Annotated in this window: 50 protein-coding genes and 2 pseudogenes (1 of these 52 running past the window's edge); 25 read left to right on the top strand and 27 right to left on the bottom strand. The window is 74.1% G+C overall.

Features of this window, described 5'->3' with window-relative positions; all coding sequences use genetic code 11:
- Together mptB and ACGFZN_RS03700 are read left to right on the top strand one after the other, a co-directional pair.
- Nucleotides 1-228, top strand: the end of a protein-coding gene (mptB, locus tag ACGFZN_RS03705; RefSeq protein WP_393856835.1) for a polyprenol phosphomannose-dependent alpha 1,6 mannosyltransferase MptB. Its footprint begins 1176 nt before the window's first position; the window shows 228 of its 1404 coding nt (coding positions 1177-1404); the start codon falls outside the window, past its left edge; its stop codon occupies nt 226-228.
- Entirely contained in the window at nt 225-1613 is a 1389-nt protein-coding gene (locus ACGFZN_RS03700; RefSeq protein WP_393856834.1) for a glycosyltransferase family 87 protein, read from the top strand. Before mptB ends, ACGFZN_RS03700 begins: the two co-directional genes overlap by 4 nt.
- A gap of 59 nt (nt 1614-1672) precedes the next feature.
- On the opposite strand, the pseudogene ACGFZN_RS03695 reads toward ACGFZN_RS03700, so the two are convergent.
- The 3 genes and pseudogenes from ACGFZN_RS03695 to ACGFZN_RS03685 form a co-directional block, all read right to left on the bottom strand.
- A pseudogene (locus ACGFZN_RS03695) lies at nt 1673-2368 on the bottom strand (D-alanyl-D-alanine carboxypeptidase family protein); the annotation flags it as partial.
- A 237-nt stretch (nt 2369-2605) separates the two neighbouring features.
- Nucleotides 2606-3754, bottom strand: coding sequence for a transcription termination factor Rho (gene rho / locus ACGFZN_RS03690; protein WP_393856833.1), 1149 nt, complete (start codon nt 3752-3754; stop codon nt 2606-2608).
- Between the two features lie 749 nt (nt 3755-4503).
- Nucleotides 4504-4902, bottom strand: coding sequence for a nuclear transport factor 2 family protein (locus tag ACGFZN_RS03685; protein ID WP_393856832.1), 399 nt, complete (start codon nt 4900-4902; stop codon nt 4504-4506).
- Between the two features lie 90 nt (nt 4903-4992).
- Between ACGFZN_RS03685 and ACGFZN_RS03680 the strand changes: the two genes are divergently transcribed.
- Nucleotides 4993-5745 carry a class I SAM-dependent methyltransferase gene (locus ACGFZN_RS03680; protein ID WP_393856831.1) on the top strand — a complete coding sequence of 251 codons (753 nt, stop codon included), beginning with the start codon at nt 4993-4995 and terminating at the stop codon, nt 5743-5745.
- On the opposite strand, the gene ACGFZN_RS03675 is transcribed toward ACGFZN_RS03680, so the two are convergent.
- From ACGFZN_RS03675 to ACGFZN_RS03650, 6 genes are all read right to left on the bottom strand, one after another.
- Complete coding sequence (locus ACGFZN_RS03675) at nt 5715-6458, bottom strand: GntR family transcriptional regulator (RefSeq protein WP_393856830.1); 744 nt, start codon at nt 6456-6458, stop codon at nt 5715-5717. The two genes, ACGFZN_RS03680 and ACGFZN_RS03675, sit on opposite strands and share 31 nt — an antisense overlap.
- A 128-nt stretch (nt 6459-6586) precedes the next feature.
- Complete coding sequence (locus ACGFZN_RS03670; RefSeq protein ID WP_393856829.1) at nt 6587-7753, bottom strand: serine hydrolase domain-containing protein; 1167 nt, start codon at nt 7751-7753, stop codon at nt 6587-6589.
- Between the two features lie 109 nt (nt 7754-7862).
- Nucleotides 7863-8831 (bottom strand): acetylxylan esterase, encoded by a 969-nt coding sequence (locus ACGFZN_RS03665; protein WP_393856828.1) that lies wholly within the window; start codon nt 8829-8831, stop codon nt 7863-7865.
- Between the two features lie 110 nt (nt 8832-8941).
- Complete coding sequence (locus tag ACGFZN_RS03660) at nt 8942-9526, bottom strand: hypothetical protein (RefSeq protein ID WP_393856827.1); 585 nt, start codon at nt 9524-9526, stop codon at nt 8942-8944.
- A gap of 230 nt (nt 9527-9756) precedes the next feature.
- Nucleotides 9757-10476, bottom strand: coding sequence for a ferredoxin reductase (locus ACGFZN_RS03655; protein WP_393857181.1), 720 nt, complete (start codon nt 10474-10476; stop codon nt 9757-9759).
- A 163-nt stretch (nt 10477-10639) separates the two neighbouring features.
- Nucleotides 10640-11245, bottom strand: coding sequence for a sulfite oxidase-like oxidoreductase (locus tag ACGFZN_RS03650; RefSeq protein WP_393856826.1), 606 nt, complete (start codon nt 11243-11245; stop codon nt 10640-10642).
- Nucleotides 11246-11415: 170 nt separating this feature from the next.
- On the opposite strand from ACGFZN_RS03650, the gene ACGFZN_RS03645 reads away from it, so the two are divergent.
- Nucleotides 11416-12339, top strand: a complete 924-nt coding sequence (locus ACGFZN_RS03645; RefSeq protein WP_393856825.1) for an NADP-dependent oxidoreductase — start codon at nt 11416-11418, stop codon at nt 12337-12339.
- The gene (locus ACGFZN_RS03640) at nt 12336-13097 is read left to right on the top strand and encodes a GNAT family N-acetyltransferase (RefSeq protein ID WP_393856824.1); all 762 of its coding nucleotides are present in this window, start codon (nt 12336-12338) and stop codon (nt 13095-13097) included. Before ACGFZN_RS03645 ends, ACGFZN_RS03640 begins: the two co-directional genes overlap by 4 nt.
- Before the next feature lie 21 nt (nt 13098-13118).
- Here ACGFZN_RS03640 and ACGFZN_RS03635 read toward each other — a convergent pair whose 3' ends face one another.
- Nucleotides 13119-13517, bottom strand: coding sequence for a MarR family winged helix-turn-helix transcriptional regulator (locus ACGFZN_RS03635; RefSeq protein ID WP_393857180.1), 399 nt, complete (start codon nt 13515-13517; stop codon nt 13119-13121).
- 123 nt (nt 13518-13640) lie between these two features.
- Here ACGFZN_RS03635 and ACGFZN_RS03630 point away from each other — a divergent pair, with 123 nt between their 5' ends.
- Together ACGFZN_RS03630 and ACGFZN_RS03625 are read left to right on the top strand one after the other, a co-directional pair.
- The gene (locus tag ACGFZN_RS03630; RefSeq protein ID WP_393856823.1) at nt 13641-14735 is read left to right on the top strand and encodes a hypothetical protein; all 1095 of its coding nucleotides are present in this window, start codon (nt 13641-13643) and stop codon (nt 14733-14735) included.
- A 249-nt stretch (nt 14736-14984) separates the two neighbouring features.
- Nucleotides 14985-15839 carry a putative protein N(5)-glutamine methyltransferase gene (locus tag ACGFZN_RS03625; RefSeq protein ID WP_393856822.1) on the top strand — a complete coding sequence of 285 codons (855 nt, stop codon included), beginning with the start codon at nt 14985-14987 and terminating at the stop codon, nt 15837-15839.
- Nucleotides 15840-15854: 15 nt separating this feature from the next.
- Here ACGFZN_RS03625 and ACGFZN_RS03620 read toward each other — a convergent pair whose 3' ends face one another.
- A complete protein-coding gene (locus tag ACGFZN_RS03620) occupies nt 15855-17933 on the bottom strand; it encodes a SpoIIE family protein phosphatase (protein ID WP_393856821.1) in 2079 nt (692 codons plus the stop codon).
- A gap of 307 nt (nt 17934-18240) precedes the next feature.
- On the opposite strand from ACGFZN_RS03620, the gene ACGFZN_RS03615 reads away from it, so the two are divergent.
- Both ACGFZN_RS03615 and ACGFZN_RS03610 read left to right on the top strand, forming a co-directional pair.
- The gene (locus tag ACGFZN_RS03615; protein ID WP_393856820.1) at nt 18241-19122 is read left to right on the top strand and encodes a hypothetical protein; all 882 of its coding nucleotides are present in this window, start codon (nt 18241-18243) and stop codon (nt 19120-19122) included.
- Between the two features lie 104 nt (nt 19123-19226).
- Nucleotides 19227-19598 (top strand): hypothetical protein, encoded by a 372-nt coding sequence (locus ACGFZN_RS03610; RefSeq protein ID WP_393856819.1) that lies wholly within the window; start codon nt 19227-19229, stop codon nt 19596-19598.
- A 9-nt stretch (nt 19599-19607) separates the two neighbouring features.
- Here the strand turns inward: ACGFZN_RS03610 and ACGFZN_RS03605 are convergent, their stop codons facing one another.
- Nucleotides 19608-19964 (bottom strand): tautomerase family protein, encoded by a 357-nt coding sequence (locus ACGFZN_RS03605; RefSeq protein WP_393856818.1) that lies wholly within the window; start codon nt 19962-19964, stop codon nt 19608-19610.
- Between the two features lie 113 nt (nt 19965-20077).
- Between ACGFZN_RS03605 and ACGFZN_RS03600 the strand changes: the two genes are divergently transcribed.
- Together ACGFZN_RS03600 and ACGFZN_RS03595 are read left to right on the top strand one after the other, a co-directional pair.
- The gene (locus ACGFZN_RS03600; RefSeq protein ID WP_393856817.1) at nt 20078-22093 is read left to right on the top strand and encodes an FAD-dependent oxidoreductase; all 2016 of its coding nucleotides are present in this window, start codon (nt 20078-20080) and stop codon (nt 22091-22093) included.
- A gap of 31 nt (nt 22094-22124) precedes the next feature.
- Entirely contained in the window at nt 22125-22670 is a 546-nt protein-coding gene (locus ACGFZN_RS03595) for a PadR family transcriptional regulator (protein ID WP_393856816.1), read from the top strand.
- A gap of 22 nt (nt 22671-22692) precedes the next feature.
- On the opposite strand, the gene ACGFZN_RS03590 is transcribed toward ACGFZN_RS03595, so the two are convergent.
- Both ACGFZN_RS03590 and ACGFZN_RS03585 read right to left on the bottom strand, forming a co-directional pair.
- Entirely contained in the window at nt 22693-23232 is a 540-nt protein-coding gene (locus ACGFZN_RS03590; protein WP_393856815.1) for a hypothetical protein, read from the bottom strand.
- A 216-nt stretch (nt 23233-23448) separates the two neighbouring features.
- Nucleotides 23449-24422: pseudogene (locus ACGFZN_RS03585) on the bottom strand (fibronectin type III domain-containing protein).
- A 538-nt stretch (nt 24423-24960) separates the two neighbouring features.
- Here ACGFZN_RS03585 and ACGFZN_RS03580 point away from each other — a divergent pair.
- Complete coding sequence (locus ACGFZN_RS03580; protein WP_393856814.1) at nt 24961-25662, top strand: glycoside hydrolase family 75 protein; 702 nt, start codon at nt 24961-24963, stop codon at nt 25660-25662.
- 56 nt (nt 25663-25718) lie between these two features.
- On the opposite strand, the gene ACGFZN_RS03575 is transcribed toward ACGFZN_RS03580, so the two are convergent.
- From ACGFZN_RS03575 to ACGFZN_RS03525, 11 genes are all read right to left on the bottom strand, one after another.
- Entirely contained in the window at nt 25719-26129 is a 411-nt protein-coding gene (locus ACGFZN_RS03575) for a PTS fructose transporter subunit IIA (protein WP_330341642.1), read from the bottom strand.
- A complete protein-coding gene (gene dhaL, locus ACGFZN_RS03570) occupies nt 26126-26731 on the bottom strand; it encodes a dihydroxyacetone kinase subunit DhaL (protein WP_393856813.1) in 606 nt (201 codons plus the stop codon). Before dhaL ends, ACGFZN_RS03575 begins: the two co-directional genes overlap by 4 nt.
- A 67-nt stretch (nt 26732-26798) precedes the next feature.
- Nucleotides 26799-27791 carry a dihydroxyacetone kinase subunit DhaK gene (gene dhaK, locus ACGFZN_RS03565; RefSeq protein WP_393856812.1) on the bottom strand — a complete coding sequence of 331 codons (993 nt, stop codon included), beginning with the start codon at nt 27789-27791 and terminating at the stop codon, nt 26799-26801.
- 237 nt (nt 27792-28028) lie between these two features.
- Nucleotides 28029-28274, bottom strand: coding sequence for a hypothetical protein (locus ACGFZN_RS03560; protein ID WP_393856811.1), 246 nt, complete (start codon nt 28272-28274; stop codon nt 28029-28031).
- A 134-nt stretch (nt 28275-28408) separates the two neighbouring features.
- Nucleotides 28409-31621 carry a TIM-barrel domain-containing protein gene (locus tag ACGFZN_RS03555; RefSeq protein ID WP_393857179.1) on the bottom strand — a complete coding sequence of 1071 codons (3213 nt, stop codon included), beginning with the start codon at nt 31619-31621 and terminating at the stop codon, nt 28409-28411.
- 149 nt (nt 31622-31770) lie between these two features.
- A complete protein-coding gene (locus ACGFZN_RS03550; protein ID WP_393856810.1) occupies nt 31771-32859 on the bottom strand; it encodes an aldose epimerase family protein in 1089 nt (362 codons plus the stop codon).
- A 50-nt stretch (nt 32860-32909) separates the two neighbouring features.
- On the bottom strand, nt 32910-33935 hold the full coding sequence (locus ACGFZN_RS03545) for a LacI family DNA-binding transcriptional regulator (protein WP_393857178.1): 1026 nt from the start codon (nt 33933-33935) through the stop codon (nt 32910-32912).
- Nucleotides 33936-34018: 83 nt separating this feature from the next.
- A complete protein-coding gene (locus ACGFZN_RS03540) occupies nt 34019-35020 on the bottom strand; it encodes an ABC transporter permease (RefSeq protein WP_393856809.1) in 1002 nt (333 codons plus the stop codon).
- Entirely contained in the window at nt 35017-35982 is a 966-nt protein-coding gene (locus ACGFZN_RS03535; RefSeq protein WP_393856808.1) for an ABC transporter permease, read from the bottom strand. The genes ACGFZN_RS03540 and ACGFZN_RS03535 overlap by 4 nt, the downstream gene beginning before the upstream one ends.
- The gene (locus ACGFZN_RS03530; protein ID WP_393856807.1) at nt 35979-37604 is read right to left on the bottom strand and encodes a sugar ABC transporter ATP-binding protein; all 1626 of its coding nucleotides are present in this window, start codon (nt 37602-37604) and stop codon (nt 35979-35981) included. The genes ACGFZN_RS03535 and ACGFZN_RS03530 overlap by 4 nt, the downstream gene beginning before the upstream one ends.
- A 113-nt stretch (nt 37605-37717) precedes the next feature.
- Nucleotides 37718-38836: an ABC transporter substrate-binding protein gene (locus ACGFZN_RS03525; protein WP_393856806.1), complete on the bottom strand. Its 1119-nt coding sequence runs from the start codon at nt 38834-38836 to the stop codon at nt 37718-37720.
- 579 nt (nt 38837-39415) lie between these two features.
- Here ACGFZN_RS03525 and ACGFZN_RS03520 point away from each other — a divergent pair.
- The 3 genes from ACGFZN_RS03520 (at nt 39416) to ACGFZN_RS03510 (ending at nt 42563) form a co-directional block, all read left to right on the top strand.
- Nucleotides 39416-41677 (top strand): glutaminase domain-containing protein, encoded by a 2262-nt coding sequence (locus ACGFZN_RS03520; RefSeq protein ID WP_393856805.1) that lies wholly within the window; start codon nt 39416-39418, stop codon nt 41675-41677.
- 31 nt (nt 41678-41708) lie between these two features.
- Nucleotides 41709-42134, top strand: a complete 426-nt coding sequence (locus ACGFZN_RS03515) for a VOC family protein (RefSeq protein ID WP_393856804.1) — start codon at nt 41709-41711, stop codon at nt 42132-42134.
- Between the two features lie 99 nt (nt 42135-42233).
- Nucleotides 42234-42563: a DUF3040 domain-containing protein gene (locus ACGFZN_RS03510; RefSeq protein WP_393856803.1), complete on the top strand. Its 330-nt coding sequence runs from the start codon at nt 42234-42236 to the stop codon at nt 42561-42563.
- Nucleotides 42564-42973: 410 nt separating this feature from the next.
- Here the strand turns inward: ACGFZN_RS03510 and ACGFZN_RS03505 are convergent, their stop codons facing one another.
- Both ACGFZN_RS03505 and ACGFZN_RS03500 read right to left on the bottom strand, forming a co-directional pair.
- Nucleotides 42974-43540, bottom strand: a complete 567-nt coding sequence (locus ACGFZN_RS03505; protein ID WP_393856802.1) for a hemerythrin domain-containing protein — start codon at nt 43538-43540, stop codon at nt 42974-42976.
- Nucleotides 43541-43641: 101 nt separating this feature from the next.
- Nucleotides 43642-44535 (bottom strand): polysaccharide pyruvyl transferase family protein, encoded by an 894-nt coding sequence (locus ACGFZN_RS03500; protein ID WP_393856801.1) that lies wholly within the window; start codon nt 44533-44535, stop codon nt 43642-43644.
- 337 nt (nt 44536-44872) lie between these two features.
- Between ACGFZN_RS03500 and ACGFZN_RS03495 the strand changes: the two genes are divergently transcribed.
- The 10 genes from ACGFZN_RS03495 to ACGFZN_RS03450 all read left to right on the top strand — a co-directional run bounded on the left by ACGFZN_RS03495 (nt 44873) and on the right by ACGFZN_RS03450 (nt 55821).
- Complete coding sequence (locus tag ACGFZN_RS03495; protein ID WP_393856800.1) at nt 44873-45931, top strand: NAD-dependent epimerase/dehydratase family protein; 1059 nt, start codon at nt 44873-44875, stop codon at nt 45929-45931.
- Between the two features lie 36 nt (nt 45932-45967).
- A complete protein-coding gene (locus ACGFZN_RS03490; RefSeq protein WP_393856799.1) occupies nt 45968-47602 on the top strand; it encodes a carbamoyltransferase in 1635 nt (544 codons plus the stop codon).
- A complete protein-coding gene (locus ACGFZN_RS03485; protein WP_393856798.1) occupies nt 47599-48594 on the top strand; it encodes a glycosyltransferase family 2 protein in 996 nt (331 codons plus the stop codon). The genes ACGFZN_RS03490 and ACGFZN_RS03485 overlap by 4 nt, the downstream gene beginning before the upstream one ends.
- Nucleotides 48591-49172: a D-glycero-alpha-D-manno-heptose-1,7-bisphosphate 7-phosphatase gene (locus ACGFZN_RS03480; RefSeq protein WP_393856797.1), complete on the top strand. Its 582-nt coding sequence runs from the start codon at nt 48591-48593 to the stop codon at nt 49170-49172. The genes ACGFZN_RS03485 and ACGFZN_RS03480 overlap by 4 nt, the downstream gene beginning before the upstream one ends.
- Nucleotides 49169-50179 carry a glycosyltransferase family 9 protein gene (locus ACGFZN_RS03475; protein WP_393856796.1) on the top strand — a complete coding sequence of 337 codons (1011 nt, stop codon included), beginning with the start codon at nt 49169-49171 and terminating at the stop codon, nt 50177-50179. Before ACGFZN_RS03480 ends, ACGFZN_RS03475 begins: the two co-directional genes overlap by 4 nt.
- Nucleotides 50176-51138, top strand: coding sequence for a glycosyltransferase (locus tag ACGFZN_RS03470; RefSeq protein ID WP_393856795.1), 963 nt, complete (start codon nt 50176-50178; stop codon nt 51136-51138). The genes ACGFZN_RS03475 and ACGFZN_RS03470 overlap by 4 nt, the downstream gene beginning before the upstream one ends.
- A complete protein-coding gene (locus ACGFZN_RS03465) occupies nt 51135-52367 on the top strand; it encodes a glycosyltransferase (RefSeq protein WP_393856794.1) in 1233 nt (410 codons plus the stop codon). Before ACGFZN_RS03470 ends, ACGFZN_RS03465 begins: the two co-directional genes overlap by 4 nt.
- Nucleotides 52364-53077: an SIS domain-containing protein gene (locus ACGFZN_RS03460; protein WP_393856793.1), complete on the top strand. Its 714-nt coding sequence runs from the start codon at nt 52364-52366 to the stop codon at nt 53075-53077. Before ACGFZN_RS03465 ends, ACGFZN_RS03460 begins: the two co-directional genes overlap by 4 nt.
- Nucleotides 53074-54672: a PfkB family carbohydrate kinase gene (locus tag ACGFZN_RS03455; protein WP_393856792.1), complete on the top strand. Its 1599-nt coding sequence runs from the start codon at nt 53074-53076 to the stop codon at nt 54670-54672. Before ACGFZN_RS03460 ends, ACGFZN_RS03455 begins: the two co-directional genes overlap by 4 nt.
- Before the next feature lie 153 nt (nt 54673-54825).
- Nucleotides 54826-55821: a glycosyltransferase family 9 protein gene (locus ACGFZN_RS03450; protein ID WP_393856791.1), complete on the top strand. Its 996-nt coding sequence runs from the start codon at nt 54826-54828 to the stop codon at nt 55819-55821.
- Nucleotides 55822-56095 lie beyond the last annotated feature (274 nt).

Below are 56095 nucleotides of genomic sequence, written 5' to 3'. Positions count from 1 at the left end.
TACGTGCTGTGGGGCCTGTTCCTCATCGCCGCCGCCGCGCCCAGCACCTCGGTACGGCACCGGGTCGCGGCCCTGGCCGGCGTCCTCGCCCTCGCCGTCCTGCCGAGCGGCGGCCCGGCCGACCCCGGCCAGCTGGTGCTCGCCGTCTCCGGCGGGGTGCTCGGCGTGGTCGTCCTGTGGCAGGCCCACCAGGCGGCCCAGGCCCCGGCGCCGGGACGCATGGCGTGAGCGGGCCGCGCACGACCGGGGGCCGGCTGCTGCTGGTCCTCGCCCTCGCCGCCGCCGTGACGGTGTTCACCGCCACCGTGCCGCTGCTGCGCGGCTTCTTCGACCTGCGCGTCTACTACGGCACCGTGCACACCTGGGTGCACCACGGCGGCCGGATCTACGACTACCGGGTGCCGGGCACCTCGTACGGCTTCACCTACCCGCCGTTCGCGGCCCTCGCCATGCTGCCGCTGGCCCCACTCGGCCGGACCTCCGCGATCGTGGCGTCCCTGCTGGTCAACCTGGTCGCGCTGGCGGTGGTCCTGCGGATCCTGGCCGGGCCCGGCTGGCGGCGGCACGGCTGGTACCGCTGGTCGCTGTGCCTGTGCCTGCTCGCCCTGTTCGAGCCGCTGCGGGACACCTTCAGCTTCGGCCAGGTCAACCTGGTGCTGCTCGCCCTCGTCCTCGGCGACTGGCTGCTGCCGGCGACCGGCCGGGAGCGCTGGGCCGGTGCCGGGACCGGGCTCGCCGCCGCCGTGAAGCTCACGCCCGCCCTGTTCATCGGCCTGCTGCTGCTCGCCGGACGCCGCCGGGCGGCGGGCGTGGCGACGGCCGTCGCCCTCGCGGCGACCGCGCTGGCCGCCTGGGCGGACCCGGCGGCCTCCCGGTTCTACTGGACCGAGGCGCTGTGGGACACCGGGCGGGTGGGCCGGCTGGACTACGTGTCGAACCAGTCGCTCCAGGGCGTGCTGGCCCGCCTCGGCGAGCCGGGCCGCCCGCTGTGGGCGACGGCGGTGCTGCTGACCCTGTGCGTCTGGGCGTGGCGGGCGCGCAGGGCGGTGCGGGCCGGCGACCCGACGGCGGCCCTCGCGCTCACCGGGGCGGCGGCCTGCCTGGTCAGCCCCATCACCTGGGTGCACCACCTGGTGTGGCTGCTGCCGTCCTTCGCCGTGCTGCTGCGCGCCGGGCGCCCGCGGATCGCGGGCGCCCTGTTCGGCGTGCTCTGCACGAGCGTGGTCTGGCTGTGGTTCGACGACGCGTCCGGTATCGGCGGCTTCCTGGGCAGCAACACCTACACCTGGATCACGCTGGGCCTGCTCCTGGGCCTGCCGGTCGGTCAGCCGCGCGGCGCCCGGCTGCCCCTGGCCCGCAGGGTCAGCGTCAGCGCCACGGCGCCCACCCCGAGCCCCGAGAGCCCCGCGGCGACGGCGGGAACCGACCAGCCCGAGCCGTCCGCCGCCGGGGACGCGGCCGCGGCCACCGGTGCGGTCACCGACGCCGGGCGGGACTTCACGACGCGCAGCGCGTCCAGCGAGCCGACCGGGTCCACCCGGCCCGCCGACGCGAAGCCCCAGTCGAGCAGCTTGCGCGCCTCCTGGTACACGGTGAACCCGCCGCCGGCCTGAGGGTTCATCACGGTCACCACCAGCGTGCGCCCGCCCCGGCGGGCCGCGGCCACCAGGGTGTTGCCCGCCTTGGTGGTGTAGCCGTTCTTGATGCCGATCAGCCCCGGATACTTCGCCACCCCGTCGGCCCCGGTCAGCAGCCGGTTGGTGTTCCGGATGCCGTACGACTCGCCGTCACCGGGGAAGTACGCCTGGGCGGTGGAGCAGTAGCGGGCGAAGTCGGGGTTGCGCAGGCCCTCCCGGCCGAAGACGGCCAGGTCGAAGGCGGAGGACACCTGGCCGTCGGCGTCGTAGCCGTCGGGGGAGACCACATGGGTGTCCAGGGCGCCGAGCGTCCGCGCCTTGTCCTGCATCCGCCTGGCCGTGGTGTTCCAGCCGCCGTTCAGCGCGGCGAGCACGTGCACGGCGTCGTTGCCGGAGCTGAGGAACACCCCGCGCCACAGGTCGGCCACCTGGTAGGAGAGCCCTTCCTTGACACCGACCAGGCTGCTGCCCTCGCCGATGCCCGCCAGTTCCCTGGTGCTCACGGTGTGCCGCATCGAGGAGGGGAGCGACGGCATCACCGTGACCGCGAACAGGGTCTTCAGCGTGCTCGCGGGTGGGAGCTTGCGGTGCGCGGAACTCGCGGCCAGCACGCTGCCGCTGCCGGCGTCGGCCACCACCCAGGACAGCGCCGACACCTGAGGGACCTCGGGCGCGTCCCGGTGCGGGCGGACCTGGACGCCGGAGCGGTAGAGCAGGGACGGCGCGGGCATCGCCGCCCCCGGGCCGGGCGGTGCGGGCACTCCGGCACGGGGGCCGGCAAAGGCGGTGGCGGGCGTGAGGGCCAGCACGCCCGCCACACACAGGGAACAGGCCGTCGCGGCCACCCGATGAGAAAGTCCGGTGATCATATGGTCAACGTACGAAGGGGTGGGCCGTCTCTCTCGCCGTAGCGGCCGTTCGGCCCACGCGGGCAACCCGGATGCCGGATCCCGGCCCCGGCGAGGGGCTCAGCCGGAGGGCAGGGTGGGCCGGATCCGCCGCAGGAAGGCGGCGTTGTCGGGGGTGGAGCGCAGCCGCTCCAGGAGGGTCTCCAGACCGGACGGGCCGCCGTCGCGGGGGCGCAGGACCCGGCGCAGGCCCTGTACGGCCGTCAGTTCGGCCGGGGTGAGCAGCAGTTCCTCGCGGCGGGTGCCGCTGGCGTCGAGGTCGACGGCCGGGAACAGGCGCCGGGCGGCGGCTTCCCGGTCCAGGCGCAGCTCCATGTTGCCGGTGCTCTTCAGCTCCTCGAAGTAGTAGCCGTCGGCACGGGAGCCGGTGTCCACCAGCACGGTGGCGAGGATGGTCAGCGAGCCGCCCTCCTCCGCCTGGCGGGCGGCGCCGAAGAACCGCTTGGGGCCGAGCAGCGCGCCCGCGTCGACACCGCCGCTCAGGGTGCGCCCGCCGGCGGCGGAGGCGTTGTTGTGCGCCCGGCACAGCCGGGTCAGCGAGTCCAGCAGGATCACGACGTCCTCGCCGGCCTCCACCCGCCGTTTGGCCCGTTCGATCACCAGCTCGGCCAGGGCGATGTGCTCCCGGGGCGCCCGGTCGAAGGTGGAGGCGTACACCTCGCCGCGCACGGAACGGCGCATCTCGGTGACCTCCTCGGGGCGCTCGTCCAGCAGCAGCACCATCAGCCGGCACTCGGGGTGGTTGCCGGCGACGGCGGCGGCGAACTGCTGCAGCAGGACGGTCTTGCCGCTCTTCGGCGGGGCCACGATCAGCCCGCGCTGGCCCATGCCGACCGGTGCGAACAGATCGGCGACGCGCCCGGCCGGCCCGGAGCCGGGGTGTTCCAGGCGGATGCGCCGGTGCGGGTGGAGCGGGGTGAGGTCGCGGAAGTGATGCCGGGAGCGCAGGGAGGCGGGGTCGCGTCCGTCGACGCGGGTGACCTCGGTCAGGGCGCGCCGGTCGCCCTGGACGCCTTCGACGAGGTCGCCCTTGCGCAGCCCGTGGCGCCGGATCAGGCCCGGCGGCACCTGGGGGTCGGCGGGGGTGGGCAGCAGGGACGCGGCCCGCAGCTGCGCCTTCCCCTGCGCGTCGATGTCGAGGACACCGGTGACGAGCCGGGCGGCGGGCGCCCGCTGGACCGCGGGAGGGTGTTCGAGTGTGGTGGTCATGGTGGGAGGTCCTTTCGGCGGACGGAAGAAGCGAGGGGGAGGGGAGAGAGGCCGCGAGCGGGAGGCGGTGGCAACTGCCTCCGGGCGGCGGGAACGGCACCTCGGGTACGGCGGAAACGCCCTGTCACGAGGTGGTCCACAGAAGGAGCCCGAGCCGGTCGAAGACCTCGGCCATGGGGCTCTCGGAGAAAAGCGGCGCCGGCGTCCTTACGACGGGACACGCACACGCGCTGATCGCACTATACCCGTGCGTCTGCTTCGGTCAACATGATGCCGTCCGCATTCATTCCCGCCCCGGCCCCCGAGGAGATCCTTCCGCCGTTCGCTGCGCTGCTAGCCCCTGACCAGCCGTCAGCTCAAAAAACCACCGGCTCACCCCGCAGTCCCCGCCGCCGGGCGCCTTCTAGGCGCAGCCAACGTTGCTCGGCCTGCCCCAACAGGGCGGCCGGGCAGTTCGGGCAGCCGCAGCTGAGCCATCCCTGTGCGCAGGCCCCGCAGTTCGGCACGGGGGCGCCGACGGCCGGTGGCGGCGGGGCCGGCGAGGCGGTGCTGGGGGCCGTGGTCGGCGCGGTCGCGGCCTCCGCCGCCTGGGCGGCCGGCGTCTTCCTGGCCCGAGGACGACTCCTCGCCCACCAGGACCTCTCCGCGGAACGCGCCGCTGGAGGAGAGCTTCTGCAGGGTGAGCCTCATGCAGTTGGAGGGGTGACCTCCGGACCCGGCGGCCGTGGCCCCCGGGCAGCGCGGAGTGTTCAGGCCCGCCCCGCCCTCGCCGCCTCGGCGATCTCGTCGAACCGCGCGCCCATGGCCTCGGCCAACGCCTGCGCGCCGGACAGCGGGCGGACCATGACCATGAACTCGTCGATCAGCCCCTCCTCGTTGACGTGCAGGAAGTCGCAGCCGGTCAGCTCGCGGTCGCCCACCCGGGCCGTGAAGACCAGCGCGTGGTCGGGGGCGGCCGGATCGCCGATCTCCCGGACGTACCGGAAGTCCTCGAAGACCTGCCAGACCGCGCGCAGGATCGCCGCCGTGATCGCCTTGCCGGGATACGGCTTGAAGACGACCGGGCTGGTGAAGACGACGTCCTCCGCCAGCAGCGCCTCCACGGCGTCCAAGTCCCCGGCCTCGACGGCCGCACGGAAAGCGTGCATCGGACCACCTCATGGTCAAGTGAGCGAACAGGTGCCGATGAGACTAGTGCGCGCGGGTGCTCACGGTGCGAGTGCCCGTAGGCTGAGGAGATGTTCGGTCCCGAAGGCCCCTCCGTGCGCGAACTGGCCGTGCAGGCGCTGTCGTCCGTGGAGCGCGGTTACGACCTGCTCGCCCCGAAGTTCGACCACACGCCGTTCCGCACGCCCGACGTCGTCCTGGAGTCCGTGGCGAAGGCCCTCGCGCCGCTCGGCCCGTTCCAGGACGGGCTCGACCTGTGCTGCGGCACGGGCGCGGGCGCCGAGGTGCTCGCCGGGCTGTGCCGCCGCAGCGTCACCGGTGTCGACTTCAGCGCCGGGATGCTCGACGTCGCCCGGTGCCGGGTACGGCCCGCCGGCGGGCCGCGGGTCGCCTGGGTGCGCGGCGACGCCCGGGTCCTGCCGTTCACGGCCGCCTTCGATCTCGTCGTGTCCTTCGGGGCGTTCGGACACTTCCTGCCGCGAGAACTGCCGGGGCTGTTCGCCGGTGTCCACTCCGTCCTGCGGCCGGAGGGCCGGTTCGCCTTCCCGGTGCTCGCCCCGCCGAAGCCGACACAGGCCGGCTTCTGGATGCTGCTCGGCTTCGACGGGGTGATGCGGGTGCGCAACGCGCTGTGGCGGCCGCCCTTCGTGATGTACTACCGGGCCTTCCGGCTCGGCCGGGTGCTCGGGGAACTGGAGCGCGCCGGGTTCGCGGTCGACCTGCACGCCCTGCCCGCGTTCGGGCGGCGCGAGGACGGCAGCCCGCGGGCGAGGCTCGTGGTGGCCCGGCGTGCTCAGCCGGCCGCGGGCAGCGTGAACTCGTAGACCAGGGTCTCCTGTTCGGCGTTCACCACCAGATCGGTGATCTCCAGCGGCCGGGCGTACTGGTCGTGCACCCGCCGGGTCACCCGTACCGAACGCGCGCCGTCGGCCTGGGTGATGGCATCGTGGTGGTGCAGCGACAGACCGGCCTTGCGCATCCAGTCGTAGGCCCGGCGCAGCTGCGCGGGCGTGCTGCCGTCGGCCCGGTCCCGGTAGCGGGCCAGCTCCGCCACCTCGGCCAGCGCCACCGCCGAGAACGACGTCACCGCCGTCCGCAGCGACCGGCCGTCCGGCGTGGCCGACCGGTAGCGGTGCACCAGCGTCGGGCGGTGCGGGGCGAGGCCCAGCGCCCGCGCGTGCTCCTCCGGCGGCGCCTCCCAGGTCACCGTGGCCCGGTCGACCGCGGCCGGGTCCGCCGGGCGGGCGCCCAGCGGAAAGGCCGGCGTCGCCGGCGCCCCGACCGGCCGGGCGGGCAGCGTGGCGTGGCTGCCCCGCCGGTCGGTGGCGATCAGTCCGCCGCGCCGCAGCATCTCCAGCGCCTGCCGGATCGTCTCCCGGCTGACCTGGAAGTGCGCGGCCAGATGTCGTTCGCCCGGGAGCCGTTCGCCCGGCGGGACGGTGCCGGCGCGCAGTTCGTCGAGCAGCAGTGCCGCGATCCGACCGTACAGGGGCCGGCCGTCGCTCGGGTCGGGTTCGTGCGGGGTGGTGCGGGCCATGCCGCGCCCTCCTGGTGTGACAAGACGTAGTCGTGCGGGCTCGTTGCGCGACCAGACTTAGCATTGGTCTAAACCACGAGGGAAGAGCGGCCTGCCGGTTCGACCGAAACCCACCCGCGCGATCCCGGTCACAAGGCGCTGTACAGCGCGTCGATCAGCGCCGCCTTGCGCGGGTCGTCGGCGATGCGCGGCCCCATCCGGTTCATGACGTACCCCAGTGACACGCCCGCCTCCGGATCGGCCAGCCCGCAGGAGCCGCCGAACCCGTCATGGCCGAAAGCGCGCGGGTTCGGGCCGTACGACCCGTGCGGACCGCTCAGCCACAGCCCGAGCCCCACCTCGGTCTCGCCCTCGAAGCCCGCGCCCAGCACCAGATCGCGGCAGCTGCCCTGTCCCTCGCGCACCCGCTCGGCCGCCTCCGGCGACAGGACGCGCTGCCCGCCGTAGGAGCCGCGCCCGGCGAAGACGCCGTAGAGCGCCGCCACCGCGCGGGCCGTGCCGTGCCCGTTCGCCGCGGGGATCTCCGCGGCCCGCCACTCGGGCGTGTTCGCCTCCGCCGCACCGACCAGCGGATTCGCCAGCGCCGCCAGCGCGGCGGGCGGCAACTGCCCGAAGACCGACGCCTGTTGACCGCCGGACATGGCGGGCGGGCGCACCAGCTCGGCCGCCCGGTCCGCCTCCCCGGCCGGCAGCGCGACGGTGAAGTCGATCCCGAGCGGCCCGGTCACCTCCCGCGCCAGGAAGGCCCCCGGCCGCAGCCCCGAGATCCGCCGGACCACCTCGCCGACCAGGAAGCCGTACGTCAGCGCGTGATACCCGGAACGGGTGCCCGGCTCCCACCAGGGCTCGGTCGCCGCCAGCCGGGCGGTGGTCAGCTCCCAGTCGTACAGGTCGGCCAGGGAGTGCGGCTCCCGGAGCCCCGACAGCCCGGCCCGGTGCGACAGCAGATGCCGTACGAGCACCTTCTCCTTGCCCGCGGCGGCGAACTCGGGCCAGTACGCGGCCACGGGCGCGTCGAGGTCGAGCAGCCCCCGGTCGGCGAGCAGGTGCGCGCACAGCGCCACCGGGCCCTTCGTGGTCGACCACACGTTCACCACCGTGTCCCGCTGCCACGGCCGGGTGCCGGCCGCGTCCGCCCAGCCGCCCCACAGGTCCACGACCATGACCCCGTCGACGGTCACGGCGACGGCGGCGCCCAGTTCGTCGCGCTTTAGGAAGTTCTCCTCGAAGGCCTCCCGGACCGCCGAGAAACGCGCGTCGCAGTGGCCGTGGACCTGTGTCTCGTGCGCGGGCATGGCGCCTCCGTCGTCGCAGGGGAACCGGGCCGCGACGCCGCGACCCGGGCTCCCCGAACGTACCGACTGGTCGGACTGGAGGGAAGCCCCCGCACGCCCGCCCCGCGTCTCAGGCGTACGACCTCAGCCAGCGCAGCTTCGCCGCCTCGTGGAAGGGGCCGCCGCCCTCGTGGTCGTTGAAGTCGTAGACCTCTATCGCCTTGTCCTCGTGCGCCCAGGCGTTGAACGCGGCGAACACCGTCGACGGCGGGCAGGTCTGGTCCTCCAGCGCCGCCGAGAACAGCGCGGGCGCCCGGCCCCGGGCCGCGAAGTGCACCCCGTCGAAGTACGACAGCGTGCGCAGCACGTCCGCGGTGCGGCCGCGGTGGGTCTTGAGGAACAGGCCGATCTCGCGGTACGGGTGCCGGTCCGTCAGCGTGGTCGCGCGCGGGAAGTCGCACAGGAACGGCACGTCCGGCGCCACCGCGACCAGGTCGGGGACCAGGCCGCCGACGGCCAGCGTGATGCCGCCGCCCTGACTGGCGCCGATCACCGCGGTCCGCTCGGCGTCGGCCAGCGGATGCGAGCGGGCCGCCTCGACGGCGCGCACCGCGTCCGTGAACACCCGGCGGTAGTAGTAGTTCTCCGGCGCGTCGATGCCCCGCGTCATGAACCCCGGGTACGCCGGCCCCGCGCCCACCGGGTCCGCCGTGCCGCCCCCGGCGCCCCAGGCGCTGCCCTGGCCGCGGGTGTCCATCACGAAGTGCGCCCGGCCCGTGGAGGCCCACAGCAGGTCCTCGTGCGGCAGCCCGCGCCCGCCGCCGTAGCCGATGAACTCCACGACCAGCGGCAGCGGCTCGCTCGCGCCGGCCGGCAGCCGCAGCCAGCCCCGGACCGGCTGGCCGCCGTACCCGGCGAACGTCACGTCGTACACCCGGACCGTCGACAGCCCGGTGTCCACCGGCTCGAAGCGGGCGTCCAGATCGTGCTCGCGCGCCTCCTCGAGGGTCTTGTCCCAGAAGGCGTCGAAGTCCTCGGGCTCGGTGGACTCGCTGCGGTGCTCGCGGAGTTCGTCGAGGGGAAGGTCGAACAGGGCCATCAACAACCGCCTTGGCGAAGGGGGAATGTGTCAGCGTCACCGTACGTGGGAGCGCGGAAGGCTGACCAGTAAGCGTTTGCTCCCTCTCGGCGGCCGGACTGCCGGGCAGGTCAGGCCCGCGGCTGGGTCCACTTCGGTCCCGTCCGGGCCCACTCCCGCTCCCACTCCGCCAGCCGGCGGCGCAGCGCGATCCGGCGCTCGACGGCGTGTCCGAGGAGCACGACGGACGCCGTGCCGCCCGCAGCGACCAGCCCGACGGTCACCGTGTGCTGCCAGACCGCGGCCGCGTTCGGCGGCGGGGACACGCTGCGGCCGCGGGCGTCGAACCACACGGAGACGGTGTCCCCGGTCAGGGTGCCCGCGGGCACCCGCGCCCACGCCGTACGGACGCCCTTGCCGGGCTCGGTCCAGCTGACCCGCGCGCGGTACGGGTAGCCGCGGTCGGTCTGCCCGCCGGACACCCGCTGGGGCGGGTCGCCGATCACCCGCGCGCGTACCTGGTTCCGCTCGGCCCGCTGGGCGGCCGCGAGGTGCTGGGCCGTGTCGTGCGCCCGCAGGCCGGCGGCCACGCCGACCAGGGGCGTGACGACGAACAGCAGGACGGCGGTGATCAGCACCGTCCACGCCTCCACGACGTCCGAGCGGCGCCGCAGCGGATTGCGCCGCCAGCGCCAGCCACGCACCCCGGTACGCATGTCCACCTCCTCGCACCGCCGGAGCCGGAGAGCGGGCGAACCGGGCCTCCCGGTCCGCCACCCCCGCCGCTCGCGCACACGAGCGTCCACACTCGTCTCGTACCCCGTACGGAGCACCTCGCTCATGCCGCCCGGCCGCGAGTTCAAGCCCACCTGAAGCACGGAAGGCGCCACGCGCCCACGGTCGCGCCACCGGACATCGCGCGCACCCCGGGGACCGGCGCGGCGGCTCAGCCGAAGCGCTCGATACGGATCCGGTCCACCGGCTGGCCCGCCGCGACCAGCAGCCGGGAGGCGTGCTCGGCGAACCCGTTGGATCCGCACACATATGCCTCCCACCCACCGGCCGGCGGCTCCGCCAGGAGCGGCGCCACATGTGCTGCCGCCATACGACCGACCGGCACACCCTGGGGCGCGCTGCGGGTGAAGACGGCCGTCGTCTCCGCGCCCAGCTCCGCCGCGTAGATCAGCTCCTCGGGGCTGCGCGCGGACACCAGCATGCGCAGCGGCACCGTGAGCCCGAGCCCGCGGTGGTGCCGCACCATCGACATCAGTGGCACGATCCCGGACCCGGCGCCGAGCAGCAGCGCGGGCCGGTCGCCCGGCCAGGCGAAGAAGCCGCTCAGCGGGCCGCGCACCTCGACCGTGTCACCGGGGCGGGCGACCGTGTGGAACCAGCCCGACACCTCTCCGTCCGGCACATGGCCGAGGGTCAGCTCGATGTGCCCGGAGTCGTCCGGCGCGGAGGCGATCGAGTAGTGCCGCTGCGCCGTGTAGCCGTCCGGCGCGGTCAGCCGCAGCATCAGATGCTGGCCGGGCAGATGCCCCGCCCAGCCCGGCACCGCCAGCCGGAAGGTCGCGGCGCGCGGCGTCTCCCGCCGGATCTCCGCCACCGTGGCGGTCTGCCACACCGCCGCCACCTGCTCACTCACCGCGATCCGCGCGGGCACGGCGAAACGCGGGGCGGGGCGGGCGGGGACGGTGACAGAGGTGGCCGGGACCGCTGCCGGCGCGGCGGCCGTGTCCGGGGCCGGGGCCGGGTCGGTGGCCGTGACCGTGGCCCGAGCGGAAGCCGGGCGCGTCCCGGGGGTGTCCGAGTGTGTCGTCGCCGTGTCAGTCACCGGAGTACCGCTGCTCCTCCCAGGGGTTGCCGCGCTCGTGGTAGCCGTTGCGCTCCCAGAAGCCCGGCTCGTCGTGGTCCAGGAGGGTCAGGCCCGCGATCCACTTGGCGCTCTTCCAGAAGTACAGGTGGGGCACGACCAGCCGTGCCGGACCGCCGTGCTCGGGGGGCAGGGGTGCGCCGTCGTACTCCCAGACGATCCACGCCCGTCCGCCGGTGACGTCGGCGAGCGGCAGGCCCGCGGTGTAGCCGGTGTGGGAGCGGGCGAGCACATGCGTGGCGGACTCACGGGGGCGCACCACGTCGAAGAACGCGTCCAGGCAGACGCCGCCGAAACGCACCCCGAACTTCGACCAGCCCGTCACGCAGTGGATGTCGCCGTCGTACGCCGACGCCGGCAGCGCGTGCGCCGCCTCCCAGTCCCAGGTGTGCGGCCGCTCCACGAGGCCGTCGATGCGGAAGGTCCAGTCGGCCGGTGCGAGGTCGGGGGTGACCTCGGCGGACAGAACGGGCCAGTCCTCGCCCGCGTCGTACTGCCCGGGCGGCAGCCCGGGGTTGTGCACGCGCGGGCGGCCCGTGAAGCCTCGCGTTACGTTCATCCTTCAACCGTACGCGGTCGCTCCGGGTGCTCCGCCCCTGGTCATCCCCCGGATGATTGCAGCCGTATGAACTCTTTCGGGCCCGGGGAATAGCCCTGCGGCGCTTCTCCTTTGCCCTCGGTGCCGGCACCGGTAGACCGGTGGCAGTGCGAGAGAAGCGAGGGAAGAGCATGCCCAAGGCGTACGTCCACACCCGGCACGGGGGACCGGAGACCGAGGCGCTGATCGACCTGGACCGCCCACGTCCGGGTCCCGGCCAGATCCTGATCGCGGTCCGCGCCGCGGGCGTCAATCCCGTCGACTGGAAGCTGCGCGAGGGCTTCCGCCGGCCCGGCGAGAGCGAGCCCGTCTTCCCGCGGGTCTTCGGCAGCGAGGCGGCGGGTGTGGTGCAGGAGGCCGGCCCCGGTGTCACCGGCTTCGCGGCCGGCGACGAGGTGTTCGGCAGCACCGCCGACGGCGGCTACGCCGAGTACGCCCTGCTGACCGCCGGCGTGACCGCCCACAAGCCCGCCGCGGTGTCCTTCCGTGACGCCGCCACGCTGCCGGTCGCCGCCGCCACCGCCTACGACGGCGTCCGCCAGCTGGACCTGCCCGGCGGCGCGACCCTGCTGGTGACCGGCGCGGGCGGCGGTGTCGGCAGCGCGGCCGTGCAGATCGCCCGCGCCTTCGGGCTGCGCGTCGTGGGCGTGGCGAGCGAGGGCAAGCGGGACTTCGTGGAGTCGCTCGGCGCCGTGCACCTGACTTCCGGACCGGATCTGGCCGAGCGGGTGCGGGCCGTCGTACCGGACGGGATCGACGGGGTGTACGACCTGGTGGGCGGGCCGGTCCTCGCCGAGGCCGCCGAGCTGCTGAAGGACCGCAGCAAGCTGGTCACCGCGGGATCGCCGCAGGAGGCCGTCGCCGCGCTGGGCGGCGCCCCCGTCCGGCGGGCCCGTACCGCCGCCGTCCTGGAGGCGGTGGCCGACCTCGCCGCGCGCGGCGCCCTGAAGCCGCACGTCACCCGCGTCTTCCCGCTGGAGCAGGCCGGCCAGGCACTGCGCACCGTGGAGGAAGGACACGCCCTCGGCAAGGTCGTCATCGAGGTGGCCGAGTGAGCCGCATACCCGGTCCCGGCGTCGGTGACGCCATCGCCGCCGACGCTCCGCACGTCCTCGACAACCCCGCTCTCGCCTCGCTGACCGGCCCGCACGCGCACTTCGCCGAGCGGCGCGGCCGGGTGCTGCGCTATCCCGTCGACGTCTCCCCGTGGCTGGCGCTGCCCGACGAACCGGACGCACGGGACTGGGCGGACCTGGCCGCCCTCGCCGGTCCCGGCGCGGAGATACCGCTGCCGGGCTTCCGCGGCGAGGTGCCGGACGGCTGGGAGACCACCTTCCGGATCGAGGGCGTGCAGTTCGTGGACGACCACCTGGCCGCCGCGCCCGACGCGGAGGCGGTCCGGCTCGGCCCGGCGGACGTGCCCGAGATGCTCGACCTGGTGGCCCGCACCCGGCCGGGCCCCTTCCTGCCCCGCACCGTCGAACTCGGCACCTACCTCGGCATCCGCCGCGGCGGCGCGCTGGTCGCCATGGCGGGGGAGCGGCTGCACCCGCCCGGCTGGACCGAGATCAGCGCGGTCTGCACCGACCCCGCCTTCCGCGGCGAGGGCCTCGCCACCCGGCTGATCCTCGCGGTCGCGCACGGTATACGGGAGCGCGGCGAGACGCCCTTCCTGCACACGAGTGCCCAGAACACAGGCGCCATCCGGCTGTACGAGTCCCTGGGCTTCCGGCTGCGCCGCCGCACCGCGTTCCTCGCGGCCCGCGCACCGCAGCGGCTGTCTGACGAGGCGCCGGCGGTTCCGGTGGCGTGAGAGCCCGGCGCGGGCGGTCTGTCAGCCGGAGCCGGTCTCGTCCGGTCCCGCGTTGTAACGCTCCAGGTACGCCGCGAAGCGCACCAGGTCCTCCTCCGGCCAGTTCGCGAGCCGTTCGCGGAAGGCGGCCCGGCGGCTGCGGGTGACCTGGGCGAGGATCTGCCGGCCTGCCTCCGTCAGATGCAGCACCTGGACCCGGTGGTCGTCCGGGTCCAGCCGGCGCTCGATCAGCCCGGCCCGCTCCAGCGCGGCCACCTGGCGGCTGACCGTGGACTTGTCCAGCGCGTAGTGTGCGGCCAGGTCCGTCGCCCGGCGGCCGTCGTGCTCCTCCAGGTGGCTGAGCAGGGTGTACGACACCAGCGACAGCTCGGGGTGCATCCGGCCCGCCGAGGCACGCGCCCGGCGCGCGAAGACCGTCATCTCCCGCTGGATCGTCTCCACGGCCGACTCGGCTGCGCTCACGGAATACCTCCTCCGGCGTTGTAGTTGTATAGTACAACTTGACTGGAAGTTGTAAATGCCAACCAATGGAGGTCGCCCGCGATGAGGTCACCGGCGCTGCGCCATGTGCTCACGCACCTGATCACCCCGCTGCTGATGTGCATAGGCATGGGGCTCGCGTACATGGGGGCCTTCGTGACCCCGGAGCCGCACCACATGCCGGTCGCCGTCGTCGGCACCACCCCGCAGGCGAAGGTCTTCGCCCAGACGGTCAAGGACACCGCGGGTGACAAGCTCGACGTACGCACGGTGGCCGACCGCGCCGACGCCGTCGGCCTCCTGAAGTCCCGCGAGGTCACCGGCGCCTACGTGCCGAGCGCCAAGTCCCCCGAGCTGCTGGTGGCGAGCGCGGCCTCCGACATGGGCGCCACGGCCGTGGAGAAGGTCTTCACCCCCGTCGCCGCCCGGCAGGGTGTCCCGCTGAAGGTCACCGACGTGGCCGAGCCGGTCGCCGACGACCCCACGGGCCAGGGCCTGTTCTTCCTGCTCATCGCCCTCAGCATCGGCTCCTACGCGTCCGTCGCGGCGATCGGCGCGGCGGGCTCCGCCCTCCCGATGCGGGTGCGGGCCCTGTTCGCGCTCGGCGTCTCCGCCGTCGTCAGCGCCATCGGAGCGCTGCTCGCCGGGCCGGTGTTCCGGCTGGCCCACCACGACCTCGCGGGCGTGTGGGGCATGGCCTGGCTGTACTCGGCCGGCATCCTGCTCGTCGGCACCGGCCTGCACACCTTCCTGAAGCGGTGGACCACGCTCGCCATGATGGTGCTGTTCGTGATGCTCAACTTCACCAGCTCCGGCGGGTTGTTCCGCCCCGAGCTGCAGAACGGCTTCTTCGGCACCCTGCACGCCTTCTGGAACGGCGCCGGCTTCGTCGAGGGCGTCCGCAGCCTGCTGTACTTCGGCGGTGACGGTCTCTCGCGCAACGTCTGGACGCTCCTGGTCTGGCTGCTCCTGGGCCTGGCGGTGACCGGCGTGGCGGCCCTGTACGAGCGGCCCCGGCACGCCCGCCACGCGGCCGGCACGACGGCGACCGCGGCACCCGGCGCGCACCCGGCGCCGCACCCGACCGCCGGGGAGGCGGACGCGCGCACGGCCGCGGAAGAGGCCGAGGAGGAGACCGAGGAGACGGTCGGCGTCTGAACCGGCGGACCGCGGCCACCTCCGGCAGCGCGCCGACCGGTTCGGTTTTCCCGCTCGCATCGGGCGCCGTCCCTTGGGGTATGGTGACCGTCCGGTCGCGGAGGTACGCGGCCCCGAGCGCCGAGGAGGTGGGAACCATCACCGCTGTGCCCTCGGGGATGCTCCCCCTTCGTGACGGCGCGGTGCGCCGGCACCGGTGACCGCGGGAGCGCCCCTCGACTCCCGCGCCACGAAAGGCTTTCGGCCTCCATGCCTCCTTCCGGTCCCCCTTCCCCTTCTGCTTCCTCCGCTGCCGCCGTCGTCTCCGCGTTGCGTGCCGCGGGGTGCGTCTTCGCCGAGGACGAGGCGGAGTTGATCCTTGGCACCGCCCGTTCCGAGGACGAGGTGTCCTCGATGGTGGACCGGCGTGCCGCCGGGCTGCCGCTGGAACAGGTCCTGGGCTGGGCCCGGTTCCATGGCCTGCGGGTCGTGCTGGAACCGGGGGTGTTCGTGCCCCGCCGCCGCACCGAGTTCCTCGTCGACCAGGCGTTGGCCCAGACTCCGGACGCACGGGTGGTCGTGGACCTGTGCTGCGGCTCCGGCGCGCTCGGCGCGGCCCTCGCCGCCGCCCTGCACGGGGCGGAGGTGCACGCCGCCGACATCGACCCGGCGGCCGTGCGGTGCGCCCGCCGCAACCTCGCCGCCTTCACCGGCCGGGCCCACCAGGGCGACCTCTACGATGCCCTGCCCCCCGCGCTGCGCGGCCGCGTCGGCATCCTCACCGCGAACGTGCCGTACGTACCGACCGGCGAACTGCCCCTGCTGCCGGCCGAGGCCCGCGACCACGAGCCGCGCGCCGCCCTGGACGGCGGCCCGGACGGCCTGGACCTGCTGCGCCGGGTGGCGGCCGGCGCCCCGGAGTGGCTCGCGCCGGGCGGCTGCCTGCTGTCCGAGACCAGCGAACGCCAGGCGCCCGCCGCCGTCCGGGCTTTCACGGACGCCGGCCTGACGGCCCGTCTGGCGGTGTCGGAGGAACTGTCCGCGCACGTGGTGATCGGCGTACGGCCCCAGGATCCGCCGGGCGCCGGGCAAGGCCCGGCCCGCGCCTCCCGAACGTCCCGCTGAGCCCGGTGCGGCCGGCTACGGCAGTTCCTGCGCCCGCGCGATCAGCAGGGCGACGTCGTCGTGGTTGTCGGGGTGGTGCAGGGTGCGCAGGAGGAGGTCGCAGGTCTCCTCCAGGGGGCGGGCCGGGTCGTCGAGCAGGGACAGCATGAAGTCGAGGCGTTCGTCGAGGGAGTGGCGGCGCGTCTCCACCAGTCCGTCGGTGTAGAACACCAGCTCGTCGCCGGGGGCGAGGTCGACGGTGACCGTGGAGAACGCGACCCCGCCCACCCCCAGCGGCACCCCGGTGGGCAGGTCGAGCAGTTCCGGCGGCCGGCCCGCGCGCACCCGGGCCGGCGGCAGATGGCCGGCGTTGGCGATCCGGCACTGCCGCAGATGCGGATCGTGCACGGCGTACACGCACGTGGCGATCGAGTGGTCCAGGGCCGACGTCGTCTTGTCCAGGTGCTCCAGCAGCAGCGCCGGGTCCAGGTCCAGCGCGGCCAGCGTGGTGGTCGCCGTGCGCAGCCGGCCCATGGTCGCGGCCGCGCTGAGCCCGCTGCCCATCACGTCGCCGACCACCAGCGCGGTCTTGCCGCCCTCCAGCGGGATGACGTCGAACCAGTCGCCGCCGACCTCGGTGGTGGCACCGGCGGGCTGGTAGCGGGAGGCCACCTCCAGGCCGGTCGTCACCGGCGGACGGCTCGGCAGCAGGCTGCGCTGCAGGGTGAGGGCGGTGTTGCGGGCGTTCTGGTACCAGCGCGCGTTGTCGATCTGCACCGCCGCGCGGGCCGCCAGCTCCCGGGCGAGCAGCACGTCGTCGTCGTCGAACGGCGCCGGATTGCGGGTGCGTTTGAGGTCCAGGGCGCCCAGCACCTCGCCGCGCGCGATCAGCGGCACCGCCAGGTACGAGTGGAGCCCGGCCCGGCCCAGCAGCTCGGCCGCCTCGGGGGAGCGGGCGATGCGCGGCAGGTCCGCGTCCTTCACCTGCGTCACCAGCACCACCTCACCGGAGCGCACGCACTCGGTGACCAGGCGGTCGGGCGCGTACCGGGCGATCCGGCCGGGCAGGTCGGCCGCCCGTACGGCGTCCGAGCCGTCCTGCGGGCGCACCGCGAGGGCCCGGATCACGGCACCCTCCGACGGGCCGAGCGTGCTGCGCCGGCCCTCCACCACCGAGTCCAGCAGATCCACCGCGGCCACGTCGGCGAGTTCCGGCACGGCCACCTCGGCCAGCTCACAGGCCGTGCGGTCCAGGTCGAGGGTCGTACCGATGCGGGCGGAGGCGTCGGCGACGATGGCGAGCCGGCGCCGGGCGGTCTCGGCCTCCACCGAGGCCCGGTGCTGCTCGGTGATGTCGACCACCGTGACCGCCACGCCGAGCACGTTGCCCATGGCGTCCTCGAGCCGGTACAGCGAGTGGGCCCAGATGCGGTCCTCGTCCGGGTTGGCGGGGGTACGGCCGACCGTCGTGTCGTCGATCACGGGCACGCCGGTCTCCAGGACCCGGCGGGCGCCGGCCTCCACCCCGCTGGAATCCAGCATCGGCAGCACCTCGCGCAGCGTCCGCCCGAGGTGCTCGGCGGCGGACACCCCGTTGATCTTCTCCAGGGCCGGGTTGACCGAGACGAACCGCAGCCGGGTGTCCAGGACGGCGTAGCCGATCGGCGATTGCTTCACCATCCGCTCGGACAGCGCCACGTCCTGCTCCAGCCGGCGCACGGTCGACTGGTCGGCCGCGAGCCCGAGGGCGTACACGTCGCCGTGGTCGTCCAGCAGCCGCATGTTGCGGAACTCCACCACGCGGGTGCTGCCGTCCTTGTGCCGGATCGGGAAGCCGCCGGCCCAGCTCTGCCCGGTGCGCATCACATCGGCGAAGAGCCTGCCGACGAGCTCGAAGTGGCGTTCGTGGACCATCAGCCGGGCCGCGTACTGGCCCAGGGCCTCGTCGGCGCCGTAGCCGAACAGCTCCTCGGCCTGCGGGCTCCACAGCACGATACGGCCGGTGGCGTCCAGCACCACCGAGGCCACGCGCAGCACGTCGAGCAGGCCGCCCGGCCGCACCGGTCCGCGCACGGGCTCGCCGCCCTCCGTCACCGGAGCCTCGGCTGCACTCATGCCATGCACCGCCTTCGCCCGTCCGCACGGCACGTCGTCCCCCGTGCCGACTCCCCTTGCTCCACCGTGCTCACACCCGACTCTCCGGCGCCTTCGCCGGTTACCTCCACCATCTCTCACCACAGCGGCGCACGTCCGCCGAAGCCGTCACGCCGGGGGAGCGCTCCTGTCCCGCACATCCTGCACGTCCTGCGGCCGGACGGGGAGAGTTCACGTGCATGTTGCTGCATTGGTCTGTACATGACCATCGCGCCACGCCAGACTGTCCGCCGACCGAGTGCCCCCCACCCCGTCCGAGGAGTCGGCCATGCCCGCGTCCGCCCGGCAACGTTGTCACAGAGCTCTCGCCGGACTCGTCACCCTCGCCACCGCCGCCGTCGTGTCCCTGTCCGCGTCCGGGCCCGCCGCCGCGGCCGACACCTGGACGGAGACCGGCTCCGACCACGCCCGCGCGCTGGACGAGAGCCAGGGCCTGACCTCCGTCGAGGTCCCGGCGGGCAGCCCGAACCGGTACACCGGTATCGGCACCATTCCCATCAGCGTCTCCGGTCGCGGCTGGAATCACGTCGGGGACCCCGACGCCTCGTACAACGGCTACTACATCGAGCCCTACCAGCGGGACTCCGGCAACTCGAAGATGTACCGCGTGCAGGCGCCCGACGGCACCTGGTCGGAGTATGTTCACACGCTCGGCCCCGGCGAGGCCCTGAACAACTCCTGGGACGCGATCTCGCCCGACGGGCAGTGGATGCTGTCGGGCGAATGGGGCACGATGAACCGGCTGCTGGTCTTCCCGACCCCCGGAGTCAACCCCTCCACCTCGCCCTCGGCGGACCTCCCGCAGGCCGCCACGGTCAACCTCGACCACGCCGTCCGCGACGTCCAGGGCTGCGACTTCTCCGGCCCCACCACGCTGCTGTGCTCCTCGGACGATCCGGACGGCAGCCTCTTCGGCATGACCAAGCCGCTGCTCCAGATCGACCTGTCGGCCCCGCCGAACGGCTCCTCGGACGTCACCGGCCATGTCACCGCCCTGCGTCAGCTGCCCCTGCGCAGTGCCTGCTCCGGCGACTTCGAGGCGGAGGGCATCGACTACGACCGCCGTACGGGGACCCTGCGCGTGATCGTGATGTCGCCCGGCTTCTGCGTCCTGACCGACAGCAAGACGTACCGGTTCACCCGCGGCTGAGCCCGCCCGGGGTGTGCCGGCGGGCCGGTGGTGCTTTGCTGAGGATGGAAGCGGCTGGGCGGGGTACCCCGTTCCACCGCGGCGCGGCACGAAAGGAGCGATCAATGGCACACACGGAGGGGTCGCACCCGGAGACCGTCACGGTGGAGATCAGCGGCTCCAAGGAGGACGCCCGCCTCGTCTTCGACGCGCTCAGCCACTGCTTCGCGTCCGACCGGGGCGAGGACGAGATCCCGCAGCAGCTCCACGAGGTCCGGCCGATGGTGTGGCTCGGCACCTACGACGTCGCCGACACCCGGGGGCCGGACTGTCCGCCGGTGCACCTCGACGCACCCGTCCAGGCGGACGTCCAGGGCGGCTACTGGGCCGTGGACCGGTTCCGGCACACCCTGGACTCCATCTTCACCGTCGAGGAGACCTGCACGGCCTCCGGCGACCAGGAACGGGACCTCCACCTGCGGCTGCGCAGCCGCTGACCCTCCCGTTCACCGCGACAGCGCCCCGGCCGGCTCCCCGCCGGCCGGGGCGTACTGCGCCTCGCCGTCGCCGAAGGACCAGTCGACGGACGTGTTCTCGGTGACGGTGACGACCACGTTGCGCTGCGCCGTGCCGGTGCGCTCGTGCACCAGCTCGGCGATCCGCCGGTAGAGAGCGCGCTTCAGCTCCGGGCCGCGCCCGGCGCGCATGGTGATCGCCACGAACACCGCCGAGTCGTCCTTGCGCAGGCCCAGACGGTCGCCGTGGCGCAGACCGCTGGTGACGCCGTCGTGGCCGGTCAGCACCTGGAAGCGGTCCTGGCGTCCTTTCGGGAGCGGGCTGTACCGGGCCCACTGATCGTACATACTAGTAGGTACGGAGTGGTCGGTGTCACCCTCCGGCGATTGTGCAACTAGTTGCACAATGCTGCGCCCGTCCTCTACAACAAGAGGCGACGACACCGCGCACGGAGGGCCCGATGAGCCGTTACCCGCATCTGCTGACCCCGCTCGACCTGGGCTTCACCACACTGCCCAACCGTGTGCTGATGGGCTCCATGCACGTCGGCCTGGAGGAGGCCGAGCGCGGCTTCGAGCGGATGGCGGCGTTCTACGCGGCCCGCGCCCGCGGCGGGGTGGGCCTCATCGTCACCGGCGGTATCGCGCCCAACGACGAGGGGCGGCCGTACGAGGGCGGCGCGAGGCTCACCACCGAGGCGGAGGCCGAGCAGCACAGGACCGTCACCGAGGCCGTGCACCGCGAGGGCGGCCGGATCGCGATGCAGATCCTGCACTTCGGCCGGTACGCCTACCACCAGGACCTGGTCGCGCCCAGCCCGCTGCAGGCGCCGATCAGCCCCTTCGTGCCGCGCGAGATGAGCGACGCGGACGTCGAGCGGACCATCGGCGACTACGCACGCGCCGCCCGCCTCGCCCGGCGGGCCGGCTACGACGGCGTGGAGATCATGGGCTCCGAGGGGTACCTGATCAACGAGTTCATCACCGCGCAGACCAACCACCGCACCGACCGCTGGGGCGGCTCGTACGAGAACCGGATGCGCTTCCCCGTCGAGATCGTCAAGCGGGTCCGCGAGGCCGTCGGCGAGGACTTCATCGTCATCTACCGGCTCTCCATGCTGGACCTGGTCCCGGGCGGCTCCTCGCTGGACGAGGTGATCACCCTCGCCAAGGCCGTCCAGGCCGCCGGCGCCACGATCATCAACACCGGCATCGGCTGGCACGAGGCCCGCATCCCGACCATCGCCACCTCCGTGCCGCGCGGCGCCTACACCTGGGTCACCAAGAAGCTCATGGGCGAGGTGTCCGTGCCGCTGGTGACCACCAACCGCATCAACACCCCCGAACTGGCGGAGGAGTTGCTGGCCGGCGGCTACGCGGACATGGTGTCGATGGCCCGTCCGATGCTCGCCGACCCCGACTTCGTCGCCAAGGCCGTCGCGGGGACGCCCGAGGCCATCAACACCTGCATCGGCTGCAACCAGGCCTGCCTCGACCACACCTTCAGCGGCCAGATCACCTCCTGCCTGGTCAACCCGCGCGCCTGCCACGAGACCGAGCTGGTGCTCGCCCCGACCCGGCTGAAGAAGCGCGTCGCCGTCGTCGGCGCCGGCCCGGCCGGCCTCGCCTGCGCGGTCGGCGCCGCCGAACGCGGCCACGACGTCACCCTCTTCGACGCCGCAAGCGAGATCGGCGGGCAGCTCAACGTCGCCCGCAAGGTCCCCGGCAAGCAGGAGTTCGACGAGACGCTGCGCTACTTCCGCCACCAGCTCGACGCGCACGGCGTCGACGTACGCCTCGGCACCCGCGTCACCGCGGAGACCGTGGAGGGCTACGACGAGGTGGTCGTCGCCACCGGCGTCACCCCGCGCGTCCCGGACATCCCCGGCGTAGACCACCCCCGCGTCGTCGGCTATCTCGACGTGCTGCGCGACCACGCCCCCGTCGGCGAGCGGGTCGCCATCCTCGGCGCCGGCGGCATCGGCTTCGACGTCGCCGAATACCTCACCGACGGCGGCGACAAGGCGAGCGAGGACCCCGCGGCGTACTTCCGCGCCTGGGGCGTCGACATGGACTACCGGGCGCCGGGCGGCCTCGCCGCGCCGCAGCGGCCCGCCCCGCCCCGCCAGGTGCACCTGCTCCAGCGCAAGACCAGCAAGGTCGGCGCCGGCCTCGGCAAGACCACCGGCTGGATCCACCGCACCGAGCTCAAGCACCGCGGCGTCACCATGGTCCCGGGCGTGCGCTACGACCGGATCGACGATGCCGGCCTGCACATCACCGTCGGCGGGGAGAGCACGGTCCTCGAGGTCGACACCGTGGTGCTGTGCACCGGCCAGGAGCCGCGCCGCGACCTGTACGACGAGCTGGCCGCCGCCGGGCGCAGCGTCCATCTGATCGGCGGCGCGGACGTCGCGGCCGAACTGGACGCCAAGCGGGCCGTCAAGCAGGGCACGGAGCTGGCGGCGGCGCTGTAGGGCGCCGCGCGGCGATCCCTAGGATGAGGCCATGTCACTCCCGCACGCGATCCTGACGGCCCTGCTGGAGAAGCCGTCGTCGGGACTGGAACTGACGCGCCGGTTCGACAAGTCGATCGGCTACTTCTGGTCCGCGACGCACCAGCAGATCTACCGGGAGCTGGGCAGGCTGGAGGCCGAGGGCCTCATCCGCACCCTGCCGGCCGAGGCGCCGGCCCGCGGGCAGCGCAAGAGCTACGAGGTCCTGCCCGCGGGCCGCGCCGAACTCGCCCGCTGGACCGCCGCCGCGCAGGACCCCAAGCCGATGCGGGACGCCCTCCTGCTCCGGCTGCGCGCCGCGGCGGTCGTCGGCACGGCCGGCCTGGAGGCGGACCTGCACCGCCATCTGGAGCTGCACCGGCGGCAGTTGGCCGAGTACGAGGAGATCGAGAAGCGGGACTTCCCGCCCGGCCGGGACGCCCCCGAGGACCGGCTGCGCCACCTCGTGCTGCGGGCCGGGATCGAGGTGGAGACCTTCTGGACCCGGTGGCTCGGCCAGGCGCTGGCGGAGTTCGCCGAACTGCCCGGAGACGGCTGAGCCGGGGTGCGCGGCCGGTGACTCAGAGCCGGTACGGCTTGGCGCGCCGGCGCAGGTACCAGCCCGCGGCGACGATCGCGGTGCCCACGGCGGCGGCGCCGACGCCCAGCGTCAGCGGGCCGTAGTGCCGGGCGGCTCCACCCAGACTGCTCAGCACGCCCCGGGCGGGCGCCGGCGAGGCAGTCGCCGCGTTCTTCGGCTTCGCGCCGGAGGAGACGACCACCGCCTGGCTGCCCGCCGCGCTGCCGTCGGAGCAGACCACGACCACGGTGTACGTCCCCGGGCGCACCCCCTTCCACGCCGCGGTCTGACGGACGGCCGTGCCCGCCAGCGGCGCCTGCCGGCCCTGGGCCATGGTGCTCTGCCTGGCGGTGAGGAGGGCCGCCGTGCCCCAGCTGCCGTTGATCTCGGAGCATGCGCTGGTGACCACCGAGACGGTGGATCCGGTGGCGCTGGCGGAGATGCCCGGGGCCGCGGCGGACGGTCCGGCGAGGGCGACCGGGAGCACGGCGGCGGCCGCCAGGGCGGGGCCGGAGCGGAGGAGGAGGCGCGAGGTGTGCATGGGCTGGCCTTTCGGGGGGCGCGGTCGGCGGGACGTCCGCCGCGCCGCCGGGGGCCGGGAGACGTCCGTGCTGCCTGGTCAGCAGCAAACGCGGGCCCCGGCGCGCGCGCACGCGGGAGAGGGCCGGCCGGGTGGCCGTGTCCTCCGCCCGGCGCAGGGGCGTTCGCGCCTGGCCGCCCCTGCGGGGGGCGCTCGGCGTGGGGAAGCGCGGGCGCGTCAGCTGCCTGTCGTCGTGGTGCGTTGCGGGGTCCAGCCGCCCCAGGTGCCGTCGGGAAGCCTGGCCCGCAGCCGTACGGGTGGCGCTCTCCCGCGGCCCGGCCGGCGTAGAAGCTGTAGGCCGCGCGGCCGTGAGGGGGAGTGCCGCCCCAGACCAGCGAGGTCGTCGTGGTGCCGTCCAGCTGGATCTGGTACTCGGTGATGACGCCGTCCGTGCGCGGCGGGTCCCAGGCCAGGTCGATGTAGTACGCCCCGCCGGAGCGGTGGGTGCGCGCGGTGAAGCCGGTGGGCGCGGTGTCCCGGCCGTCGTCGGTGCCCGGCGTGGTGAGGCGGACCGGTGCGCTCGCGGGGGAGAGGTTGTCGGCGGCGTCCCGGGCCCGCACCGTGAAGACGTACGCGGTGCCGGGACGCAGCCCGGTGACCACGGCCGCGGTCTGGTCCCCGCCCACGCTGTGGATCTTCGCCCCGCCCTGCCAGATCTCGTACGACACCACGCCCCGGTCGTCCCGGGACGCACCCCACGACAGCTGGACCTCCCGGGCGCCGAGCACCCGCCCGGCGGGAGCGGCGGGCCGGGCCGGCGCCGAGCGGTCCGCCGCCGTGAGGGCCGGTGTCCGTGCGCGCACCACCCGGCTCGGCGGGCCGAGCCGCCCTTCGGTGTCCCGGGCCCGCACGGTGAAGGAGTACAGGGTGGACGGCCTGAGCCTGGTGACGTCCACCATGTGCTGCGAACCCGGCACGTCCTGAGCCTTCGTGGTGCCGCGATAGACCTCGTAGGCGCGGATACGCGTGCTGTCCGGCACCGCGTTCCACATCACGTGCACGCTGGTGGCGCTGCCCGCCTGCGCGGTGACCCCGGCCGGCGCGCCGGGCGCCCGCCCTTCGTCGCCTTCGCCGGCCTGGCCCCAGCCGCAGGCCGCGACCAGCAGCAGGACCCCGAGGGCCGGCACGAGCGGCCAGGGAACGCGTCGCACGGCTCTGCCTCCTGGGGGACGGCGGCATCGGCACCTCACGCAAAGGTCCGGACCAATATGGCGGGGCCGGTGCGGCGAGGGCAAGAGGGCGGCCGTGCGCAGCCCCGCTGGTTCCTGTGGGTGACGCCTGGGCTCCAGGCAGGTGACCGACGGCGGTCCAGGTGAGTGACCGCTGCGGGGCCCGCGTTGGTGACCGGGCCGGAGGGTTACGTATGCTGAGGCTCCCTGGGGCTGAACTCCCCGCGAGGGCAGGGAAGTTCATGCCTGTGGCGCGGACACGCTGTCGTCGCCGATCCCGCGCCGACGCGGGCGGCCGGGGGATCCGGACCGGTCCCGGCCCGGATCCCCGGCCCCTGCCGTCGCCGTCACCGCCGTCTGCGGGCGATGTCCCTCACGGGTGGTCAGAAGGTGCTCCATCCGGCCCCCTCGAGGTGCGGCCGGGGCGTTCACGGGTGCGAACCCGCACCAAAGTGTGCTCGACGTCCGGGCGCGAAGCGGCCGGACGTCCGCCCCGTCCCCGACGAGAGGGTCCCTCATCGTGCTTGTCCCGTTGCTGACGCCGGCCATGATCGGCGCCTCGCTGCTCGCCCCGGCCACGCTGCCCGACCCGGCCGTGGCCGTTCTGTCGCGGACGCATCCCGCGGCCCACAGCGAGGGCGCCGTGGCAGCCGGCGACCTGCTGGCCCGGCTGGGCGAGTGCCACCGGATCTCGCACGGCCGGTACCGCACCGACGCGGCTGGCCCGGCGACCGTGCCCGTCTGCGACACCAGGGGCGCCGTCTTCTGGCAGGCCGACCTGGACGTCGACTGCGACGGACGGCCCACCGCCCGCTGCAACCGGCGCACCGACCCGCAGTTCGCCGCCACGACCGCCTATCAGCAGTCCGACGGCCGCCAGCTGAACGCCGCCGCCCTGCCCTACATCGTCGTCCCGGCCCCGAGCCGCATCTGGAACCCCGGCGCGCACGGTGTGCGGGGCGGTTCCGTCGCCGCCGTGATCTACCAGGACCGGGTGCAGTACGCCGTGGTCGGCGACACCGGCCCGCGCGACATCATCGGCGAGGCGTCCTACGCCACCGCCCGGGGCCTCGGCATCGGGGCCGACCCGCGCGCCGGCGGGACACCCTCCGGCGTCACCTACGTCGTCTTCAAGAACTCCCGGGTGGCGCGCATCCAGGACCACGCGGCCGCGGTGGCCGCGGGAACGCGGCTGGCCAGGCTGTTCGTCGCGAACAGATGACCGGCCGGCCCCACGGCCGCCGCACACCTCGCGGCGGCCGCACACTCGCGGCGGCCTCACACCTTGCGGTAGCCGTAGGCCTCCTTCGCCGCGGCCTCCACCGCGTCGAGATCGGCGCCCGCGGCGGCCGTGACCACCGCCGCCACGGCGCCCTCGACGAACGGGGCGTCCACCAGCCGGGTCCCGTCCGGCAGTTCGTCGCCCTCGGCGATCAGCGCCTTCACGGTGAGCACGGCGCTGCCGAGGTCGGTGAGCACCGCCACCCCGGCCCCCCGGTCGACCGAGGCCGCCGCGGCGGAGACCAGCTCGGCACTGGTGCCGAGCCCGCCGCCCTCGGTGCCGCCCGCCGGGGCCACCGGCACGGCGGGCGCCCCGCCCGCCAGGCCCTTGGCCAGTTCGGCGACCGAGGCGGCCACCTCCGCGCTGTGCGACACCAGCACGATCCCCACCACCTTCTCGTCGCTCACCGGCCGCCCTCCGCCGCCTCTTCGAGCGCGGCGACGAGCAGCGCCGAGGAGGTCGCGCCCGGATCCTGGTGCCCGATGCTGCGCTCGCCGAGGTAACTGGCCCGGCCCTTGCGTGCCTGCAGCGGAGTGGTGGCCACCGCACCCTCCTCGGCGGCGGCCCGTGCGGCCGCGAAGCCGTCGCCGAGCGCGTCCACGGCCGGCAGCAGGGCGTCGATCATGGTCTTGTCGCCGGGGGCGGCGCCGCCGAGCGCCATCACCCCGTCCACGCCGGCGCGCAGCGCCTCGGCCAGCTGCTCCTCGCCGACCTCGGCGGCATCGCCCAGCGCCTTGCCGGTCCGGCGCAGCAGGGTGCCGTACAGCGGACCGGACGCGCCGCCCACCGTGGAGATGAGCTGCCGCCCGGCCAGGACCAGGACCGCGCCGGGGGTGTCCGGCGCCTCCTTCTCCAGGGCGGTCTGCACGGCCGTGAAGCCGCGCTGCAGATTGCTGCCGTGGTCGGCGTCGCCGATGGCCGAGTCGAGGTCGGTGAGCCGGTCCGCCTCGCGGTTCACGGACGCGGCGGTCGCCGCCATCCAACGGCGGAAGAAGTCGGCGTCGAGCACTGGATCTCCTTGCGGGGTAGGGAAGTTGAGCGCCGTGCTGCGGGATGTGGTCGCCTCGTCGGCCGTATCACATCCCCCACCGCAGCGCGGGCGTGCGCACCGGCGCGTCCCACAGGCGCAGCAGTTCCTCGTCGGCCTGGCAGAGCGTCACCGAGGCGCCCGCCATGTCCAGGGAGGTGACGTAGTTGCCGACGAGCGTGCGGGCCACCGCGACCCCGCGCTCGCGCAGCACCCGCTGCACCTCGGCGTTGAAGCCGTACAGCTCCAGCAGCGGGGTGGCGCCCATGCCGTTGACCAGCACGAGGACGGGGCTGCGCGGCGGCATGTCCTCCAGGATCGCGTTCACCGCGAAGTCGGCGATCTCCCCGGAGGTCATCATCGGCCGCCGCTCCCGGCCCGGCTCGCCGTGGATGCCGATGCCCAACTCCAGTTCGCCGTCCGGGAGATCGAAGGTGGTGGAGCCCTTCGCCGGCGTCGTACAGGCACTGAGCGCGACACCGAAGCTCCGGGAGTTGGCGTTCACCTGACGCCCGATCGACTCCACGCGCTCCAGGGGCTGCCCCTCGGCCGCGGCGGCACCGGCGATCTTCTCCACGAACAGGGTGGCGCCGGTACCGCGCCGGCCGGCCGTGTACAGGCTGTCGGTGACCGCCACGTCGTCGTCGACGAGCACCTTGGCCACCTGGATGCCCTCGTCCTCGGCCAGTTCGGCCGCCATGTCGAAGTTGAGCACGTCGCCGGTGTAGTTCTTCACGACGAACAGCACGCCCGCGCCGCTGTCCACGGCCGCCGCGGCGCGCACCATCTGGTCCGGCACCGGTGAGGTGAAGACCTCTCCGGGGCAGGCGGCCGACAGCATGCCGGGGCCGACGAACCCGCCGTGCAGCGGCTCGTGCCCCGACCCGCCACCGGAGACCAGCGCGACCTGCCCCGCCACCGGAGCGTCCCGGCGGACGATCACCCGGTGCTCCACGTCCACGGTCAGATCCGGATACGCCGCCGCCATCCCGCGCAGCGCGTCGGCCACGACGGTCTCCGGCACGTTGATCAGCATCCTCATGGGGTTCTCCTCGCGAGTCGGCACTTGGCCCACGACTTGCGTCTTCGCAGGTCGACGATGGGGCGAGGGGCAGGCCGCCCGTCCCGTCTATGGGCAGTATCGACCTTGTGGCAGCGAAGGTCACCTGTGACGGTGTGCCGTTGTCGCCCGCAGCCGGCGAAACTCCCCGGCCCGGAACGGGCGAAGGGCCCCGGACCGATCCCGGTCCGGGGCCTTCGGCACTCCCACACCAGACGGCTATCGACCGCAATCGGAGCCGATGTCGGTGATCTGAGCACCCGGACTGCCCTCGCCGTTCAGCAGGTTTCCGCCCAGACCGTTGGCGATGCCCACCTCACCGAGGATGTCGATGTTGAAGTCATGCGACCGGCATCCGCCGCCGTGCCCCCCGCTGGGGGCCGCGGCGGAGGCAGGTCCGACGCCCATAAGACTGACACCACCGATGACGGCGGCCGCGACGGCCGCCTTGCCAAGCTTGCGCATGTATTCTCCTTCAGCCGGTGAGCGCACCACGGGAAGATCCACCAGCGCTCATTTCGGAGGCTAGATCGACATGCCCGGGCACGCTCATCGGGGCGGCCATCCGGGCTCGAGGCCCGACCGTGGGTGTGCGCCGCTTACTCCTCCTGCCAGGTCACGGTGACCGGCGTGCGGACGCTGTGCGGGGGCAGGGTGACCGTGAGCGTCCCGGTGGCGCTGTTCCAGCGGTAGTCGGACGCGGCCAGCCGGACGCCGGAGGCGGTGACCTCGGCGGGGGCGTGGGACATCCCCAGCAGGGTGAGGGTCCACCGGCGGCTGCTCACCTGGCCGGGGAAGGAGCCCCGCGCCGGGCCGATCGACACGGTGTGCCGCGCGCCGCTGCGGCCGTACCGGACGGTCGTCGTGGCGCTGTGCCCCTTCCGCGCGGTGGTCCCGTCGTCCTCGTACAGGCGGTACGACCCCGGCGCGCCGGTGGCGACGGTCAGGGTGATGTCGGTCGGCTTCGCCTTGTCGTCGCTGGGGACGTCGTGGGTGCGGGTCGGCACGATGCCGCCGGCCTTCACGAACACGGGCATGGTGTCCAGGCCGGTGGTGACGTCCTGGGTGGTGCCGCCGTCGTAGGTCCTGCCGGTGAAGTAGTCGGTCCACCGGCCGGGCGGGAACCACACCGAGGTGGTCGCGGTCGTCCCCGGCGTCGTGACCGGCGCGACCAGGACGTCCGGGCCGTAGAAGTACTCGCTGCCCGCGCTGGCGTACGCCTGGGCCTGCTCCGGGTACTCCAGGTAGGTGGGGCGGACGATCGGCACGCCGGTGCGGTTCGCCTCCTCGGCCAGCGAGTAGGTGTACGGCACCAGGTTCTCGCGGAGGTTGAGGAACCGGTCGGCGGACCTGCGCGCCTCGGCGCCGTACTGCCAGGGCAGCCGGTCGCTGTGGTTGCTGTGCAGGCGGTCGATCGGCTGGAAGGCGCCGAACTGCACCCAGCGGGCGTACATGTCGTCGGGCAGCTTGTGCGTGGTGCGGGTCTGCCCGCCGTCGGTGTAGGTCTCCGAACCGGTCAGTCCTGTCGTGTCGTTGTGGCCGCCGATGTCATGGGTGATGGCGGCCATGCCGGTCGCGGCCGACTCGCCCGGGGTGTAGCCGACCTCCAGTTTCAGGGCTCCCCAGGTGGAGGAGGTGTCTCCGGTGAAGTGCACGGTGGTGCGCTTGTCCGCCCAGGGGCCGGTCGGCAGCGCCTGCTGGCCGCTGTAGCCGCCGGCCTGCAGGGAGCCGTAGGCGCGCGAGAGGACGAAGCCGCGGCCGAGGGTCCTGCCGGTGAGCGCGGCGTACTGCTGGTTGATCCAGGCGTCCGGCGTCACGCCCGGCAGGGAGGACTGCGAGGAGTCGCAGCACCAGTCGAGCCACCAGAAGTCGTTGCCCTGCTCGTCCATGGTGCGGTGCAGGTCCAGATAGGCCTTGAGCTGGTCGGGGTCGCCGAAGTCGAAGGTGTAGCAGTTGTTCTCCACCGAGGCGCCCCCGGCGCAACCCCCCTTCGTCAGCTTGCCCTTGGCCGTGGCCTGCGCCTGGGCGAACTGGGGGTCGGAGGCGAGGATGCTGGGGTGCACGTTGAGCGTGTTGTGCAGGCCCTGCGCGGCCGACCAGTCGAAGAACCCCTTCGGATCGGGGAACCTGGCCGGGTCCATCTCCCAGCCGCTCCAGTTGTTCACGGCCTTGAAGTCCGTGTCGGTCACCAGCACGTCCAGCGGGACGCCTTCGGACCGGAAGGCGGGCAGGATGGTGTTCTCGTAGTCGGCCGCGGTGCGGTCGATGTACTCCGAGTACCACACGCCGTACGCCCAGGAGGGCAGCAGCGCGGGCGGACCGGTCAGGGTGGCGAGGTCGGTGAGGCCCTGCTTGTAGTCGTGGCCGAAACCGAAGAGGTAGCCGTCCTGGTACGGCTCGCCGCCGTGCGAGGGACGTGGTGCCACCTTCTGCGTCGCGGTGTCGTACAGCGCCGACGGGGTGTCGTCCAGCAGGTACCAGCCGTCCCTGTGGAGCAGGCCGGGGGTGGTCGCGGGGGCGGCACCGTTGCCGGACACCCCGTCCAGGCCGCGGCGGTAGCCGCCGAGCGCGAGGTGCGGCTGCGGGGCCGCGGCGCCGGCGGGCGTCACGGAGACGGTGTCCAGGTTGACGTGGCAGCTCGCCGGGTCTGGGCAGCCCAGGGTGATGTCGTCCTCGCCCGCCTTCAGGGCGACCGGCACGGAGGCGGTCTGCCAGTCGTCCCAGTCCTTCGTCGCGGGCAGCGTCAGTGTGCCGGTGGCGGTGCCCGCGGCCACCGAGGCGGTGCGGGTCTGGTGCAGGCCGTCGCCGCCGGTGCCGTTGGCGTAGCGCACCCGCAGGGTGTAGGTGCCGTCGGCGGGCACCCCGACCAGATGGGTGGTCAGGCCCGCTCCCTGGTTCAGCTCGGCCACGAAGCCGACGCCCGCGTAGCCCTGGTGGTCGGTGGCACTGGTGGCGGTGCCGGCGATCCGGCCGGCCTCCGCCTCGCAGCTCACGCCGAGCAGGCAGTCGGTGATCGCCGTGCGGGACACCGGCGGGTACGGCTCGCCGGGGCGTATCAGGGCGACGCTGTCGACGTTGACGTTCCCGCTGTCCGCGGCGGTGCGGGTCAGCGCGATCGTGTGGTGGCCCGCGCCGAGCGCGAGACTCGCGGTGGCGAGCTTCCAGGTGTCCCAGTTCCCGGTGGTGGGCAGCGTCACCGTCTGCCGCGCGCCGCCGTCGACCGACAGGGTCAGTGTCCGGGTCTCGTCCTTGCCGTCGCCCCCGAGGGAATTGGCGTACCGCAGGGCGAAGTCGTAGGTCCCCGCGTCCTTGACATCGATGTCGGCGGACGCCGAACTGCCCGTCGCCGTGAATCCCGCGGCGAAGCCGGTGCCGGTGTGGCCGGTGTGGTCGGAGGCCACGGACACGCCGTCGAGCCGGAGGTTCTCCGCCTCGCACAGATCGCCCGGCCCGCAGGTCAGCCGCTGCCAGGGGGCGGCGGTCACCGGGGTGTCGCCCGCCTTCAGGCGCACCGAGAGGTTCCGGGCGTCGAACGGGCCGGAGCCGACCCGGTAGCGCAGGGTCAGCGCGCTCGTGGTGATGGTCAGCCAGCCGTCGGAGGTCTCGGCGTTGTAGGAGGCCGGGGCGAAGCCGTCGCGGCCGATCGCGTTGAACGTGGGATCGTCGGTGAAGCGGTGGTCGCCCGCGTATTCGGTGCGGATCAGCGTCGGCGAGAGAACCTCGAAGCGGGCGCCGCCGGAGGTCACGGTCGGGATGCGGTGGCCCTGCCGGGCCTCGCCGGCCGCGGCGGGACCGGTGCCCGCCAGCGTCATGGCGGCGGCCACGGCCAGCGCCGCGGCCGCGCCCACCTGACGCCGCGGCGTTCTGCGCCGTCGTCTCCTCGGTACGACTGTCATGTCAACTCCGTTCCTTCCTCGGTCGGTTGACGGGCTGCTGCTGAACCGCCCAGCAGCCGACGGGCTCAGGCCGTCAGGTGCGGAAAGCGGAACTCGGTGCGGCTGCGGTACTCCTGGCCCGGGCGCAGGACCGTGCTCGGGTACTCCGGCCGGTTCGGCGAGTCGGGGAAGTGCTGGGTCTCCAGACACACGGCGCCATGGCGCTCGTACGGTGCGGCGCCGGATCCCGGAAGCGATCCGTCCAGGGTGTTGCCGGTGTAGACCTGGATGCCCGGCTCGGTGGTCCACACCTCCATCCGCCGGCCGCTGCCGGGGTCGGCCAGACAGGCGGCGCGGCGCAACGCGCCCGGGCGTGCGGCGGGGGCGAGCACCCAGCAGTGGTCGTACCCTCCGGCGTCGCTCAGCTGCGGGTCCTTTTCGGTGATCCGGTCCCCGATCGGGCGGGCGGTACGGAAGTCGAAGGCGGTGCCCGCGGTGGGCGCGGGCGGGCCGAGCGGGATCGCCTCGGCGGTCACCGGCAGGTACGCGTCCGAGTCCAGCCGGAGGGTGTGGCCGAGCACGTCGCCGCGGCCGGCGCCGGCGAGGTTGAAGTAGGAGTGGTTGGTGAGGTTCACCACGGTCGCGCGGTCGGTGCGGGCCCGGTACGCGACGGCGAGGGTGCCGCGGCGGTCCAGGCTGTAGGTGACCTCGACGTCCAGGGCGCCGGGAAAGCCCATGTCGCCGTCGGGGCTGCGCAGTCGCAGGCTCAGGGTGGCCGGCCCGGCGCCGTCGCCGGCCGGGCCGCCCTGCCAGACCCGCCGGTGGAAGCCGTCGGGGCCGCCGTGCAGCGCGTGGCCGCGGTCGGTGACGGGCACCCGATGGGGCCGTCCGTCGAGGGTGAACGCACCGCCGGCGATGCGGTTGGCGTACCGGCCGACGAGCGCGCCGAGGTACGGATGGGCGGCGCCGTAGGCGGCCATGCCGGGCAGGCCGAGCACGACGTCGCCGACGTCTCCGGACGGCGCCGGCACCCGCAGGCGGGCCAGGGTGCCTCCGTAGGTGAGCACGTCGGCGCTGACGCCGCTGGGGGAGTGAAGCCGCCAGCGGTGCACCGCCGTGCCGTCGGGCGCGGTGCCGTACGGTGAGCCGGTCAGGGTGCAGCGGGGTGTCGGCATCCTCGTCCTCGGTCGTCGGAGGTGTACGGCGGCGCGCGGGCGGTGTCCGGTCAGGCCCTGCGGACCGCGGTGGACTCGCGCACGATCAGCCGGTAGCCGGGCTGGATCAGGCGGGGCGCCGGCGGCGTCTCCGTTCCCCGGGCGGCGATGCGCTCCACCAGACAGTCGACGGCGAGGCGGGCGAGTCCGGCCTTGTCGGGCGCGACGGTGCTCAGCGACACCGCGCCGTAGCGGCCCTCCTCGATGTCGTCGAAGCCGACGACCGCGATGTCGTCGGGCACCCGCAGGCCGCGTTCGACCAGGGTGCGCATGGCGCCGAGCGCGATCAGGTCGTTGTAGGCGAAGACGGCGTCGGGACGCTCGTCCCGGTCGAGCAGGAAGGCCATCGCGGCTGCGCCGTCCGCCCGGTCGTAGCCCTCGGTGGCCACCACCAGGGACTCGTCGGGGACCAGACCGGCCGCGGTGATGGCCTCCCGCCAGCCGCGCAGGCGCAGGTGCGCGGGCTGGCGGGCGCTCTCGCGGCGGGCGCCGAGGAAGGCCACCCGGCGCCGGCCGAGGTCGAGCAGATGACGCACCGCGATCCGCGCCGCGCCCACATTGTCGATCATGATGTGGTCGTGCGGGCCCTCGTACTCGCGCTCGCCCAGCAGCACCATGGGCGGACCCTCGGGCCGGTCCAGCAGGTCCGTGTGCTCGAGCTGGATCGGGCTGAGGATCAGGCCGTCGATGACGTGCGAGCGGAACCCCTGCGAGACCAGCAGCTCCCGCTCCCGCAGCCCGGCGGTGTGGTCGAGCAGCACCGTGAGGTCGTGCCGGGCGGCGGCGTCGATGACCGCCCCGGCCACTTCCGCGAAGTAGGGGTTGCCCAGTTCCGGAATGGCCAGGGTGATCAGGCCGGTGCGGCCCTTGCGGAGATGACGTGCCGTCAGGTTCGGCCGGTAGCCCAGCTCGTCGATGGCGCGCTGGACCCGCTCACGGGTGCGGGGGGTCACGTGCGGGTAGTCGTTGACGACGTTCGAGACGGTCTTCACCGACACGCCGGCGCGCAGCGCGACATCCTTCAGGCTGACGCCCACGGCGATCCTTTCTCGAAGAGCGGAGGGGTGGTTGCGGCCGTACGCCCGGCGGCCGTGCCCGGGCCGGAAGCGGCGGCGCGTGCTCATTCCAGCTGCTGGGTGCGGCTGAGCAGGGCCTGCATCAGGACTACCACAGCCAGGAAGGCGCCGTTGACCGTGTCGGTGAAGGCGGAGCCGTACTGGGAGAAGTAGTGGTCGATGAGGTTGTGGATGACCGCGAGCAGCAGCACGCCGCTGACGGTGCCGCCGACCGAGCCGCTGCCTCCGGTGAGCAGGGTGCCCCCGATGACGACCGAGGCGATGGCGGTCAGTTCGTAGCCGACGCCGATCGTGGTCACGCCGGAGCCCAGGCGCGCGCCGCCGAGTGCGCCGGCCGTCGCGGCCAGGGTGCCCGAGAGCACGTAGACCAGCACCTTGGCGCGGGCCACCGGCAGCCCCAGCAGCAGTGCCGCGTTCTCGTTGCCGCCGATCGCGGTGAGGGCGGCGCCGAAGCCGGTCCGGGTCAGCAGCAGCGCGCCCAGGGCGAAGAACACGGCCACGATCAGCACCGGGGTCCAGGTGCCCGCGCCGAGGGAGCGGAAGGCGGAGTGCTGCGGCACCAGATAGGTGGTCGCGCCCTCGTCGGTGACGGCCTGCATCAGGCCGCGCAGCCCGAGCAGCCCGACCAGGCTGACGATGAACGGCGCCATGCGGGCCCGGGCGACGAGCAGTCCCTGCACGGCACCCCAGGCGGCGCCGACGGCCAGGGGCAGCAGGATCGCGAGCCATGTGCCGTGGGTGGAGCCGTAGGCCCCGAGCACTCCGCCGAGCGCGTACATGGAGCCGACGGACAGGTCGATGCCGCCCGTGATGATGACGAAGGTCATGCCGAGGGCCAGCAGCCACACGAACGCGTTGTTGCCCAGGATGCTGCTGACGTTGGACCAGGTCGGGAAGGTGGAGGAGGTCGCGGATGCGATGACGCCCACCAGCACCAGCACGGCCAGGGCGCCGCGCCGCTGGATCTGCGGGGCGATCCGCTCGCCGAGGGTGAGGCGCGGTGCGTCCGCTTCGGCGCCCGCGGTGACCGGGACGGTGGAGGTCATCGGGTACCACGCTCCTGGGAGGCGTACACGGCGCAGCAGATGATGGCCGCCTCGACGATCTGGGTGTACGACGTGTGCACGTTGTGCTGGGTGAGCACCGCGGTGATCAGCTGCATGAACAGCGCTCCCGCGACGGTCCCGAGCACCCGCACCCGGCCTCCCGACAGCGGGGTGCCGCCGACGACCACCGCGGTGATGGCGTTGAGCTCCATGTTCAGGCCCTGGTTGGCCGGATCGGCCTCGGCGCCGTGGCCGACGACGAGCACACCGGCCAGCGCCGCCAGCACTCCCGAGACCACGTACACGGTGATCAGCACGCGCCGTACGGGCAGCCCGGACAGCCACGCGGCCTGCCGGTTGTCGCCGACGGCCACCAGCTGTCTGCCGAAGGTCGTGCGGCGCACCAGCAGACCGGTGAGCAGCGCGCACACCGCGGCGAGCCACGCCATCTCGGGCAGCCCGCCGATGACGCGCGAGCCGAGGCCGAGGACGCCGGACTGGGTCACGGGCTTGGCGGAGTTGCCGTTGATGATCTCGGCCAGGCCCCGCACGCCGATCATCAGCGACAGGGTGGCCACGATGGGCTGGATACGGGCGAAGGCGACCATCGCGCCGCCGACCGCGCCCGAGGTCGCGCCGATCAGGAGGGCGACGAGGAGGACCCCGCCGAGTCCGTACCCGGCGTACAGCGGCACAACGGAGGCGGCCAGCGCGATGACGGCGCCGACCGACAGGTCGATGCCCTCGGTGCCGATGACCAGGGCCATGCCGAGCGCGACGAGCAGAGTGGGCGCGAGCTGGAAGAGCTGGACGCGAAGGTTGCTCATCTCGACGAACGACGTGTCCAGGCCGACGGCCACGACGAACAGCACGATCAGGGCGGCGTAGACGCCGTACTCCTGCAACAGGCGCAACAGCCGGGCCCGGTCGGCCACCGGGCCGCTCCACACGAGCGACGTCATCGCTGGTTCTCCTCGACCGGTGCCGGCTCGGCCGCCAGGGGCCCGCCGGTTTCCTTCCCGCCGGCGCGTGCCCGGGCGGCTTCCTGCGACGCGGAGGCGAGCGTGCCGAGCAGGCCCTCCTCGGTGACCTCCCCCTCGGCCAGGTGCCCGACGACGCGGCCGTCCTTGAGGACCACCACGCGGTCGGAGCCCTCGATCAGCTCCTCCAGGTCGGAGGAGATCAGCAGCACGCCGAGGCCGTCGCCGGCGAGTTCGTCGATCAGCGCCTGCACCTCGGTCTTGGCGCCGACGTCGATGCCCCGGGTCGGCTCGTCGAGCAGCAGCACCTTCGGGTTCAGGCACAGCCAGCGGGCGAGCAGCACCTTCTGCTGGTTGCCGCCGGACAGGTCGCCGACCTTCTGCTCGGGACCGGAGGCCTTGATCCGCAGCCGCTTCATGAAGAACGAGACGATCTCGTCCTGCTTGGCCTGCGAGACCAGGCCCGCGCGCGACAGGCGCGGCAGCGCGGCGAGCGAGATGTTCTCGCGCACCGACAGGTTGGGGATGATGCCCTCGAGCTTGCGGTCCTCGGGGAGCATCACCACGCCGTGGCGGATCGCGGCGGCGGGGCTGCGCCGGTGCAGCGGCCGCCCCTCGACCTCCACGGTGCCGCCCTCGGTGGCGAGCGCGCCGACGATCGCCTTGGCGGTCTCACTGCGGCCGGCCCCGAGCAGCCCGCCCAGGCCGACGACCTCACCGGGACGGATGTCCACCGAGACGCCGTGCAGCCGGTGACGCACCGACAGATCCCTTGCCCGCAGGGCGGGTTGTCCCTCCCGACGGTCGTGGCGCTCGGTGTCGAAGGCGGTGCTGCCCTTGTCCCGGACGGCGGACATCTCCCTGCCGAGCATCAGGGAGACCAGCCGGAGCCGTTCGAGTCCGGCCATCGCACCGGTGTGCACGACCGCGCCGTCCCGCATCACGGTGACGCGGTCGCAGATCGCGTACAGCTCGTCGAGCCGGTGGCTGACGTAGACCACCGCGATGCCCTGCTCCTTCAGGCCGCGGATGACCGAGAAGAGCATGTCGACCTCGCGCGGCTCCAGGGAGGAGGTCGGCTCGTCCATGATCACCACGCGGGCGTCGATCTGCACCGCGCGGGCCAGGGCCACCATCTGCTGGGCGCCCAGGCCCAGGGTGCGCAGCGGGCGGGTGACGTCGACGTGCACGCCGTAGCGGCCGAGCAGCCCCGTCGCCTCGCGGTTCATCCGGGCGACGTCCACGAGCCCGAAGCGGCGTGGCTCGCGGCCGAGGTACAGGTTGCGCGCGACCGACATCAGGGGGACGAGGTTGACCTCCTGGTAGATGGTGGAGATCCCGGCCGCCTGGGCCTCCAGCGGGTTGCGGAAGGCGCGGGGGCGGCCCGCCAGCCGCACGGTGCCCGAGTCCGGCCGGTGGACGCCGGTCATCACCTTGATCAGAGTGGACTTGCCCGCGCCGTTCTCGCCGATGAGCGCGTGCACCTCGGCGGGCCGCAACGCGAAGTCCACGCCGCGCAGCGCGTGCACGCCGGCGAAGCTCTTGTTCACCCCGGCGACTTCCAGGACGAAGTCGCCCCGGGGATCGGGGTCCTGCTGGACCACGTCTGCCTCCTCATGCGGAACCGCCGGACGCGAGGGCGCTGTTCGGCAGCCGGTGCGGCGGTCCGGTGGCCGTGGACGTGTGCCGTTCACGGCCACCGGACCTGGTGGCTCGGTCAGTACACCAGGCCCTGGGAGAGGGCCTGCTTGGCGTTGGCGGACGTGAAGTGACCGTCCTTGATGATCACCTTGGGCTGTACGCCGTTGGTGCCGTAGAAGTCCTGCAGCGACTGGAAGGCGAGCGGGCCGAACCGCGGGTTGGTCTCGATGTCGGCGACGGCCTGGCCGGCGGCGACGTTCTGCACCATCTGCGAGATGCCGTCGATGGTGACGATCCTGACGTCCTTGCCGGGGGTCTTCCCGGCGGACTTGATCGCCTGGATGGCGCCGAGGGCCATCTCGTCGTTCTCCGCGTAGACCGCGTCGATGCCGGGGTGCGCCTGGAGCAGCTGTTCCATCACCTTCTGTCCGTCGGTCTGGGCGAAGTTGCCGGTCTGCGAGGCCACGATCCTCATCTTCGGGTACTTGGCCTTGACCCGGTCCTCGAAGCCCTTGGTCCGGTCGGTGGTGACGTTGTTACCGGGGCTGCCGGTGAGGATCGCCACCTGCGCGCTGCCGCCGGTGGCGCCCGCCAGGTCGTCGGCGGCCGTCTGGGCCTGGCCGTAGAAGTCCGAGCCGATGAAGGCGATGAAGTCCGTGCAGGCGGTGCCGGTGACCGTGCGGTCGATGGTGAGCACCGGGATCTTCTTCGCCTTGGCCTTGGCCAGCGCGGGGCCGAGGCCGTCGGAGTTCTCCGGGGCCACGATCAGGGCCTTGGCGCCCTGCGCGATCATGTCCTCGATCTGCGAGTTCTGGGTGTTGACGTCGGCGTTGGCGTTCCGCTCGATCAGTTTGACGCCGAGCTTCCTGGCCTGCGCCTCGATGCTCTTTGTCTCGGTGGCCCTGAAGGGGTTGCTGGTGGACTCCGACTGCGAGAAGCCGACCACGGTCTTGCCGTCGGTGATGTCGAGCTTCGGTACACCGCCTGCGTATCTCTGGTACGTGCACGCAGGGCCACCGGCGGAAGCGCTGGGGGAGGCGAGCTGCTGGGCGGCCGCGGTGTTGTCGCCGCTGCTCGCGCCGGCGCCGGAAGAGGGAGAGTCGTCACCGGAGTTGGTGCAGGCGGTCGCGGCCAGGCACAGGCCGGCGGTCAGTACCGCGGCGGACACGGCCTTGGCCCGGAGGAAGGAGTACATGCGCCGATCACATCCTCGTCGAAACGGTCGGAGCGTGCGGGAAGTTCTGAGGAAGCCAGAGCGGGAGAACGGGCCGGGCGGGCTTGTGGGGCGACCTGGCCTGACACATCCATACAACGATGTAGAGGCACAGTGGAGGACGGCCGTCGCACCTGTCAATACGTCAGTTCACGTTCACAACAATCGCCTTGGGCGTGGACCACGTGAACGCCGCTGTCGCGGGTAAAGACCGGCTCCCGGGACCGTCTTCAGGCGGTCATCAGAAGCCCTTGCAATCCTCAAATTCCCAGCTGACAGGGATAGTTGTGTACGGCCGCTGCGTGGGACCCGCGGCCGGTGATCCGGTCCGCGCAGAAGGGTGGACACGGCAACGAGGCTGTGCTGTCATCGTGCTGCTCGCTTTTCTATCGTTGTAGTGGCGACCCTTCCGCGGCCTTCACGCTCTGCCCCGTGCCCGATGCCGGGGCCGTCGCGTCGTCCCCTCACGGCTCCCTCCGGCGGACCGAGGCGCACCACCGCCCTGCCCGCCCCCGCCAGTTCTTCACCGTCTTCCCCGAGCGGCTCCTCCAGGAGAACCGAATGACACCAAGGAACGACAACACCGAGCTGCCTGCGAACGACTCGAACACCCCCGACTCCCCGGCCGGTCCCGGCGCCGCGGACGGAAGACTCAGCCGCCGCGGTCTCATCCGGTGGACCGGCGCCGGCCTCGGTGCGGCCGGCGCCGGTCTGCTGCCGGGCTTCGCCCCCAGCGCGCAGGCCGCCGAAGCCCGGCCGCAGCAGGCGTCCACGGCCGTCCCCGCCTCCTCCGGCAGCCGCTTCCCCGGCCCGGCGGCTCCGTCCTTCGAGCCGATCCGGCCCCCCGCCGTACCGCTGGCCGTGCGCTCGCCGTACCTGAGCACATGGCTGAACGCCGATCTGCCGACCGGCCACTGGCCGTCGTTCTGGACGGGCCGCACCACCGCCATGACCGGCGTCATCCGGGTCGACGGCACCAACTACCTGTTCCTGGGTGCGCCCAACGTCCCCGACCACCCGCTCTCCCGCGGCGCGGTGCAGCGCTCGCTGACCCTCACCGCGACCCGCTCGGAGTTCGTCTTCGAGGCGGGCGGCGCGGAACTGACCCTGACGTTCCTCTCCCCGGTCGAACCGGGCGACCTGCGCCGCCAGTCGATGCCGCTGTCGTACGTCATCGCGGACGTGCGCAGCTCCGACGGCCAGGCGCACGACGTCTCGCTGTACCTCGACATCTCCGGCGAGTGGGCCTCGGGCGATTCCGGGACGAAGATCCGCTGGTCCCAGCAGCGGCTGTCCGGCTCCGGCGGCACCACGGCGACCTCCCTGTCTTTCGCCCCGGACAGCCCCGGAGTCCTCAAGGAGAACGGCGACATGGCCTCCTGGGGAACCGTGGTGTGGAGCGCCACCGACCGCCCGGGGCTGAGCTGGCAGATCGGCTCGGACACCAGCGTCCGCGCCACCGCGCTGTCCGGACACGCGCTGGCCGACTCCGCCGACACCCGGCAGCCGCGCTCCATCAACGACAACTGGCCGGTCTTCGCCTTCCGCTTCGACCTCGGCAGCGTCCGCGACTCGACCCGCGCCCTGCTGTCGGTCGGGCACGTCCGCGAGCCCGCGGTCAGCTACCTCGGCGAGCAACTGCCCCCGCTGTGGAGGTCGTACTGGTCGAACTGGCAGGACATGACGGCCTTCTTCCACTCCGACGCGGCCGGGGCGCAGAAGCGCACCGCGGCCCTCGACCGCAAGGTCCGCACGGAGGCGACGGCCGCGGGCGGCGCGCAGTACGCCGCGCTGTGCGCGCTCGCCCTGCGGCAGGCGTACGCGGGCACCGAACTGGTCAGCAGGAAGGGCAGACCCTGGGCGTTCCTGAAGGAGATCTCCTCCGACGGCAACGTCTCGACCATCGACGTGACCTACCCGGCCATGCCGGTGTTCCTCTACCTGGACCCGCAGTACCTCGGCCTGCTCCTCGAACCGCTCTTCGACTACGCGGAGAACGGCGGCTGGCCCAAGAAGTTCGCCGAACACGACCTCGGCTCCAGCTACCCGAACGCAAGCGGGCACAACGACGGCAACGAAGAGGACATGCCGGTCGAGGAGTCCGCCAACATGCTGCTGATGACCGCCGCCTACCTGGCGCGCACCAGCTCCGCCACGGCCGCCGCGTTCGCCTCCGCGCACTACACGATCCTCAAGCAGTGGGCCGACTACCTCGTGGACAACGCCCTCGACCCGGGCTACCAGAACCAGACCGACGACTTCACCGGCTTCATCGCCCACAGCGCCAACCTCGCCCTGAAGGGCATCCTGGCCATCGGCGCCATGGGCCGGATCGCGACCGCGGCCGGCAACTCCTCCGACAGCTCCCGCTACGGCGGCACCGCCCGCGACTACATCGGCCAGTGGGTGGACAAGGCCCAGGACACCGGCAACGACCATCTCAGGCTCGCCTACGACCAGCCCGGCACCTGGAGCCTGAAGTACAACGGGTACCCGGACTCGCTCCTCGGGCTGAACCTCGTACCGCGCGACGTGGCCCACAAGGAGGGCGACTGGTACCTGGCGCAGGCCAACCAGTTCGGCGTCCCGCTCGACCCGCGGCACAGCTACACCAAGGGCGACTGGGAGATGTGGACGGCCGCGTGGCTGCGCGACCACCCCGTCAGCGACGTGCTGATCTCCGCGCTCTACCGGTTCGCGCACACCTCGCCGTCCCGCGTGCCGTTCACCGACTGGTACGACACCGCGGCGAACACCCAGAGCGGCTTCCAGAGCCGCCCGGTGGTCGGCGGCGTGTTCGCGCTGCTGAGCCTGCGCCGCTAGCAGGCCGCGGTCGCGTTGTTAGGGTGCGCGCATGTCAACGGTCAAGCAGTTCCAGGTCACCTTCGACTGCGCGGAACCCGAGCGCGTCGCTCGTTTCTGGTGCGAGGTGCTGGGGTATGTCGTGTCGCCGCCGAAGGGGTTCGCCACGTGGGACGACTTCGACCGCTCGCGGCCGCCCGAGGACCGGGGTTCGTGGTTCGCCTGCGCCGATCCCTCGGGCGTCGGCCCGCGACTGTTCTTCCAGCGGGTTCCCGAGGGGAAGGCCGTCAAGAACCGGGTCCATCTCGACGTGCGGGTGGGCACCGGGCTGGTGGGGGCGGAGCGCCTGGCCAGGCTCGAGGCCGAATGCGCACGGCTGGTCGCGCTCGGCGCGGTACGCGTGCAACTGCTGGCCGACGACAACGATTCGTGCATCGTGATGCAGGACGTCGAGGGCAACGAGTTCTGTCTCGACTGAGGGCCGGGGCGCGGAACGGATTCCGTATCGGGCGGGCGGTTCCGGGGAACTCGGGTCTGCGGGGCGGAGCCGCTGACCGGCGGAGGAGGTGCCGTTGCCGTGGACGACTGGGAGATGCACGACGACGTACGGCTGTCGCTGCGCGAACGGCTCGCGCTCGTGCGGATCGAGACGGACCTGCGGCGGGACCGCCGGTTCGCGCGCCGCATGAGTGGCGGCCGGCGGGAGGTGTGGCTGCCCGTCGCGGTGCTGCTGCTTGGGGCCGCGTCGGCGTTCGCGGCCGTCATGGGCGTCCGGACCTCGGACCCCGCACTGCTGTGCTGCTTCGCGATCCTCTGGCCGCTCACCCTCGTCCAGGCCTTCCGCCTCCTGTGCCGGACAGTACGACACCGCACCCACCAAGGAGAGTCCACGCGACCGTGGTTCTGAACGGGAGGCACCACTCGCGTCGCGGCATCCGGGGTTTGGCAGGGCCTGCGGGGAACGGGGGTGGAAGGGCCTGTGGGTAACGGGGATCGAGGCGAGGAGCGGTCGTGGAGGCCGACCCACACCGCTAGGGCGGGGCGGGCCCCACGCCGGGGCCGCACCGGAGTCCCCACACCCGGACCGCCCCGGTACCAGCCGGGCCGATCGGCTCCCCTCCGCAGCGTTCAGCACCGGCACCCGGCCGCACCGCTCTCCGCGCCTCATCGCCTGCCGGGACGGCACGTACCGCCCAGGCCCCTCAGCCCACGCCGGCGAGCCCGGGCCGGCAGGCCCGGCGCGGACCGCCCCGCGAGGTAGCGCCGCCCTCGCCCGGGCGCGCCACCCCGTCCCCGTACAGCCAGCCCCCGTGGCTGTCAGCTCTCGTGTTTGCCGCGGCCCGTCAGGGCGTCGCGCATGCGGTCGACCAGGCCGGCTCCGGGGGCCAGGAGCTTGTTGGCCGGGGGAGTGTCCGGGGCGGAGGGGTGCGGGCGGGTGGGGGCCGTCTTCTTCGCGCGGCGCACCTTGTCACCGAGGTCCATCAGCGCGTCGGGGGGACAGGCGGCCTCCAGCCGGGGGAAGAGGTTCTGCTCCTCGTCCGTGATGTGGGACCGGATCTCGCTCATCAGCTGCGTCATGAGCGAGTCGAAGCGCGGATCGTCCGCCTGGCAGCCCTCCAGGTCCTTCATGATCTGCTCGGCCTTGGCATGGTCCTCGAGCTCCTTGTCGGCCAGGGCGTCCCCGCCGGTGATGTGCTCGCGCACCGCCGGGTACAGATAGGCCTCCTCCGCGACCGAGTGCCGTACCAGCTCGATCGTGGCCTGGTCGGCCAGGTCCTTGCGCTCCTTGGAACCGGGCGGCAGCGCCTCGATGCGGCCGAAGATCTCCTCGACCTCGCGGTGATCGGTCGTCAGCTCCTGGATGACGTTTCCGCCGTGACCCATGTCCTTACCTCCTGCGAGACATCGCGGCGGCCCATGACGGCCTGCCGTCGCCGCGTCGAGTGCCCCCCGTGCGGCGCGCTACACGGCCCGCCCGCGCCGCGTCAGCCCATCGAGTGGCGGGCCGCGGCCGTCCGGCCCGGCTCCGACAGCACCCACCGCCACCAGTGGTCCAGCGCCTCCTCGCGCAGCTCCGCCGCGTCCACCAGCGCCGGCCAGCCCACCGCCCGCGCCTGGGCGGTGACCTTGGCGCCGCCCGCCACCGGGTCCACGGCGATCACCGGTGTGCCGGTGCGCAGGGCCAGCACCAGGCCGTGCAGCCGGGTGGTGACGACGAGGTCGCAGCGGGAGACCAGCGCCAGGAACTGCTCGGCCGTGCCGCACAGCCGCCAGTCGTCCGAGGCCAGCCGGGTGTCGGCCGGCATCCGCGCGCAGTCCTTCCCGGCCAGCCAGCCGGTGATCCCGGCGTTGACCTCCTCGTGGCGGCGGCGGGCACCGTACTCGCCCTGCCCGTGCGAGAGCACCACCGCGGCGACCGGCGGCAGCGGGCCCGCCGGGGCCGTGGCGGCGAGATCGTACCGGGCCGGGGCCGCGGCGCCGTCCCGGGCGACGATCTCATGGAAACCCGTGGCCGCGGGATCCGCCGGATCGACGACCGAAACCCCGGCTGCCAGTCGCCGACAGGTCCCGAACCTGGCATGCAGCGCGGCCACCTGAGGCCCGTGCACCGGCCCGCACACGAAGAGCAGGGTGTCGTACGCCTCCGGCCGCGCCGTCTCCAGCGACAGCGCGCCCGGCCGGAACCCGGGGCTCCACGCCGTGTCGTGCCGGATGCCCGCCCGGGTCAGCGCGGCCGACACCTGCCGCTCGGCGAGCACGTCCCCGGCGGTCGCCTCGCCGTCCCGGAAACTGAACCAGCCGGTCAGCAGGACGCGCCGCGGAGGCCGGCCGGGACGCCGCAGGGCGCCCAGCAGCGCGGCGGTGATCTCGTCGTGCATGCCCTCTCCCGCCCTGTCCGGGCCTCTCCCGCGGCCTGCGCCTGGCGTGGCGTGCGGTGCCGGACGTCTTCCGTGTGACGCCGGAGTCGCGCGAGTACCCGTGGTTCCGGAGAATAAGAATCCAACGTGTGAAACCAACTGGCAGGGGCACTCTGCTGCCAGTGCCGTCCAGCCAGCGGCGGCCGTACAGGGCGGTCCTCCGGACCAGCGGGACCCGAGCCCTGTCCCCGATCCCCGAGCGCGGGCCGACGAGCCCGGCCCGGCGACGCGGTACGCGCCGAACGCCCAGGCAGGAGCGTTCCCGGGGCGCGACGACGTGGACGAAGGAACAGCCCCCATGACTGGTGACACACCGTTTCCCTGGCGGCGCGCTCTCGTGACCGGCGGCGCCGGCTTCCTCGGCTCCCATCTGTGCGAACGGCTGCTGGATTCGGGGGTCGAAGTCGACTGCGCCGACAACCTGGTCTGCGGGCGGCGCGAGAACGTCACCCACCTCGGGGACCGGCCCGGTTTCCGGTTCGTCGAGGTGGACGTCTCCGCGTCCGACTGCGTGCGGCGCCTGCCGGGGCCGTACGACCTGGTGCTGCACTTCGCCTGCCCGGCCTCGCCCGCCGACTACCTGCGGCTGCCCCTGGAGACCCTCGACGCCGGCAGTCTCGGCACCCGCAACGCGCTCACGATCGCCGACCGCGACGGCGCGCGCTTCCTGCTCGCCTCCACCTCCGAGGTCTACGGCGACCCGCTGGTCCACCCGCAGCACGAGGGCTACTGGGGCAACGTGAACCCGGTCGGGCCGCGCAGCGTGTACGACGAGTCCAAGCGGTTCGCCGAGGCGCTGGTCACCGCCCACGCCGGAACCAGGGGCACCGACGCCGGGATCGTCCGGCTGTTCAACACCTACGGCCCGAGGATGCGGGCCCACGACGGCCGCGCGGTGCCCACCTTCATCTGCCAGGCGCTCGCCGGTGAACCGCTCACGGTGACCGGCGACGGCAGCCAGACCCGTTCGCTGTGCTACGTGGACGACACCGTCGACGGCATCCTGCGGGTGGCCGCGAGCAGGTCCGTGCGGCCGGTGAACATAGGCGGCAGCGACGAGATCACCGTCGCCGACCTGGCCCGCCGGGTGGTCGCCCTCACCGGCTCCCGCTCACCCATCGCGTTCGTCGACCGGCCCGTGGACGACCCCGGCCGGCGCCGCCCCGACACCGCCCTCGCCCGGGAACTGCTCGGCTGGTCGCCGCAGATCCCCTGGGAGGAGGGCCTGAAGCAGACCATCGCCTACTTCGCCGCGCAGCAGCCGCAGGACGAGCCGGCCACCACGCCCCCCGAAGGCGCGCCGGTGCGGGAGCCGGCCGCGCGGCCCCCGGGAGGCGCGCCCGCGTCGCAGCCCTGACCCCCGACCGCCCGCCGCCCAGGAGAGAGACACCGCATGCACGTCCTCGGTATCAACGCACTCTTCCACGACCCCGCGGCCGCTCTGATCACCGACGGCACGGTCGTGGCGGCGGCGGAGGAGGAGCGGTTCTCGCGCCGCAAGCACGGCAAACGGCCCGTGCCCTTCTCCGCGTGGGAGCTGCCGGAGCAGTCGGCCCGCTGGTGCCTGCAGCAGGCCGGCCTCACCCCGTCCGACCTGGACGCCGTCGCCTACTCCTACGACCCCGCGCTCGCCCGGCCCGCCGAGGCGATGGGCCTGACCGACCCCTGGGACCACCTCCGCCAGGAGTACGCCCGCCAGGCCCCCGGCTTCCTCGCCGAGGCCCTTCCCGGCCTCGACCCGGCCAAGGTGAGGTTCGTCCCCCACCACGTGGCGCACGCCGCCTCCGCCGGACCCGTCTCGCCGTACCCGGACTGCGCCGTGCTCGTCCTGGACGGCCGCGGCGAATGCGGCTCCCACCTGGCCGGCCGCTACACCGACCGCGAGCTGACCGTCCTGCGCACCCAGGAACTGCCCGACTCCCTCGGCCTGTTCTACGAGGACCTCACCCAGCACCTCGGATTCCTGCGCAGCAGCGACGAGTTCAAGGTGATGGCGCTCGCCTCCTACGGCACCCCGCGCTTCGCCGAGCGGCTGCGGGAGTACGTCCGCCCCGGCGACGACGGCGGGTTCCGGGCCCGGCCTGTGCCCTGGGCCGAGTTCGTCCCGCCGCGCCCGGCCGGCGGCTCCTGGAGCCAGGACCACGCCGACCTCGCCGCCAGCGCCCAGCTCTGCCTGGAGGAGGCCATGCTCGCCCTCGCCCGGTGGCTGCGCGAGCACACCGGCGAGGACGCCCTCACCCTGGCCGGCGGGGTCGCGCTGAACTGCGTCGCCAACACCCGGCTGTGGCGGGAGAGCGGCTTCGAGCACGTGTGGGTGCAGCCGGCCGCCGGAGACGCCGGTACGGCCCTCGGCGCGGCCGCCCATGTGGCGGGCCAGAAGGACACCCTGGAGCCGATGCCGACGGCCGCGCTCGGCCGGGGCTGGAGCGACGGCGAACTGCGGCAGTGGCTGGAGCGGGCCGCCGTACCGTACGAGGAGCCCGCAGACATCGCCGAGACCGCCGCCGAGGCGCTCGCCGCCGACGGGATCGTGGCCTGGTTCCAGGGCCGCAGCGAGTACGGGCCGCGCGCCCTCGGCCACCGCTCCCTGCTCGCCCACCCCGGCAAGGCGGAGAACCTGGAACGCCTCAACGCCGTCAAGGGACGCGAGGAGTTCCGGCCCGTCGCGCCCATGGTGCTCGCCGAGCGCGCCGCCGAGATCTTCGACGGCCCGCTGCCCAGCCCGCACATGCTCTTCGTGCACGACGTGGCCGCCGAATGGAAGGCCCGCATCCCGGCCGTCGTCCACGTCGACGGCACCGCGCGCATCCAGACCGTCGACCGCGCCCAGGAACCCCTGGTGGCCCGCGTGATCGACGGGTTCGAGCGGCGCACCGGGCTGCCCGTGGTCGTCAACACCAGCCTGAACACCGCCGGAAGGCCCATGGTCGACGACCCGCGCGACGCCCTGGAGTGCTTCGGCTCCGCACCCGTGGACCTGCTGGTGCTCGGCCCGTTCGCGGTCCGCCGCGGGAAGGCGTTCGCATGACCGGCGCGCCCGCCTACACCGTCGTCGTCCCGACGATCGGCCGCCCCTGCCTCGCCGAGTGCCTGCGCGCGCTCGCCGAGGCCGAGGGCCCCCCGCCGCACGAGGTGATCGTCGTCGACGACCGGCCCGCACCCGACGGCGCACTGCCGCTGGACGCGGCCGGGCCGCTGCGCGAACGGATACGCACCCTGCGCACCGGCGGCAAGGGCCCGGCCGCCGCCCGCAACGCCGGCTGGCGCACCGTCACCACCCCCTGGACGGTCTTCCTCGACGACGACGTCCAGGTGCTCCCGGACTGGTCCCGGCTGCTCGCCGAGGACCTGCGGGAGGCCGGGGAGGACGTCGGCGGCATCCAGGGGCAGCTGCATGTCCCCCTGCCCCTGGACCGCCGGCCCACCGACTGGGAACGAGGCACCAAGGGCCTGGAGAACGCCGCCTGGGCCACCGCCGACATGGCCTACCGCACCGACGCGCTCACCCGGGCCGGCGGCTTCGACGAGCGCTTCCCGCGCGCCTTCCGCGAGGACGCCGACCTCGCCCTGCGGGTGCAGCGGGCCGGCTGGACGCTGCACCGCGGCCGGCGCGTCACCCGCCACCCGGTGCGCCCCGCCCACTGGTGGGCCTCGCTGCCCGCCCAGCGCGGCAACGCCGACGACGCGCTGATGAACCGGCTGCACGGCCGCGACTGGTGGAGCCGCGCCGAGGCGCCCCGCGGCAGGCTGCCCCGCCACCTGGCCGTCACCGGCGCCGCGCTGGCCGCCGCCGGCTGCGCCCTCGCCGGCCGCCGCCGCGCCGCGGCCCTCTGCGCCGCCCTGTGGACGCTCGGCACCGCCGAGTTCGCCCTCGCCCGCATCCTGCCCGGCCCCCGCACCGCCCGCGAGATCGCCTCGATGGCCGGCACCAGCGTGCTCATACCGCCCCTCGCCGTCCGGCACTGGCTGCGCGGAGTGGTCCGCCACCGGCACGCCCGACCCCTGGGAGGCGCCGGATGACCGTGAGCGCCGTCCTGTTCGACCGCGACGGCACCCTCGTGGCGGACGTGCCCTACAACGGCGACCCCGACCGCGTCCGGCTGCTGCCCGGCGCCGCCGAGGCCGTCGCCCTCGCCCGGTCCCACGGCCTGGCCACCGGGGTGATCAGCAACCAGTCCGGCATCGGACGCGGACTGCTCACCGCCGACCAGGTCCACCGGGTCAACGAGCGCGCCGACACCCTGCTGGGCGGCCTGGACACCTGGGTGTTCTGCCCGCACGCCCCGGACGCCGGCTGCGACTGCCGCAAACCGCGCCCCGGACTGGTGCACACGGCCGCCGCGCACCTCGGCGTCCCGCCCGCCCGGTGCCTGGTGATCGGCGACATCGCCGCCGACGTGCTGGCGGCCCGCGCGGCGGGCGCCCGGGGGGTGCTCGTACCCAACCCGGCCACGGCGCCCGCGGAGGTGGCACGTTTCGCCGCGGACAGCGCCCCCGACCTGCTCACCGCCGTACGCGACGCGCTCGCGGCCGCCCCGGAGCAGGCGCGCCCGCTCCCGCCGCGGGCGGCGGTCCCGGAGGGGAGGCCGTCGCCATGAGGTCCCTCGTCGTCCGGCTCGACAGCTTCGGCGACGTGCTGCTCGCCGGCCCGGCCGTGCGCGCCGTCGCCGCCCACAGCACCCACGTCACCCTGCTGTGCGGGCCGCGCGGCGCCGACGCCGCGGAACTGCTGCCCGGCGTCGACGACGTGGTGGTCTGGGAGGCGCCCTGGGAGGGCTTCGACCCGCCGGACGTGGACCCGGAGGACATCGACGCGCTGGCCGCCCGGCTCCGCGCCGGCGCCTTCGACTCCGCGCTCGTCCTCACCTCCTTCCACCAGAGCCCCCTGCCCACCGCCCTGCTGCTGCGCCTCGCGGGCGTGCGCCGGATCGGCGCCGACAGCGTCGACCACCCCGGACGGCTGCTCGACGTACGGCACCGCAGGCTGCCCGGCCGGCACGAGGCGGAGGCGGCCCTGGACACCGCGGCCGCCATGGGCTTCCGGCTGCCCGCCGGGGACTGCGGCAGGCTGCGCGTCCTGCCGCCCCCCGACACCGGCTCCCTGACCGGCTACGGCCCGTACGTCGTCCTGCACCCCGGGGCCAGCGCCCCCGCCCGCGCCTGGAGCCCGCGGCGCTGCGCGGAGGCGGTCGGCCTGCTCACCGACGCCGGGCACCGCGTGGTCGTCACCGGCGGCCCGCACGAGCGGGTGCTCACCCGCTGCGTCAGCGGCGACCTGGCCGTCGACCTCGGAGGCCGCACCTCCCCGCGCACCCTGGCCGGCGTGCTGCGCATGGCCGACGTCGTGATCAGCGCCAACACCGGACCCGCCCACCTCGCCGCCGCCGTCGGCACCCCCGTGGTGTCCCTGTTCGCGCCGGTGGTGCCCGCCGAGCGCTGGGCGCCGTACGGCGTGCCCACCATCCTGCTCGGCGACCAGTCGGCGCCGTGCGCGAACTCCCGGGCCCTGACCTGTCCCGTGCCCGGACACCCCTGCCTGGACGAGGTCACCGGGCAGGACGTGGTGCGCGCGGTGCACAAGCTCATCCAGGAGCGGCACTCATGAACATCCTCGTCTGGCACGTGCACGGATCGTGGCTCACCGCCTTCGTGCAGGGCCCGCACACCTACCTGGTCCCGGTCACCGAGGACCGCGGACCCGACGGGCTCGGCCGCGCCGTGACCTGGGACTGGCCGCGGACCGTCGAGGAACGCACCCCGGAGCAGCTCCGGGACGCCGACATCGACCTGATGGTGCTGCAGCGGCCGCACGAACTCGACCTGGCCCTGCGCTGGACCGGCCGCCGGCCCGGCGTGGACGTGCCCGCCGTGTACGTCGAGCACAACAGCCCCGACGAGACACCCGAACGCCAGCCCCACCCGCTGGCCGCGCAGTCCGCGATCCCGGTCGTGCACGTCACCCACTTCAACCGGCTCATGTGGGACAGCGGCCGGGCCCCGACCGAGGTCGTCGAGCACGGCATCATCGACCCCGGCCCGCTGTACACCGGCACCGAGCGGCGCGCCGCCGTCGTGGTCAACGAACCTGTGCGCAGGGGCCGCACCACCGGCACCGACCTGCTGCCCCGGTTCGCCCGCTGCGCACCCCTGGACGTCTTCGGCATGCGCACCGAAGGGCTCGCCGACCACCTCGGCCTGCCGCCCGGACGCTGCCGCACCCGTGACCTGCCCCAGCACGAGCTGCACCGGGAGATGGCCCGCTGCCGCCTCTATCTGCACCCCGTGCGCTGGACCTCGCTCGGGCTGTCGCTGCTGGAGGCGATGTTCCTGGGCATGCCGGTGGTCGCCCTCGACACCACCGAGGTGCGCGAGGCGGTCCCCGACGGCGCCGGGGTGGTGTCGAACCGCCTCGACGTACTGGAGGACGCCGTACGCGCCTTTCTCGCCGACCCCGCGCTCGCCCGCCGCACCGGCGCGGCCGCCCGGGCGGCGGCACAGGCCCGCTACGGAGAGCGGCGCTTCCTCGACGACTGGGAGCGCCTGATCAAGGAGGTCACCCGATGAGCCGTACCCGCCACCCGGCCGGGCGCGTCGCCATGGTGTCCGAGCACGCCAGCCCGCTGGCCGCGCTCGGCGGACCCGACGCCGGCGGCCAGAACGTGTACGTCGCCCAGGTCGCCCGGCAACTCGCCAGAAAGGGACACCGGGTCACGGTGTACACCCGGCGGGACTCGGCGGACCTGCCGGACCGGGTGACCCTCGACGACGGGGTGCAGGTGGTGCACGTGCCCGCCGGGCCGCCCACCCCCGTCCCCAAGGACGAACTCCTGCCGCACATGAGCGAGTTCGGCGCCTTCCTGGCCCAGGAGTGGTCGCTGAGCCCACCGGACGTGGTGCACGCCCACTTCTGGATGTCCGGCCTGGCCGCCCTCGCCGGGGCCCGTGAGACGGGCGTACCGGTCGTGCAGACCTACCACGCGCTCGGCACCGTGAAGAAGCGCTATCAGGGTGCCTCGGACACCAGCCCGCCGCAGCGCCTCGCCATAGAGGAGGCCGTCGGCCACGACTGCGCGCGCATCATCGCCACCTGCAGCGACGAGGTCGCCGAGCTGAAGGCCATGGGCCTGGACGAGGACCGGATCAGCATCGTGCCCTGCGGCGTCGACCCCGACCAGTTCCGGCCCGCCGCGCGGCTGCGGCCCGCCGGCGCCCGCAAACGGCTGCTGTCCGTCGGCCGGCTGGTGCCCCGCAAGGGCTTCGACCGCGCCATCCGCGCCCTCGCCGCCATTCCCGACGCCGAACTGGTCGTCGCCGGCGGCCCCGAGGCCGGCCTGCTCGGCACCGACCCCGAGGCCCGCCGCCTGTCCGCGATCGCCGCCGAGTACGGCGTCGCCGACCGCGTCACCCTGCTCGGCGCGGTGGGCCGGGACCGGATGCCCGCCCTGATGGCCGACGCCGACCTCGTGCTGTCACTGCCGCGCTACGAGCCGTTCGGCATCGTCCCGCTGGAAGCCATGGCCTGCGCCACCCCGGTCGTCGCCACCGCCGTCGGCGGCCAGCTCGACACGGTCGTGGACGGCACCACCGGCGTCCTGGTGCCGGCCGACGAGGACTACGACCTCGGGCCGGCCGTGCGCGCCCTCCTCGCCGACCCCGAACGGCTCGCCCGGTACGGGGCCGCCGGCCGGCGGCGCGTGCTGACCCACTACACATGGGACCGGGTGGCCGACGGCGTGGCCGCGGTGTACGGCGCCGTCTCCTCGATCCCCTCGCTCTCGGGAGTGGTGCGATGAAGACCGACAGCGACACCAAGACCGCCGTGGACACCGAGGTGGGCGCCACTCACTGCGACGACCTCGCGAAGGCCCTGGACGCCTTCCGCGGCCACGGCCCCCTCATCGAACGCTGGGGCGGCGAACTCGCCCGCAGGCTGGGCGCCGGAGCCCGGCTGCTCGTCGCCGGCAACGGCGGCAGCGCCGCCCAGGCCCAGCACCTGACCGCCGAACTCGTCGGCCGCTACCGCGACGACCGGCCGCCGTTCTCCGCGGTCGCCCTGCACGCCGACACCTCCTCCACCACCGCGATCGCCAACGACTACGGCGTCCAGGAGGTGTTCGCCCGGCAGACCGCAGCGCACGGCCGCCGCGGGGACGTGCTCATGCTGCTGTCCACCAGCGGCGCGAGCGCCAACCTGCTGGCCGCCGCCGACTGCGCCCACCGCCTGGGCATGACGGTGTGGGCGCTGACCGGCCGCGCCCCCAACCCGCTCCAGCTCGGCGCCGACGAAGCCCTGTGCGTGGACGCGCCGGTGGCCGCCACCGTGCAGGAACTCCACCTGGTCGCCGTGCACATGCTGTGCGAGGCGTTCGACCAGGCCGTCGAGCGCGGAGCGGCCGGTAGGGCCGGCGGCGACGGGGTGGACGGCAGGCCGGGCGTCGTCGGCCGGCTCGTCGGCCGGGCCCGCACCGTCGCGCCCGCCGCGCACCGGAAGGGACAGACATGACGAGCACCCGCACCCCTCTGGTCGTCGTCGGCGACGCACTGCTCGACCACGACCTGTGCGGCCGGGCCGAGCGTCTGGCCCCGGACGCCCCCGTCCCGGTGGTGCACGGCGCCCGGCGCAGCTCCCGCCCCGGCGGCGCGGCCCTCGCCGCCTGCCTCGCCGCCGCGGACGGCCGCCCGGTCACGCTCGTCACCGCGCTCGGCGACGACAGCGCCAGCCAGACCCTGCGCGAGCTGCTCGCCGGCCGGGTCGAACTGGTGGAGGTGCCCCTGGACGGCACGCTGAGCAGCAAGACCCGTGTCCTGGCCGGGGACCGGCCGCTGCTCCGCCTGGACGACGGCGAGGGACGCGCCCGCGCGGCGACGGGGGCCGCCGAGGACGCGATCACCGGCGCCCGCGGCATCCTGGTCGCCGACTACGGCCGGGGCACGGCCGACGTCCTGCGGGACGCCCTTGCCCGGACGCCGGCCCCCGTGGTCTGGGACCCCCACGTACGCGGCCTCCCCCCGGTCCCCGGCGTCCGCCTGGTCACACCCTCGGCGCAGGAGGCCCGCACCTTCGCCCGGCACTTGACCGACGACGCCGGGTCCTCCGAGGCGAGCGGCACCGGGAGGACAGGCGGGCAGGGAGGGATCACCGACCCCGGCGAGCCGGGAGGCCCCGGGGCGGCGGGGGGCGGGTCCGGCGGGATCGAGGGGGCTGAGGGCATGGGTGGGTTGGAGGGCCCGGACGGGTCCCACGGGGTTCTCGGCTCCGGTGAGTCCGGCGACGAGGAGGGGCTGGGCGCCGCCGCGCGGGACGCCCGCACCCTCGTCCGGGCCTGGCGGGCGCGGGCCGTCGCCGTGACCCTCGGCGAGCGCGGCGCGCTGCTCTCCCACGGTGCGACCCCGCTGCTGGTGCCTACCCCGGCCGCCGTGGCGGGCGACCCGTGCGGCGCCGGCGACCGGTTCGTGGCGACCGCCGCCGGCCTGCTCGCCGACGGCGCGCTCACCGAGGCCGCCGTCCAGGCCGCCGTACATGCCGCGACCCGGTATGTCGCCGAGGGCGGCGCCCGCGCGGTCGCCACCGCCGGGCAGCCGGACCCGCCCGAGGCCCCGCCCGGGGACGGCGACACCACCGGCGACGCCGTGCGCACGGCGGCCCGGGTGCGGAGCGCGGGCGGCACCGTCGTCGCCGCCGGCGGCTGCTTCGACCTGCTGCACGCCGGGCACGTGGCCCTCCTTCAGGCCGCGCGCCGGGCCGGCGACTGCCTGATCGTCTGCGTGAACTCCGACGACTCGGTGGGCCGCCGCAAGGGCGCCGGCCGCCCCCTGGTGCCCGTCGCCGACCGGGTCAGGGTGCTGCGCGCACTGGAGTGCGTGGACGCCGTCGCCGTGTTCGACGAGGACACGCCGGAACGCATCCTCGGCGAACTCCGCCCGCACATCTGGGCGAAGGGCGGCGACTACGCCCGTACCGAGCTTCCGGAACAGCCCCTCGTGGAGAGCTGGGGCGGCCAGGTGCTGCTGCTGCCGTACCTCGACGGCCGCTCCACCACCGGCCTGGCCCGCCGCGCCGCCCAGAGCCCGAGCCCGGCCACAGGCCGCACAAGGTGACCGCCGGCGCCGCACTGAGTCCCGGCCCCGGCCCGCCGCATGCCGTCCCCGCCCACGCGGCCGTAGACCACCGGCAAGGCGTCGGCCGCTCGTCGCGTGGTACCCGCCCGTTCGTTGAGTCCCGGCTCCCGCACCCTTCGGAGGACCCATCCGGTGACCCGCACCCCGCACCGCCCCCCGACCGTTCTGGTCCTGCGCGCCCTGGGCCTCGGTGATCTGCTCACCGGTGTGCCCGCGTTGCGCGGTGTGCGCCGGGCCTGTCCCGGGCACCGGATCGTGCTCGCCCTGCCGCCGGGGCTGACCGAGGCGGCCCTCGCCACCGGCGCGGTCGACGCCGTGTTCCCGGCCGAGGCGCCGGAACGGGCGGTGCCGTCCCTCACGCACTGGGCCGGACCGCCGCCCGACCTGGCGGTCGACCTGCACGGCAACGGCCCCGAGAGCCGCGACGCCCTCGCCGCGCTGCACCCGCGCCGGCTGCTCGCGCACGCCTGCCCGGACGGCCCGCCCTGGCAGGCACAGGCCCACGAACGGGACCGCTGGTGCGCCTTCCTGCGGGCCTACGGCATCCCGGCCGACCCCCTGGACCTGCGCCTCCCCGAGCCGGACACGCCGTCACCGGCGCCCGGCGCCGTGGTCGTGCATCCCGGCGCGGCCTCCGGCTCCCGCCGCTGGCCGGGGGAGCGGTACGCCGCCGTCGTACGGTGCCTGCGCGCCGCCGGCCACCGCGTGGTGCTCACCGGCGGCCCCGGCGAGGAGGCCCTGGTGCGTTCGGTCGCCGAGCGCAGCGGACAGCCCGCCGGCGACGTGCTCGCCGGCGGCCTGCCGTACGGGGAGCTGTCCGCGCTGGTCGCCGGGTCGTCCCTCGTGCTCAGCGGCGACACCGGCCCGGCGCATCTCGCGGTCGCCCACGGCACCCCCTCGGTCACCCTGTTCGGCCCCGTCTCCCCGCGCCTGTGGGGCCCGCCCCCGAGCCCCCGCCACCTGGCCCTGTGGAAGCCCGGCCCGCCCGGCGACCCGCACGGCCGCACCCCCGACGCCCGCCTGCTGCGCATCCGCTCCGGCGAGGTCGCCGCGGCCTGCCTGACCCTGCTGCGGCCGGTCCGCGACGGCGCCCCCGACGCCCGACCGGAGGTGGCGCATGTCCACTGAGTCCGTGCCCGGCACCGTCCGTGGGGCCGTTGCCGCGTGAGGTTCGCGGGTCGGTGGCGGCGTCATCGCTCGCGCCGGGTCGGCCGGCCTGCTGGGCGGGTCGGGTGTCCGAGGGGAGGTGGCGCATGTCCACTGAGTCCGTGCCCGGCACCGCCCGCGGGGCCGTTGCCGCGTGGGGTTCGCGGGTCGGTGGCGGCGTCATCGCTCGCGCCGGGTCGGCCGGCCTGCTGGGCGGGTCGGGTGTCCGAGGGGAGGTGGCGCATGTCCACTGAGT

The organism is Streptomyces sp. NPDC048192 (assembly GCF_043202415.1).
Lineage (GTDB): Bacteria > Actinomycetota > Actinomycetes > Streptomycetales > Streptomycetaceae > Streptomyces.
Note: the sequence above shows the minus strand (reverse complement) of the source record. Positions and strands in the feature narration are given on the sequence as shown.

Bases quoted from the DNA above. Each gene is read 5' to 3' on its own strand.
- rho (WP_393856833.1), bottom strand. From the start codon at position 3,754: ATGACCACCACACTCGAACACCCTCCCGCGGTCCAGCGGGCGCCCGCC.
- ACGFZN_RS03685 (WP_393856832.1), bottom strand. From the start codon at position 4,902: ATGCACGCTTTCCGTGCGGCCGTCGAGGCCGGGGACTTGGACGCCGTG.
- ACGFZN_RS03680 (WP_393856831.1), top strand. From the start codon at position 4,993: ATGTTCGGTCCCGAAGGCCCCTCCGTGCGCGAACTGGCCGTGCAGGCG.
- ACGFZN_RS03675 (WP_393856830.1), bottom strand. From the start codon at position 6,458: ATGGCCCGCACCACCCCGCACGAACCCGACCCGAGCGACGGCCGGCCC.
- ACGFZN_RS03670 (WP_393856829.1), bottom strand. From the start codon at position 7,753: ATGCCCGCGCACGAGACACAGGTCCACGGCCACTGCGACGCGCGTTTC.
- ACGFZN_RS03665 (WP_393856828.1), bottom strand. From the start codon at position 8,831: ATGGCCCTGTTCGACCTTCCCCTCGACGAACTCCGCGAGCACCGCAGC.
- ACGFZN_RS03660 (WP_393856827.1), bottom strand. From the start codon at position 9,526: ATGCGTACCGGGGTGCGTGGCTGGCGCTGGCGGCGCAATCCGCTGCGG.
- ACGFZN_RS03650 (WP_393856826.1), bottom strand. From the start codon at position 11,245: ATGAACGTAACGCGAGGCTTCACGGGCCGCCCGCGCGTGCACAACCCC.
- ACGFZN_RS03645 (WP_393856825.1), top strand. From the start codon at position 11,416: ATGCCCAAGGCGTACGTCCACACCCGGCACGGGGGACCGGAGACCGAG.
- ACGFZN_RS03635 (WP_393857180.1), bottom strand. From the start codon at position 13,517: ATGACGGTCTTCGCGCGCCGGGCGCGTGCCTCGGCGGGCCGGATGCAC.
- ACGFZN_RS03630 (WP_393856823.1), top strand. From the start codon at position 13,641: ATGAGGTCACCGGCGCTGCGCCATGTGCTCACGCACCTGATCACCCCG.
- ACGFZN_RS03625 (WP_393856822.1), top strand. From the start codon at position 14,985: ATGCCTCCTTCCGGTCCCCCTTCCCCTTCTGCTTCCTCCGCTGCCGCC.
- ACGFZN_RS03620 (WP_393856821.1), bottom strand. From the start codon at position 17,933: ATGAGTGCAGCCGAGGCTCCGGTGACGGAGGGCGGCGAGCCCGTGCGC.
- ACGFZN_RS03615 (WP_393856820.1), top strand. From the start codon at position 18,241: ATGCCCGCGTCCGCCCGGCAACGTTGTCACAGAGCTCTCGCCGGACTC.
- ACGFZN_RS03610 (WP_393856819.1), top strand. From the start codon at position 19,227: ATGGCACACACGGAGGGGTCGCACCCGGAGACCGTCACGGTGGAGATC.
- ACGFZN_RS03605 (WP_393856818.1), bottom strand. From the start codon at position 19,964: ATGTACGATCAGTGGGCCCGGTACAGCCCGCTCCCGAAAGGACGCCAG.
- ACGFZN_RS03600 (WP_393856817.1), top strand. From the start codon at position 20,078: ATGAGCCGTTACCCGCATCTGCTGACCCCGCTCGACCTGGGCTTCACC.
- ACGFZN_RS03595 (WP_393856816.1), top strand. From the start codon at position 22,125: ATGTCACTCCCGCACGCGATCCTGACGGCCCTGCTGGAGAAGCCGTCG.
- ACGFZN_RS03590 (WP_393856815.1), bottom strand. From the start codon at position 23,232: ATGCACACCTCGCGCCTCCTCCTCCGCTCCGGCCCCGCCCTGGCGGCC.
- dhaK (WP_393856812.1), bottom strand. From the start codon at position 27,791: ATGAGGATGCTGATCAACGTGCCGGAGACCGTCGTGGCCGACGCGCTG.
- ACGFZN_RS03560 (WP_393856811.1), bottom strand. From the start codon at position 28,274: ATGCGCAAGCTTGGCAAGGCGGCCGTCGCGGCCGCCGTCATCGGTGGT.
- ACGFZN_RS03555 (WP_393857179.1), bottom strand. From the start codon at position 31,621: ATGACGCTGGCGGGCACCGGTCCCGCCGCGGCCGGCGAGGCCCGGCAG.
- ACGFZN_RS03550 (WP_393856810.1), bottom strand. From the start codon at position 32,859: ATGCCGACACCCCGCTGCACCCTGACCGGCTCACCGTACGGCACCGCG.
- ACGFZN_RS03540 (WP_393856809.1), bottom strand. From the start codon at position 35,020: ATGACCTCCACCGTCCCGGTCACCGCGGGCGCCGAAGCGGACGCACCG.
- ACGFZN_RS03535 (WP_393856808.1), bottom strand. From the start codon at position 35,982: ATGACGTCGCTCGTGTGGAGCGGCCCGGTGGCCGACCGGGCCCGGCTG.
- ACGFZN_RS03525 (WP_393856806.1), bottom strand. From the start codon at position 38,836: ATGTACTCCTTCCTCCGGGCCAAGGCCGTGTCCGCCGCGGTACTGACC.
- ACGFZN_RS03520 (WP_393856805.1), top strand. From the start codon at position 39,416: ATGACACCAAGGAACGACAACACCGAGCTGCCTGCGAACGACTCGAAC.
- ACGFZN_RS03515 (WP_393856804.1), top strand. From the start codon at position 41,709: ATGTCAACGGTCAAGCAGTTCCAGGTCACCTTCGACTGCGCGGAACCC.
- ACGFZN_RS03505 (WP_393856802.1), bottom strand. From the start codon at position 43,540: ATGGGTCACGGCGGAAACGTCATCCAGGAGCTGACGACCGATCACCGC.
- ACGFZN_RS03500 (WP_393856801.1), bottom strand. From the start codon at position 44,535: ATGCACGACGAGATCACCGCCGCGCTGCTGGGCGCCCTGCGGCGTCCC.
- ACGFZN_RS03495 (WP_393856800.1), top strand. From the start codon at position 44,873: ATGACTGGTGACACACCGTTTCCCTGGCGGCGCGCTCTCGTGACCGGC.
- ACGFZN_RS03490 (WP_393856799.1), top strand. From the start codon at position 45,968: ATGCACGTCCTCGGTATCAACGCACTCTTCCACGACCCCGCGGCCGCT.
- ACGFZN_RS03485 (WP_393856798.1), top strand. From the start codon at position 47,599: ATGACCGGCGCGCCCGCCTACACCGTCGTCGTCCCGACGATCGGCCGC.
- ACGFZN_RS03480 (WP_393856797.1), top strand. From the start codon at position 48,591: ATGACCGTGAGCGCCGTCCTGTTCGACCGCGACGGCACCCTCGTGGCG.
- ACGFZN_RS03475 (WP_393856796.1), top strand. From the start codon at position 49,169: ATGAGGTCCCTCGTCGTCCGGCTCGACAGCTTCGGCGACGTGCTGCTC.
- ACGFZN_RS03470 (WP_393856795.1), top strand. From the start codon at position 50,176: ATGAACATCCTCGTCTGGCACGTGCACGGATCGTGGCTCACCGCCTTC.
- ACGFZN_RS03465 (WP_393856794.1), top strand. From the start codon at position 51,135: ATGAGCCGTACCCGCCACCCGGCCGGGCGCGTCGCCATGGTGTCCGAG.
- ACGFZN_RS03460 (WP_393856793.1), top strand. From the start codon at position 52,364: ATGAAGACCGACAGCGACACCAAGACCGCCGTGGACACCGAGGTGGGC.
- ACGFZN_RS03455 (WP_393856792.1), top strand. From the start codon at position 53,074: ATGACGAGCACCCGCACCCCTCTGGTCGTCGTCGGCGACGCACTGCTC.